Origin of the sequence: Endozoicomonas sp. SESOKO1 (assembly GCF_024606265.1) — a bacterium.
Taxonomy (GTDB): domain Bacteria; phylum Pseudomonadota; class Gammaproteobacteria; order Pseudomonadales; family Endozoicomonadaceae; genus Endozoicomonas.
Window position 1 is genome coordinate 1 of sequence record NZ_JAHHPP010000154.1, and the last position, 43,999, is coordinate 43,999.

Annotated in this window: 34 protein-coding genes; 16 read left to right on the top strand and 18 right to left on the bottom strand. The window is 49.8% G+C overall.

Going from position 1 to position 43,999, the window contains the following annotated elements; all coding sequences use genetic code 11:
- Window positions 1-689 (top strand): C2H2-type zinc finger protein (locus KDK13_RS07390; RefSeq protein ID WP_257284332.1); only part of this gene is annotated, 689 nt, incomplete at its 5' end.
- 132 nt (window positions 690-821) lie between these two features.
- On the opposite strand, the gene KDK13_RS07395 is transcribed toward KDK13_RS07390, so the two are convergent.
- The 5 genes from KDK13_RS07395 to KDK13_RS07415 form a co-directional block, all read right to left on the bottom strand.
- Window positions 822-1,127 carry a chaperone modulator CbpM gene (locus KDK13_RS07395; protein ID WP_257284333.1) on the bottom strand — a complete coding sequence of 102 codons (306 nt, stop codon included), beginning with the start codon at window positions 1,125-1,127 and terminating at the stop codon, window positions 822-824.
- Window positions 1,124-2,092: a curved DNA-binding protein gene (gene cbpA, locus KDK13_RS07400; protein WP_257284334.1), complete on the bottom strand. Its 969-nt coding sequence runs from the start codon at window positions 2,090-2,092 to the stop codon at window positions 1,124-1,126. Before cbpA ends, KDK13_RS07395 begins: the two co-directional genes overlap by 4 nt.
- 116 nt (window positions 2,093-2,208) lie before the next feature.
- A complete protein-coding gene (locus tag KDK13_RS07405; protein ID WP_257284335.1) occupies window positions 2,209-3,318 on the bottom strand; it encodes an anhydro-N-acetylmuramic acid kinase in 1,110 nt (369 codons plus the stop codon).
- Window positions 3,319-3,361: 43 nt separating this feature from the next.
- A complete protein-coding gene (locus tag KDK13_RS07410) occupies window positions 3,362-4,819 on the bottom strand; it encodes an OapA family protein (protein ID WP_257284336.1) in 1,458 nt (485 codons plus the stop codon).
- A 237-nt stretch (window positions 4,820-5,056) separates the two neighbouring features.
- Window positions 5,057-5,959, bottom strand: a complete 903-nt coding sequence (locus KDK13_RS07415; protein ID WP_257284337.1) for a hypothetical protein — start codon at window positions 5,957-5,959, stop codon at window positions 5,057-5,059.
- A 563-nt stretch (window positions 5,960-6,522) separates the two neighbouring features.
- Here KDK13_RS07415 and tyrS point away from each other — a divergent pair.
- Entirely contained in the window at window positions 6,523-7,830 is a 1,308-nt protein-coding gene (tyrS, locus tag KDK13_RS07420; RefSeq protein WP_257284338.1) for a tyrosine--tRNA ligase, read from the top strand.
- Between the two features lie 127 nt (window positions 7,831-7,957).
- Here the strand turns inward: tyrS and amrA are convergent, their stop codons facing one another.
- Together amrA and amrB are read right to left on the bottom strand one after the other, a co-directional pair.
- Window positions 7,958-8,539, bottom strand: a complete 582-nt coding sequence (gene amrA, locus KDK13_RS07425; RefSeq protein ID WP_257284339.1) for an AmmeMemoRadiSam system protein A — start codon at window positions 8,537-8,539, stop codon at window positions 7,958-7,960.
- 161 nt (window positions 8,540-8,700) lie between these two features.
- Window positions 8,701-9,480: an AmmeMemoRadiSam system protein B gene (gene amrB, locus KDK13_RS07430; RefSeq protein WP_257284340.1), complete on the bottom strand. Its 780-nt coding sequence runs from the start codon at window positions 9,478-9,480 to the stop codon at window positions 8,701-8,703.
- Between the two features lie 175 nt (window positions 9,481-9,655).
- On the opposite strand from amrB, the gene amrS reads away from it, so the two are divergent.
- From amrS to KDK13_RS07450, 4 genes are all read left to right on the top strand, one after another.
- Window positions 9,656-10,756, top strand: coding sequence for an AmmeMemoRadiSam system radical SAM enzyme (gene amrS / locus KDK13_RS07435; RefSeq protein ID WP_257284341.1), 1,101 nt, complete (start codon window positions 9,656-9,658; stop codon window positions 10,754-10,756).
- Window positions 10,757-10,883: 127 nt separating this feature from the next.
- A complete protein-coding gene (locus KDK13_RS07440) occupies window positions 10,884-11,153 on the top strand; it encodes a DUF1778 domain-containing protein (protein ID WP_257284342.1) in 270 nt (89 codons plus the stop codon).
- 17 nt (window positions 11,154-11,170) lie between these two features.
- Window positions 11,171-11,680 carry a GNAT family N-acetyltransferase gene (locus tag KDK13_RS07445; protein WP_257284343.1) on the top strand — a complete coding sequence of 170 codons (510 nt, stop codon included), beginning with the start codon at window positions 11,171-11,173 and terminating at the stop codon, window positions 11,678-11,680.
- 207 nt (window positions 11,681-11,887) lie between these two features.
- Window positions 11,888-12,319: a YkgJ family cysteine cluster protein gene (locus KDK13_RS07450; RefSeq protein ID WP_257284364.1), complete on the top strand. Its 432-nt coding sequence runs from the start codon at window positions 11,888-11,890 to the stop codon at window positions 12,317-12,319.
- A 121-nt stretch (window positions 12,320-12,440) separates the two neighbouring features.
- On the opposite strand, the gene lamB is transcribed toward KDK13_RS07450, so the two are convergent.
- The 8 genes from lamB to malE form a co-directional block, all read right to left on the bottom strand.
- Entirely contained in the window at window positions 12,441-13,943 is a 1,503-nt protein-coding gene (lamB, locus tag KDK13_RS07455; protein ID WP_257284344.1) for a maltoporin LamB, read from the bottom strand.
- Window positions 13,944-14,403: 460 nt separating this feature from the next.
- Window positions 14,404-14,895: a DUF2244 domain-containing protein gene (locus KDK13_RS07460; RefSeq protein WP_257284345.1), complete on the bottom strand. Its 492-nt coding sequence runs from the start codon at window positions 14,893-14,895 to the stop codon at window positions 14,404-14,406.
- 59 nt (window positions 14,896-14,954) lie between these two features.
- A complete protein-coding gene (locus tag KDK13_RS07465; RefSeq protein ID WP_257284346.1) occupies window positions 14,955-16,910 on the bottom strand; it encodes a hypothetical protein in 1,956 nt (651 codons plus the stop codon).
- Between the two features lie 337 nt (window positions 16,911-17,247).
- The gene (malQ, locus tag KDK13_RS07470) at window positions 17,248-19,473 is read right to left on the bottom strand and encodes a 4-alpha-glucanotransferase (protein WP_257284347.1); all 2,226 of its coding nucleotides are present in this window, start codon (window positions 19,471-19,473) and stop codon (window positions 17,248-17,250) included.
- A 20-nt stretch (window positions 19,474-19,493) separates the two neighbouring features.
- Window positions 19,494-20,630 carry an ABC transporter ATP-binding protein gene (locus KDK13_RS07475; RefSeq protein ID WP_257284348.1) on the bottom strand — a complete coding sequence of 379 codons (1,137 nt, stop codon included), beginning with the start codon at window positions 20,628-20,630 and terminating at the stop codon, window positions 19,494-19,496.
- A gap of 103 nt (window positions 20,631-20,733) precedes the next feature.
- Window positions 20,734-21,624 carry a maltose ABC transporter permease MalG gene (malG, locus tag KDK13_RS07480; protein WP_373692222.1) on the bottom strand — a complete coding sequence of 297 codons (891 nt, stop codon included), beginning with the start codon at window positions 21,622-21,624 and terminating at the stop codon, window positions 20,734-20,736.
- Between the two features lie 58 nt (window positions 21,625-21,682).
- Window positions 21,683-23,254, bottom strand: a complete 1,572-nt coding sequence (gene malF, locus KDK13_RS07485; RefSeq protein ID WP_257284349.1) for a maltose ABC transporter permease MalF — start codon at window positions 23,252-23,254, stop codon at window positions 21,683-21,685.
- A gap of 35 nt (window positions 23,255-23,289) precedes the next feature.
- Window positions 23,290-24,507: a maltose/maltodextrin ABC transporter substrate-binding protein MalE gene (malE, locus tag KDK13_RS07490; RefSeq protein ID WP_257284350.1), complete on the bottom strand. Its 1,218-nt coding sequence runs from the start codon at window positions 24,505-24,507 to the stop codon at window positions 23,290-23,292.
- A 542-nt stretch (window positions 24,508-25,049) separates the two neighbouring features.
- On the opposite strand from malE, the gene KDK13_RS07495 reads away from it, so the two are divergent.
- From KDK13_RS07495 to KDK13_RS07515, 5 genes are all read left to right on the top strand, one after another.
- Window positions 25,050-27,551 (top strand): glycogen/starch/alpha-glucan phosphorylase, encoded by a 2,502-nt coding sequence (locus tag KDK13_RS07495; protein WP_257284351.1) that lies wholly within the window; start codon window positions 25,050-25,052, stop codon window positions 27,549-27,551.
- Between the two features lie 27 nt (window positions 27,552-27,578).
- Complete coding sequence (glgB, locus tag KDK13_RS07500) at window positions 27,579-29,786, top strand: 1,4-alpha-glucan branching protein GlgB (protein WP_257284352.1); 2,208 nt, start codon at window positions 27,579-27,581, stop codon at window positions 29,784-29,786.
- A gap of 47 nt (window positions 29,787-29,833) precedes the next feature.
- The gene (locus KDK13_RS07505; RefSeq protein ID WP_257284353.1) at window positions 29,834-30,583 is read left to right on the top strand and encodes a class I SAM-dependent methyltransferase; all 750 of its coding nucleotides are present in this window, start codon (window positions 29,834-29,836) and stop codon (window positions 30,581-30,583) included.
- Window positions 30,584-30,682: 99 nt separating this feature from the next.
- On the top strand, window positions 30,683-31,276 hold the full coding sequence (dmsD, locus tag KDK13_RS07510; RefSeq protein ID WP_257284354.1) for a Tat proofreading chaperone DmsD: 594 nt from the start codon (window positions 30,683-30,685) through the stop codon (window positions 31,274-31,276).
- 330 nt (window positions 31,277-31,606) lie between these two features.
- Complete coding sequence (locus KDK13_RS07515; RefSeq protein WP_257284355.1) at window positions 31,607-32,563, top strand: hypothetical protein; 957 nt, start codon at window positions 31,607-31,609, stop codon at window positions 32,561-32,563.
- Window positions 32,564-32,673: 110 nt separating this feature from the next.
- Here KDK13_RS07515 and KDK13_RS07520 read toward each other — a convergent pair whose 3' ends face one another.
- Window positions 32,674-35,814 (bottom strand): FAD-binding and (Fe-S)-binding domain-containing protein, encoded by a 3,141-nt coding sequence (locus tag KDK13_RS07520; RefSeq protein ID WP_257284356.1) that lies wholly within the window; start codon window positions 35,812-35,814, stop codon window positions 32,674-32,676.
- 688 nt (window positions 35,815-36,502) lie between these two features.
- Between KDK13_RS07520 and KDK13_RS07525 the strand changes: the two genes are divergently transcribed.
- From KDK13_RS07525 to vapC, 4 genes are all read left to right on the top strand, one after another.
- Window positions 36,503-37,150 (top strand): hypothetical protein, encoded by a 648-nt coding sequence (locus KDK13_RS07525; protein WP_257284357.1) that lies wholly within the window; start codon window positions 36,503-36,505, stop codon window positions 37,148-37,150.
- 83 nt (window positions 37,151-37,233) lie between these two features.
- Complete coding sequence (locus KDK13_RS07530) at window positions 37,234-38,850, top strand: VRR-NUC domain-containing protein (RefSeq protein ID WP_257284358.1); 1,617 nt, start codon at window positions 37,234-37,236, stop codon at window positions 38,848-38,850.
- A 113-nt stretch (window positions 38,851-38,963) separates the two neighbouring features.
- Window positions 38,964-39,203, top strand: coding sequence for an antitoxin (locus KDK13_RS07535; protein WP_257284359.1), 240 nt, complete (start codon window positions 38,964-38,966; stop codon window positions 39,201-39,203).
- Entirely contained in the window at window positions 39,203-39,616 is a 414-nt protein-coding gene (gene vapC, locus KDK13_RS07540; RefSeq protein WP_257284360.1) for a tRNA(fMet)-specific endonuclease VapC, read from the top strand. The genes KDK13_RS07535 and vapC overlap by 1 nt, the downstream gene beginning before the upstream one ends.
- A 118-nt stretch (window positions 39,617-39,734) precedes the next feature.
- On the opposite strand, the gene ettA is transcribed toward vapC, so the two are convergent.
- Complete coding sequence (gene ettA, locus KDK13_RS07545; protein WP_257284361.1) at window positions 39,735-41,402, bottom strand: energy-dependent translational throttle protein EttA; 1,668 nt, start codon at window positions 41,400-41,402, stop codon at window positions 39,735-39,737.
- Window positions 41,403-41,642: 240 nt separating this feature from the next.
- Here ettA and KDK13_RS07550 point away from each other — a divergent pair, with 240 nt between their 5' ends.
- Window positions 41,643-43,022 carry an SET domain-containing protein-lysine N-methyltransferase gene (locus KDK13_RS07550; RefSeq protein WP_257284362.1) on the top strand — a complete coding sequence of 460 codons (1,380 nt, stop codon included), beginning with the start codon at window positions 41,643-41,645 and terminating at the stop codon, window positions 43,020-43,022.
- Between the two features lie 7 nt (window positions 43,023-43,029).
- On the opposite strand, the gene KDK13_RS07555 is transcribed toward KDK13_RS07550, so the two are convergent.
- On the bottom strand, window positions 43,030-43,999 hold a 970-nt coding region (locus KDK13_RS07555; RefSeq protein ID WP_257284363.1), incomplete at its 5' end, for an SET domain-containing protein.

Here is a 43,999-nt window from a genome sequence, read left to right on the forward strand (position 1 = left end):
AAACTGATGAACAGAAACATCAGCAATCCGGTAAATCAGCCCTGCCATTAGAAGAGAGGAAAGTTTATCAGTGTGATTTCGATGGTTGCGATAAAAAATATAAACGTAAGTTCAGTCTGCAAAGGCACCAACTCACTCATTCGGGGAAGAAACCATTTAAATGTAAGGAAGAAAAATGTGGGAAGCAGTTTGCTGAGAGGTATCTACTGACAAGGCACGAATTAATTCATACGAATCAGAGACTATTTAAATGTAAGTTTGAAAATTGTGGAAAAGGATTTAACCATAGACATTATTTGAAAGTACATGAACTCGCACATGCGGGGTATAAACCATATAAATGTCATCTTTTAAATTGTGGTAAGGCTTTTAGTAGAAAGTATGATCTGAAAATGCATGAATTCGTTCATAGTGGTCAGAAGCCGTATGAGTGTAAAATTAAGGATTGTGGTAAAAGATTTAAAACGAAGCAAAATATGAAAAGACATGAATTCATTCATTCAGGTCAGAAGCCATTCAGTTGCCGTGTTGGGAAGTGCGGTAAAGTATTCACTACGAAGCAGCAAATGATAAGGCACGAAGTCACTCATAGGGATCAGAAGCCATTCAATTGTCAGATTGAGAAGTGCGGTAAAGGATTTACCACGAAGCAACATCTGATATGCGATTATAGGGATCAGCAAACATAACATAACCGACGTATGTATGGTTGTGTCAGTCATCCGGAAAAGGCCTGTTTACGGCTTATTTGCCGTGGAGTCCTGGAGGGAAAGATCTCTTCTTGTCTCCGTGCCTTCGTGGCAAGATTTTTTCTTTACCGGCTAGTCTCCAATAAAGCGACTTAAACGCCCCTTGAGGTGACGGTTCTCTTTCCGAAGCTGATCCAGTTTTTCCAGTAACTCAATAGCCAGTGCTATACCCGGCCAGTCTATATCAAGGTCGTGGTGCAGGCGTACGGCTTTTCTGGTCAGCAGTACCATGGCTGGACTGAATTGCCATTCACCGGGTGAAGTGCCAATGGGTTCGACAATCCCCTGCTCGATAATTTCGATGACGGTCTCTTCTGCTACACCGGTTTGCAGACAGATTTCAGTGAAACTCAGGTAGGTGGTCTGTGTATCGGTCATGAGGCTTCACTCCACTCGGCCCGTGGATCGAAGGGAACCTGTTCTGCCAGCTGTTGCCAGCACTCTTTGACGCTGTCGTTGCTCGTGGGCAGAACAATTTTCAGCAGCGCATAAAGGTCACCCCGTATCTGCTTGCCGGGCAAGCCTTTGCCTTTTACCCGTAAGCGCTGGCCACCCTGGCTGTTGGCCGGAATGGTCAGGTTAATCTTGCCGGACAGTGTAGGCAGCGTTACCTTGGCGCCAAGCGCTGCCTCCCAGGGAGCGAGGGGAAGGGTGATAATCAGGTTATGCCCTTCCACATCAAATAGTGGATGAGGTACCAGCCTGATGCGCAAATACAGGTCGCCATTGCCGCCATCTCCGATACCCGGGGCCCCCTGGCCTTTCAGTCGGATAAGCTCGCCATCGGTTACGCCGGGTGGGATTTTTACCTTGAGGGTTTTATTTACCTCGGTAACTTGCCCATGTTCATCGTAATGGGGCAGGCTGTAGGAAATGGTTTTGCGCTCATCACTGAGCGTATCTTCAAGAAAGACAGGCATCTCGGTTTCGATATCCTGGCCCCGCTGGCCATACATCCTTCGTTGTCCAAAACCACTGGCCCGGGAGTCCGTGCCGCTGCCAAAGGTGCCGCTGCCAAAGACAGACGAAAAGAAATCTGAAAAATCTCCCTGGAAATGTTGCCCGCTGTCGCTCCAGGACCCGGAAGGTTGCCAGCCGGGCGGTGGATGAAAGCCTTGCTGAGACCCGCCGTACTGACGGATTTCATCGTACTCTGCACGTCTTTCGTCGTCTTTCAGTACTTCATAGGCTTCAGCCACCTCCTTGAACTGGTTTTCAGCATCATGGTGGTCACTGACATCCGGGTGATACTTCCTGGCCAGCTTTCGGTAGGCGTTTTTTATGGTCTTCTTATCAGCATCAGGCTCTACACCCAGAATCTTGTAGTAGTCTTTGAATTCCATAATGCATCCAGTATTGCTACAAGGAGATATCGAACAGCAGAAAGGGAATAACTGTGAGCCTACTATAGACCAAAGATAGACTTGCCATGGTAGGGACGTTCTATTCAACAAACGTTTTAGTGGAAATAACTTCCACCGAGTAATCGCAAACCCGATGCTCCGGTAACCGCAGGCAGGTTGCCGGGTTGTCTTGACATATTCTGTCTTGCTAACCAGGCAAACGCGACAGCCTCTACCCACTGGGGGTCAACACCAAGCTCCAGCGTTGATCCCAGCCTTATGCCGAACATTTCCTCTTTTAGCATTGCTATAAGGGTCTTGTTATTGACACCGCCTCCACAGGTAAACACTTCATCAGTATCGGGGGCATATTGTTGTATCGCATCGGCAATGCAACGGGCCGTCAGGCGACACAGGGTTGCCTGTATAGTGGACGGGGAGAGTCCACGAAAGCCTTCAAGCATGGCATTGAGCCAGGCCGGGTTGAACAGTTCCCGGCCTGTGCTCTTGGGAGCGGGTAATCGGAAAAAGGGGTCACTCAACATGGTTTCCAGCAGGATTGGGTCATGAGGCTCCTGAGCAGCATGAAGGCCATCTTTGTCATAAGGTTGCCCCCACTGCTGTTGGCACCAATAGTCCATTAAAAGGTTCCCCGGGCCGGTATCAAAGCCGGTTACGGCGTTTTGCTCACTATTTTCAGCAGGCAGGATCGATATATTGCTGATGCCTCCAATGTTGACGATCACCCGGTGTGATGTTTTGCTGGTAAAAACCGCACGGTGAAACGCGGGAACCAGCGGGGCTCCCTGGCCACCGGCGGCCATATCCCTGCGCCTGAAGTCCGCAATGACGGTAATGCCGGTCTGCTCTGCCAGGATATTAGGGTCACCGATCTGCAGGGTGTAACCGGATTCTGGCATGTGTCTGATGGTCTGGCCATGACTGCCAATGGCCCTGACCTGGTCAGCGGCAAGCCCTGCCTTGTCCAGAAGCGCATTGACCGTTTCTGCCGCCACATAAGCGATGGCCGGATCCACTTCGGCCATCAAACGAATTTCATCATGGCCGGGCTGACAGAGCTGTTGAATTTTTTCCTTGAGTCCTGCAGGCCATTCAGTACTGTGGCTGGCCAGAAGTGTTGGGCTATGGCCATCAAAGTGAACGGCTGCAGCATCAATGGCATCCAGGCTGGTACCGGACATAAGCCCTATGTAGATATCTGACACGGTGCGTCTCTGAAAGGGAGGCTCATTGAACCATTGTTGTTTATCACTGAGTGGCCAGAAGGGTTTCCCTGTGCTTCTCAAGACTGGCAATCATCGGTTCGGATCTTTTCCTGAAGTTAGCCATTTCACTTTTGGCGATAGGTGCTGCATCCGGGAGCTTAACCGTCATCGGGTTTCTGTGAACGCCATTGACACGAAACTCATAGTGCAGGTGAGGCCCGGTGGCCCAGCCCGTTTTACCAACATAGGCTATGGTCTGGCCCTGACGAACCTTCTGGCCTTTTTTCAGACTGGCCAGTTTATTGGCATGGGCATAGACGGTAACAATATTATTCGGGTGCTGGATAAATACCACATTGCCGAAACCATTCTGCCAGCCGGAAAACTGCACACGGCCATCGCCAGAGGCTTTAATCGGAGTGTTCATCGGTGCTGCGTAATCGACCCCCCGGTGCGGGCGTTTGGTCTTGAATACCGGGTGCAGGCGGTTGGGGTTAAAACTTGAGCTGATACGGGTAAAGTCCACCGGAGTACGGAGAAACGCCTTCTTCATGCTTTTTCCATCAGGGGTATAGTAGTCAGTATCGCCGTTACTGTCGGTATAGCGGATGGCGGTGTAGGTTTGGCCCTGGTTAGTGAAGCTGGCAGCCAGAATATCGCCATCACCCAGTTTTTCCCCTTCCAGATATTTCTCTTCGTAGAGCAGATTAAAGCTATCACCACTGCGGATATCCTGAACGAAATCGATATCCCAGCCAAAAATTCCAGCCAGTTCCATGGTCAGGTTCTGGGAAAGGCCGGCTTTCTGACTGGCAAGGAAGAGAGAGCTATTAATGATGCCACTGGCGTAGGTGGGCCGGATTTCCGGTGACAGGGTAATCAGTTCTGCCTGGTAGCCATCGTCTCCCTTATTAAAGAAGATGCTTTCCAGTCTGGACTTGACGTAACGCAGCTGGGTCAGTGTTCCTTCCGGATTAATCCGGAATTCCAGGGATTCTCCAGGGCGTATTTGAGCCAGGGCTTCTCCATACACGGGCGTGTTGGCAATCTGGTAAACGACACTGGCATTCAGTCCCTGGTTATTAAATAACACGGATAAATTATCACCGGATTTAATGGTAACATTGTGCCATTTTCCAAGCTTTTGCTCCAGGTCATAGGCGGCTTTTGCCAGTGCTTTGGCTTCTGCTTCCTGTTCCACTTCCTTGATCAATGTTTCTGATTGATCAGAACTTTTGTCGCTGGCCTGGTCAGTGATAAATGGAGAAGTTTGGGTAGCTTCGCTGCTGCTGGTCAGCTCCAGGGTGTCTTCCTGAGGCTGGAAAGCATCGATGGACATCGGGATTTCATTACGTCTGGCTTCTACGTTACCAGAGGGTAAAAGAGCCATCAATCCCATGATGCCGGCAGCGATCGTACTTGCCAGCAGCAAGTGTCGCCTGGGGAACTGTTTCAGGCGCTGGTTGATCCGTGTTGCGCCCCTCGGGATGGCTTTATTCATTAAGGTTTTAACGCTGTCTTCATTGTGCCAGTCAATAAATTATAACGGTAAAAAACACCGTAAGTCATGTCTGTCAGAAAAGGTTCGTCAGTACAAGTTAAATTATGATTTTTTCTGGTCAGTGTCTTTATTTTCACGAACTATTTTATTGCCTGGTCGTTTCAAGGGTGGAGGTTATAAAAGGTTATAAGAGGTTATAAAGTGCCGGGCAATGACGGGTTCAGTTATGCGTGTTGTTCATCGACAGAATTGATGTACTGGAACTGAGGTTGGAATGTCATCACCTGCAGGGGTCAGAATACACGAGTGCAGCCTTTTTTGCACTGGGTGTTGTACTGATGATAGATGGTTTGCCTGTGAGAAGGATACAGGGCTGGTGCCCGGTTGCTGAGTTGTTTGAGCACTGGTAGTCAGTGGTTCTGGAGCAGTACCGTGCTGGTTTGTGGGTTTGGGGGGCAGCTGGGGGCTTTGGTTTTTATTGCCTGTGTCTACTGCGGTGGTTGATTGGCTGCATTGTGACTCCTGGCTTGATTCCTTTGTTGAGGTCATGGCGGTCGGTGGTTCGGTAGGCAGGAGAGCGGGCTGGCAGGCCGGGTTGGCCCGGGATGGGCGTTCAACTTCCGGATCAAGTGGTGGCATTTGTGGATCCTGATGGCTTAAAGGCAGAGTAGATGCTGACCGGGAAAGTGATTCAGGGGAAGTCGGTTTATTGAGATAGAAATAAGGTTTTGCCTTAAACAGCCAGTCTGGTGTATGCAGAATAATGGTACCTACGACACCCAGTAGATACACGGAAAGGGTTACGGAGATGACCACGCTGACAAGATGCACCCAGCTATATTCAGAACCCGGTGTTGTACTGGACTCTACAAAATGCTTCCATCGGCTGGCCCCTTGCCTGACATATTCTTCCACTGGGGGATTCTGGAGATAAGTCGTTTGCTGTATGGGTTCTGTGTCAGTGGGCTTTTCATCAGTGGGCTTTTCATCAGTGAGCTTTTTATCACTAAGCTGGGAGAGGGACTGCTGGCCAATTCTATTCTTCTCTCTGGCTGGCACCTGTTGAGCCGTTCTATTCCCCAGGTTCTCATGAGCATATTGAAGCAGCCCGATAAAACCACCAAAACAGACACTGGACAAGACGACCACCTTTCTGCAAACAAAATTCAGGCACTCGGCGGCTGTTGAAAGGGATCGCATGACCACCCAGGCGGCATCACCTGCTGAAAAAACTGAACCCGTCCCTTCAGGTTGGCACACTGGTTCTTTTTCTTGGGAAACCTGGGATGTGCCCGAGTGAGCTGCAGGGTAGGTTGAAGCTGTTGGTGCCGACAGTGGTTGTGGATAATCCAAAGAATTCTCCCCCTGTGGGATGCATACCGAACCTCCCTGAAAACCAGAAGCCTGTGTTTCAGAAAGGTAATCTGAATCACTCTGGACTGATTCGACAGTGAGGATTTAACGTGAGTTCCAGTCTGAAGAGGTAAAGGGCTGGTAAGGTAAATACACTGAAATTTACATTATTTAGAGGTCAGGCATTTGTTCCTGCAGCATTTTGTTGTATTTTGGGCGGCTTGATTTTTTATTGATCGTTTCCTGCCAGGCTGATTTGGCAGGAAGTTTTTTCTTGATTTGGTGTCAGAGCTTCTGGCATCCACCGCGGTATTCCGGTTGAATCATCAAATCGTCGCAGGAAAAGGCCAATGTCCGATAGTCAAAACCCGTTGCTGAAAGATCTTCAGGCCCGCCAGCTCATCGCGCAGACCACTGCCGTCGAGGAACTGGACACTCATCTGAGCGAACAGCCCCGGGTGCTCTATTGTGGTTTCGATCCTACGGCTGACAGTCTCCATCTTGGCCATCTGGTGCCATTGCTAGTGCTCAAGCGCTTCCAGCAGGCGGGTCACAAACCCATTGCCCTGGTGGGTGGGGCCACCGGTCTGATTGGTGACCCAAGCTTCAAGGCCGCTGAACGTCAACTGAATACCCCGGAGGTTGTGGCTGGCTGGGTTGAGAAAATCAAGGGCCAGGTGAGTCAGTTTATCGACTTCGACTGCGGAGAAAACTCAGCCGTTGTTGCCAATAATCTGGATTGGACGGGGAACCTGAATGTTCTGGACTTCCTGAGAGATATCGGCAAGCACTTTTCGGTGAATGCCATGATCAACAAGGAGTCTGTTCAGCAACGGCTGAACCGGGAAGGCGCTGGTATCTCCTTTACCGAGTTTTCCTATGCCCTGCTCCAGGGAATGGACTTTGCCGAGCTGAACCGTCGTTATGACTGTACCCTGCAGATTGGTGGCAGTGACCAGTGGGGTAATATTGTTGGCGGTATTGACCTTGCCCGTCGTCAGAATAAGGCCCGTGCTTTCGGGTTAACGGTACCATTGATTACCAAGTCTGATGGCACCAAGTTTGGTAAAACGGAAGGCGGTGCAGTCTGGCTGGATTCAAGAAAGACGTCTCAATATGCGTTTTACCAGTTCTGGATGAATACCGCTGATGCGGATGTGTACCGTTTCCTGAAGTTCTTCACGTTCCTGGACATGGCAGAGATTGAGGCCATTGAGCAAGCTGATGCTGAGCGTCAGGGCAGGCCGGAAGCCCAGAGGATTCTTGCCCGTGAAGCTACCCGCCTGGTGCATGGGGAAGAAGGTCTCAAGGCGGCGGAGCGGATCACTGAAGCACTGTTTTCCGGTGACATTACCCGGCTTTCAGAAACCGATATGGAGCAGTTGAAGCAGGATGGCCTGCCAGGTGCCACTATCGAGCGGACCGGGCTGGAAGGCCAGGCGATGACGCAGCTGTTTGCCGAAGTCGGCATGGTTAAGTCAGGCAAGCAGGTTAAGGATGCGCTGGCTAATAACGCAGTGTTCTTTAACGGTGTAGCTCGTGGTGCTGCCGATAATATGAACCTGCCAGAGTGCTTTGCTGCAGAGAGCGCCATGTATGGTCGGTTCTTCCTGGTGAAATTGGGTAAGAAAAATCACTTCCTGTTTGAAGTGGTTTAATTGAAGCGTTCTCTTTTTTGAATAAGAGCGTTTTATTAAAAACGTGTTATTGAAAATTCATGGTCATCGGGCAGTCCTGTCCCGGTGACCGTTGTATAAATCTGGCTATTCGGATTAATAGTCAGCTTCAGTTCCTCCTTTCTTTAAACTTGACACACCGATAACGAAAGCACTCCATATCGTCAGGCCACAATCCCGGAGCCATACCTGCCTTGCTTTTCAAATGAGCCAGAAATTGCCTGGGGTTAGGCAGCTGTTTCCACACCTGCGGCAAGAACGTTGCGCTGTATTGGGGATTGTGAATCAATAATCCGTCGATGCCCGGATGCAGCTGCTTTAAGAGGTCTTTCTCGTCAGCAACGTCCATCCGTTCCTGAGGTGTCAGTATGGAAATTTCGATCTTGATGTCGTTCAGTTCATTTTCAGTTACCGGTGGAAACCGTGGATCCCGGAATGCGCTGGCGAAGGCATTGTGGATCACATCATCCAGCAGTGTCCGGTAAGCCCGGGTTGAACCAATACAGCCCCGGAGTTCCCCACGCTTTTGCAGTGTTACAAAGCTGGCGGCCTGTTGCACAAAGAAGTCAGCCAGGTCTTCACTTTCCTGTGATGGCTCCGGTGGCAGACCCTGCGTACACCCTTCACTGATGGTCTTGCGGGCCAGGCGTAATAATTCTCTTTTCTGATTTTCTGTGGGTTCGATTTGCACAGTAGAAATTCCCGTTTTCTTTCGTTAGAGGCATTGAAAGCCTCCTTCTGGTATTTATCGCCACCCAACGGAACCTCTGAATTTCGGCTTTATGTCATCTGACAATAATAATGCTGAGCGTCTTGATTTGTGGCTGTGTACCGCCTTGATAAATAATCTGTCTATTGAATGACAAAGGCCCCATAACCCACCACCCGGCTTTTATCGCCAGCAGTATCGCCGGAATTGCGTACATCAAGCGTAATGACATCCATTCCCCGATGCTGGGCAACCTTCAACACGCCATTAAGAGGATAGCAGCCACAGGCCTGGCCACCGGTTAAATTACAACTGAGCTGTTCAATGGCTTTTACCGTCTGGTTATCCCGGTAACAGGCCTCTTCATAGGTGTGGTAATGGCTGAGGTCGGAGCTGATAATAATCAGGGTTTCCTCTTCTCCCCAGAGGTGCTCGATCACCTCAGCTACCGCTATCGGGCTGGTGTCGCCAACAACGATCGGAATCAGTTTGAAGTCATCCAGACATTCCTGAAGGAAAGGGCACTGGACTTCGAGACTGTGCTCGCAGGCATGGGCTTCATCAACGGTCTCTACCTGGCTGAATGATTTCAGCTCCTCCATGGCTTCAATATCCAGTGGAATATTACCAAGGGGTGTGGCAAATGCTTCACAGTCCGGGAGGGCCATGCCCTGTAGCGGAACCCGGTGACTGGGGCCGAGGAGGATAACCCGGTGAACACGCTGGCGCATCGAGTGCAGCAGGCGGTAGGCGCTGGCAGCGACAGGGCCGGAATATTGAAAGCCAGCATGGGGAACGACCAGTACTTTCGGTGAGAAATCCCTGGGACGGGCATCGCTGAGCATCTCTTTGACCAGGTTGGCCAGGGTGGTGGGTGAGTCCGGGTAAAAGGTTCCGGCTACAGCGGGTTGGCGAATAATCATTATGGGTTCTCCCCCCGAGAGTGGCTGAGCCTGCCGGCACATTCAAAGCGAAATAAACCACTCTCTTTATTTGCAATTTGCATCGCTCAAATAATGTCGGCAGAGCCTATAATTATAGCCTTGGTAATACCATCAGGATGACAATCAGGCAGTGAACCTGGTCTGGAGATGGATCATGCTCAGAGAAAAAACACCGTCAGGAAATGTATCAACACACTACTGGCATATACTGGACGATGGGCGAATACAGTGTGACCTGTGCCCGAGGGCCTGCAAGCTTCGGGAAGGGCAACAGGGACTCTGTTTTGTCCGCGCCTGTGAAGGTGGCCAGATTGTGCTCACCAGCTATGGTCGCTCCTCCGGCTTTTGTATTGACCCTATTGAGAAAAAACCGCTGAACCACTTTCTGCCGGGAACCCCGGTGCTGTCATTCGGTACAGCGGGTTGTAACCTTGCCTGCAAATTCTGCCAGAACTGGGATATGAGCAAATCCCGTGAGATGGATACCCTGGCCGACCGGGCATCACCAGAGCAACTGGCGGATACCGCTGAGCAACTGGGCTGCCGGTCCCTGGCGTTTACCTATAATGACCCGGTGATTTTCCTGGAATATGCCATTGATGTTGCCCGGGCGGCCCATGAAAAACAGTTGAAATCGGTGGCGGTGTCTGCCGGGTATATCTGTGATCAGCCCCGCGCTGAGTTTTTCCGCTATATGGACGCAGCCAATATTGACCTGAAAGCGTTCAGTGAAGACTTCTATCGCAAGATCTGTGGTGGCGCTCTGCAACCGGTGCTGGAAACGCTGGAATACCTGAAACATGAAACCACTGTCTGGTTTGAGATCACCACGTTACTGATCCCCGGTGAAAATGATTCCGAGCGTGAACTGAACGACATGTGTCAGTGGATTGTTGAGCACCTGGGCATCGACGTTCCCATTCACTTCACCGCCTTTCATCCCGACTGGAAAATGCGTGAACATCCCCATACACCTGCTGCTACGCTGACCATGGCCAGGCAAATAGCGCTGAATCACGGCATTCGCTACGCCTACACCGGCAATGTCCATGATGCCGACGGTGGCAGTACCCGCTGTCATCAGTGCCATAGTCTGCTTATTGAGCGTGACTGGTATGTACTTGGGGAATGGGGAGTTGACGCGTCTGAAGGTAAGGGGATCTGCCAGCAGTGTGGGACGCCGGTTGCCGGTGTGTTTGAACAGCAACCCGGCATTTGGGGTAGCCGTCGGGTGCCGGTCAGGATTGTGGCTTGAGTTCTGGTGCGTTGCCAGGTTTCGTTCACTAAATGATCCGTCATTTATCCGTACAATTTGCTTGTAGACGCGCTCAGGTCTAAACTCTGTCTATACGGAAAATATCCGTACAAATGGAGGGTGGAATATGGCTACTGCACGCCTGGACCTGAGACTTGATGAGGAGATCAAGGCTAAGGCAGAGAAGGCTTCAGCTCTACTGGGACTGAAGAGCTTGACCGAATACGTTGTCAGGCTTATGGATGAAGACGCTACACAGGTTATTTCTGAATATGAAAAGATGACCGTTGAAAACGATGTCTTTGATCGCTTTACAGAAGCCTGCGAAAAGGCAAAGGCGCCCAATAAAGCCTTGCTGGATGCCCTGACATTTACCGAAGAGAAAGGTGTCAGGTGAGCTGGTCAAGGGAATTTGTGGAACTCGATAAAGGTATCCACGATAGAGCGTCATTTGATTGTGGTGAAGCGGAACTTAATTTGTTCATCCAGACTCAAGCCTCAAAACATATGCAGGCAGGTGTCAGTCGTACAATGGTTCTGCCCGCATCAACCCCTTCGCCAAATCAAAAAACACCAATCTGTGCATTTTACAGCATTGCACCTTGCTCAATTTGTCGAGACACTTTACCTAAAGCGTTGGTAAAGAAGCTGCCACGATACCCTGTTCCTGTATTTTTGATCGCACAGCTTGCGGTTCATCGAGAATTTCAGGGCGAGGGGTTAGGAAAAATCTGCCTTATAAATGCCTTGAAATACCTGTGGGAAATAAACGCTCATATGCGTGCATACGCCATCATTGTTGATTGCTTAACCGATGCAGCAGAGACATTTTATGCAAAATATGGGTTTGAAGTTCTGTGTGAACATAATGGGAAGGTTCGTATGTTTTTGCCTATGAAGACAGTGGTTCGGCTTTTTTGTTAGTTAATTATAAGGGGGACGAATTTGCTGTCACCTGTTGTCCGTTTCCCGTTGCCCGTTACCCGTATAAGCAAAGGGGGGGCTGGCTTTTTGGGTAGCGTGTGTTGAAATGTGGAAGTTATTTCGGAACCATTACTTATCAAGCATTCAGTGGCCAGGATCAGTAAAATAATTTTTAAATAACAGGACTTATTACTTATCGTGTCAGAAATGGTTAACCGGATCGAAACCAGAGACATCACTTCCAGCAACAAGTGCGATCAGTGTAATGCCCTCTGTTGCTCTTACATTACCCAGGAGCTGGACACGCCCCGCAGTATGCAGGCGTTTGATGTGTTGCTCTGGCAGGTGGCTCACAAGGGGGTGCATATTTTCAAGGATGGCAATGGCTGGTATCTGCTCTGCCAGACCTGCTGCGAGTTTCTGTTGCCGGATTATCGCTGTGGTATCTATGAGCGACGCCCCATTATCTGTCGGGAACACAGTAATGACGCCTGTGAGTTTGATGCGCCCATCAATGACGGCTGTGAGCTGTATTTCCAGACTTATGGTGAGCTGGATAATTATTGCCGCCAGCGCTTTAAAGGTTGGGATAAACGACTGGAGAAGTTTGAGACGGAACGGGCGAAGAAAAAACTGTAGTGTAGAAAAGCGCTAATACCCACGCATTTCCATGCCAGCGTGGGGATGAATATTTGCACAGAGGTCCGGTATGCATTCCCACGGAGGACCGTGGGAACAAGGGCAACCGACCTAAGCTGGATTAGAACCAGATTTCCATCTGGGCACCGTAAGTCCAGCCATCAGATTTGCTGCCATAGGCATTCATAATTTGCTGGGGTGTGGTAAAGGTGTCGAAGTATTCGAGGCCGAGTGCGTTGCAAATTTCTGAGGCATTGCTGCTTCCGCTACATGAGTTGGGTATCGCGTTGGCGGCTGGTTTCCCTGATCCTTGAATATATCCGTGAGCATCGTTCCAGTTGGCATAGGTGGCAAAGATACGAATTTGTGGTCTTACCCAGTTACCGAATTGAGGGTGGAATTGCTGTGCCAGAGTAAACTTCCAGAGTTTGCTTTTGAACAATCCGCTGCTAATAAGATCAGGTTCGTCCACATAAGAAGAGCTGGCGTTTTTAACCTGATCATAACCAATTTCAACGGTTGTACTAGTCAGGTCATTCCATTTCCAGGAAGGTCTGATACCTGCTGTTACCCAAGTCGTTTTCTTGCCAAAATTGGGATACAAATCATTTTTATCATACTTAACTTCTGTTACGCCAAGAACATACATCATATCCAGTTTAGGCATCAGGGAGACAGCGCCATGATCCATAATGCGCCAGAGTTTGTTCCCTTTGTACCAGTCAGTAGTTTGCAGATACATACCCGCTGAGCCAGTGCCAGGCCCTGTCATGGCATCCGTGGCGTACTGGACAATGAATTTATTGAAACCACCCAGTACGTCCCAGGTAAGTTCGCCGGTAAACATCCAGCCGTTCTTATCGAAGGTGCTTTTATGGTAAGTGCCAACGGACAGGTTATCGGCAGGGCTGCCTATCCCGTAGTCAATTCCAAGCTCCAGACTAAGCTTATCCATTATCGGAATTTCGTTCCAGCGGAAGTCAATTATGTTAGTGGTAATGTTTTCTGTTTTATAGCCTGGAGAAGTTTCAGCATTGACTGGTATTACTTCATCTTCAGTGACTCCACCAGCAGGTACTGTAACTGATGCTTTAGCACCAGCCTGCCAGGAAGGGTATATCACTTTATTTTGATTTCTCACCCACGCAACATCAAACTTGCCGATCCCTACATCAATGTTCTCGATACCAACACCTGGACCAGATAGATTCCAGTAGTAGTAATCGATAATATGGATATCATGACGATTATAAAAACGTTTGCCCACCCACAACATTGCACCGGGAAGCGCGTCTCCAAAGACGCCATTTGCTTTCAGGTTCATCTCCCGAACCGCAGGCTCAGTGGTTTCATAGTCGTCTTGCTGGGCAACTTTGTAGGCAATATTGGTATCCAGGTAAAACTGCACACCATCCTGATCAAAAAGATTTGCACCAAACTTCATTTCTGCATAGGTTTCGCACTCATTACCCAAACGATACTTTGAGGGGGCGCCTGCTGCTTTAAAGCATAACTGTTGCCCCCCCTTGTCAGTGCTGCCAATACCTGAACGGGCATAAGCGGTGAAATTAATATCATCTCCTGTTACCGCCATTGCACAGGTGGATGCAGAAGCAATGGCCACTGCTCCGCAATACTGGCATGAACGACGGGAAACCGATGACACCATCTGGGATAAAAGTGCCAGCCCGGTGTTTGGGGTTGAAGTTGATTGATGCCTGGAAAGCATGCTTAACCTACCTTGTGTGTTTTTCCGGCTCCGGCTTTATCATCCTGCCGCTGAAGAAAGGCATGTGTCGTTGGAGTAGCCGCGTCACGCCTTGGTGAGGGGGCATAAATAATAGCTGGAAGCCGTCGGTTAATGTGTGTTGAAAAAGCAAAGCCTGCTTTCCGTGCAGGAAAAGGGGTAATACGTGCGTCGTATAAATCAGGCTGTATTGAATGACTTGACACAGCTTCGACGAAAGATTGTGGAATATCCTGAGTATTTATCTCTGGCTGCGTAGCCAGAGCCTGTTAAGAATTTAGTTCAGGGTTTGGCGATGGGCAAAAAAATGTTCACTTTATGGACTGTTTTTCTGCATTTATTGAGAAATGTGCGTGTTGTTGAGCAGTTTCTTCAAGTGATCGAGCAGGATCAGTTTATCCTCCCTGTTCAGGAAGGAGCCTAACTCCAAATCCTTGCCATGGGAGCGGATGTGAATGGACGGCGCCTTCCATGGATGGACCGCTTCGCGAATAACCAGCTGACACCACAGGCGGTGATAATGGTGCGTGGTCAGTGGTTGATAAAAGCCCTTTTGAACAGTGACCTGGTGTTCCTGAAAGGTAATCAGCTCTTTTCGTTGGCGCTGCCAAACACAGTAATAAGTACCCGCCGATAAGGCAATGACTTCCAGCATGGAAAAAGGCAGGATGGCTTTGGCCCCTGCAAGGTAGAAGCCGACAGCAATGACCAGGGATAGGGTGGTTATCAACCCCAGTAACAGCAGATTCTGTCGCCAACTCATGGAGTTATTGGGTTGCAGAAGTATGCTGCCATCCCTGCTTTTGGGAGCGAAGTTTATCGTTACCATCTCTCCTGGCTATATCTACGACTGGTTTTCACACTCTACAGTTGGCCATGGTCGCAAACTCAGCGGTTATTGGCTGCATAAGCAACAAGACTATAGGCTCCCGCAAACAATGCAGTGTACTGAGTGCTGCGAACAACCTTCCAGAAGAAGGGTTGCCATGTTCTCAAATCAATCTCCGGGTTGGCTTCAAAGGGAATATCCAGGCTATTTCGGGAAAAGGATTCATAATGGTAGAAAGGCAGATCAAGACCTGTGGACATTTTAAAGGTGTAACGATAGCCGGGCACCAGGTCATTTCGGTAAGAAGGTGTTTTATCAGAGCAGCCTGCAGGGGCAAAGTAACAAAATGTTTTAACCAGTGGGTAAACGACTCCCGGGAGCTGAGAGTGAAAAATCATGTCGCCTGGGCTTTCGTCAAATCTGAGTTCGCATATTGAAGTCCAGTCGTTGCTATCGTTGTGTTCATCCTGACAATGGAGGCTTTGTTTATTAAAGTAAGCCGTTGATCTTAGCCATTCACCCCATAAAAGGCCTGGTTCGTACAGTTCGACTTTGACTGACAGCGTTGCACTTCTTGAGTGTTCAGACACCGATTCCATAATAGCATCAAAGATTTGCAGTCCGTTGGTTGGTAACCTTAAACCCCGGGGGTAACCTCTGGCGTTATAAATTCCGTTAACATCAAATTCTCCATTCCATATTATCGCGTCAGAGACTGGACGGTCATGGGAAGAGAGAATGTTAGGCGAATCGGACAGGATCCGGTTACCGGTTTCGATTGCAAAGGTAATCCTGTCGTAACCGTTTTCGCGGCATCGCAGACTGTTAATGTTCGGGTCCCGGACACTCAGGGAAGAGGTGTATTGGTTCCTGGCTTCAGAAATATGCAGTGTTGGTACAAGCTGTCCTGTCGTGCTGCTGATTTTGACAGAGATCGTCTCTTTTTCACCGGGTAAAAGCTCATAACCCTTGGGCATAATGCCATCATAACCCTGATGATGCTGGCGAAGATCTTTTTTTAAAAATTCCACGCTAAAGTCAATTTTGCCCTGACCACAACGTTGATGTGATAGAACAGGGACATCGGCATAACAGGTTCTTGGAAGATTCCTGCAAATCATGGATTCTGTCCGCTTCTGATGGTTCCGATCAGTTCGCGTTGTTCGTTTGGTGACCTCACATACCTCATAAGTGCCGCAGATTGATGGATCTTTAATCAGCTGACATTGTTCCCACTTCCAGGCATGTTTAATGGGGTAGTAAATAGTAGCGGACTTTTCGGGGTTTGAAGACTTGCGCAGTCTGTCGGTCATTGTATCCGGGGCAAGGTCTTTTCTGGCTCGCCAAACGGCCAGATCATTTGGATCTGGATGTCTGGAGTAAGTGTATTCGGCGTTTTCGCAGGTCAGATATTCACCCTGGAAATTACGGATTTTATCGGCAGGGAATACAGTTCCGGGGCAGACCATACTGTATCTGGGAGGGGGGAGGAATGCGTATTTTTCAATGCACCGGTTTTCGATGGGCGGAGGGCGATCAATGGTGGATTGTGAAATTTGTTCCTTAATCAATTCACCCCCATTGTGCGCACGGTTTTCAGGGGGATTGCCATGGTTGCTCAGTTCTGCCATCCAGCCAGGTTGAGGGGGAGGGGGAATATAGGGCGGTGTTGAAGGGATGGTGACCGGTGAGTTTGCCATTCCTGCAGACATTGCTGCAGAAGTTGGAGACGGGTTCACTGAGGGCGGCGTATAAGGGCTGGCATTAACGGCTGTTACGCACTTGCCCGCCAGGGTCAGCAGGGTAAGAAAACCACCGGGAGAGGAATGTAAAGCACGGGTTATGTAATAGGCAGGGTTGGGAATATACCTGACAATATTGTCGATGCAAGTGAGTGAGTAGGCGATCTGACTGGTTAGCGATCGAAAAGACAGGGCTGAAGTTTCCGGTTTATTACCTGTTGCAGCAGGATGCGGGCTGAATGAGGGCGATGATGGTTGTCCGTCGATGGTCATTATCGAGATTTCTCCAGATTGGGTTTCGTATCCCAACGGCGATGAGCAAGGCCGTTGCTTCTCAAACTGTCATTTTTGTTTTTCACTTTTTTGTTGGCAGTGGCGATGTTGTCACGGTATCAGACGTACCCGATGTAATGCTTGCCGCTGCGTATCCGCTTGAAAGTCTTAAGTTTGAGACGGAAAATAGTAATATTCGTTGTTATTAGACCACCGGGAAGAAATTCTGTTCCCAGTGGTGCATAGTCACATCCGATATGCGCGGTACTCCAGCGCTGGAGCCTTAAAGTAAACGGCTTCCTTTGTGCCTCTGTGTCTTTGTGGTGAGCAGTCTCTCTCAGGCCTTTCGGGTCAGCCCGAGATTTTTGAACAATACCCGGTTTTCCTCGCTGGTGAATATCTCGCTGATATTGCGGGTCAGTTTGCGGCTCCAGTTACGATACTCGCTGCTGGTACCGGGAACATTCACCGGGGTATCCAGCTCAAGCACATCTTCCAGCTGGATCACAATGATTTTGGATGAAGTTTTGCCCAGGTAGTAGTGGATCTTTTCCATCAGTTCCCGGCTATAGCCCATAGAATTTAAATCACTTGGGTCTACGCCATAAGGCGCTTCGCCAATATCCGCAAGTGTGTTCAGCAGAGCCAGTTTGTCTTCATGCCGTGCAACTTTTTCCTGTTCTGTTCTGGCCCAATCGTAGATACCCAGCTCCTGTCGTAAATCAAGATCATTACAGTTCCACCAGGCCCTGAGTGTGGGAATATCGTGATTGGAAATACAGGTCAGTGCTCGTGTTTTATACTGTTCTGGCGCCAGGAAATGATCTTCGACCCTGGAAAAAAGTACCACTTCATTGGAGTAGCAATGGGCCGGTGGCAGCGCTGCTTCTATTTCCGGCGGCACGGTGCCCAGGTCTTCGCCAAAAACCAGGCATTGCTGCCGCTGGCTTTCCAGTTTAATGATACCTAACAGGTCCTTCAGCGGATAATTAACGTAGACGCCATAGTCTGCAGTTTTATCCGGTGGACACCACCAGAGCCGGAGTATGCCCATCACATGGTCAATACGCAGTGCTGCACAGTGCTGCATATTGGCATTCACCATATCGATAAATGGGGTATATGCCAGTTCCTGCAGCCTGTTCGGGTCAAAGGGCGGCAGTCCCCAGTTCTGCCCCTGTGGCGCAACAGTATCGGGCGGGGCACCGACGCTGGCATTGAGCACATAGTTGTCCCGGTGCGCCCAGACATCCGCGCCGCCCTTGTCTACGCCAACGGCAAGGTCCCGGTAAATGCCGACCCGCATTCCGGACTTAACAGCGGCCTGCTGGGCCTCAGCCAGTTGCTGCTCGGCAATCCACTGCAGGTACATGTAAAACCGGATTCTCTCTTTTGACCGGGCCACAAAATCCTTCACCTTTGGGCTGTCAGGGTCCTGATAGTCCGCTGGCCAGCAGGTCCAGCCCCAGCTATTGATATCTTTGGCCCTGAAGTGCTCAAAGAGGGCTTCATAGGTGGCCTGGAGTTCAAGGTCTTTGCCTTGTTCTTCACAATAATGACCAAAATCTGCTGACCTGTAGGATTGATGTGATGTGTCGTGCTTCTCGAAATGGCGGAAAGCCATTTCCAGGACAGAAAATTTCAGTGAAGCAACCCGGTCATACTCCACATGAGAGCTGTCCCTTGCTTTCTTTAACTGACGCAGAAAGTCATCACTGTTCACATGCTGCTGTATTTCTGCTGAATCCTGATACTCCTTCAGCGCGGTAACATCGATATACAGTGGATTAATGAAATTTCGGCTCGATGGACTGTAAGGGCTGCAATGCAGAGGGTTGGACGGGTAGAGCGAATGAATCGGGTTCAGGCCGACAATATCCGCCCCTTGTGGCCCGAGTCTGTTCACCAGCTGCCTGAGATCACTGAAATCACCCATTCCCCAGTTGTTTTCTGAGCGAAGGGTATAGAGCTGTACACTGACTCCCCAGATTTTTTCGGTAGGCCCGGGTCGTTCAAAGCTGAGAATATCAGGCTCGTAGCAGGTCTGTGGTGCGACGATCAGGCGGCAACTTTCCTGATCGGCAGCTTGATCAGCAGAAAGGGTAACGAACAGTTGATGGTAGCCAGCAGGCAGGTCTTCCGGCAGAGGGCAGAGCAGCCGGATCCGTTCCTGTTGGTCCACCGAGAGCCTGTCTTCTTCTGAAAGTTCTGACAGGTTTATGGCAAGTGGTATTGAACGGCTGTCTTCCAGGATGATTTCACCACGTAGCGAGTCATTCCGATGGGTTTCATCAACCTGGACGGGAACCGTAAAAAGGTCTCCGCAGTGAACCACATGAACGACAGGAATCAACGGTGACCATTGCTTTCTCAGAATACCGTCGATTGAGGCCTGGATTTCAAGCTCGTTATCAGCGGCAACACCCATGGCTTTTAACGCATTGCGTTTATAGTCCTTCTCAACGGTGACCGGATTGCCAGCGGCATCAATGTAGTGGGCGGGAATACCACAGAACTCGGCCAGAGCATCAATCTGTGTTATTTCATGCCTGATTTCGTGCATAACGGACTCACTTGGCAAGTTTATTGATCAATTTCCGGTGCCCGGGTTCGGCGAAAGGCAATGCCGTTTGCATCGAACAGATAGCAATGCTCAGGAGGAAGCTCGACACGTATTTTGCTGCCTTCTTCCCGGCGCAGGGAGTCTTCTACCCGCACAATAAAGTGCTCACGAATGGTATCGTGGCTCATATAGATAAATGACTCGGCACCGAGCCGCTCCAGCGCTTCAATCCGCCCGTCAACGGCATTGCCACTGTCGGTTTCCGCCAGGGTATGTTCCGGTCGAATACCCAGCACAACCCGGGAGCCCGGATCAGCTTTGCCGGTATCGACAAAGGCTCTGAGTGTTTCGCCGGTGGTCAGGCGAATAAGCGTCTCATCTGCTCCACCTGTCTCAATGACCCCGTCAAAGAAATTCATTTTGGGCGAGCCAATAAAGCCGGCAACGAACAGGTTGGCTGGATGGTGATAAAGTTCCAGCGGTTTACCCACCTGCTCAAGGTTGGTGGCTGCTCCCTGAGCCAGGGGACTCAATACCACAATCTGATCAGCCAGGGTCATGGCTTCAACCTGGTCATGGGTGACGTAGATGGAGGTGGTTTTCAGTCGGCGATGTAATCGGGCGATTTCCTGCCTCATCTGGACACGCAGGGCGACATCAAGGTTCGACAGCGGCTCATCAAACAGAAAGACCCTGGGCTGTTGCACAATAGAACGACCAATAGCGACCCGCTGTCGTTGACCTCCGGACATGGCTTTGGGTTTACGCTCCAGCAGTGCCTGCAGTTGCAGGATTCGGGCTGCTTCATCAACCCGCTCATCCACCACGCTTTTTTTCGCCTTGGCCAGCTTCAGGCCAAACGCCATGTTCTCGGCAACCGACATATGGGGATAGAGGGCATAAGACTGGAAGACCATGCCCACACGCCGCTCATTGGGTGGCCAGTCATTCACTTTCTCGCCATCAATGCTCAGCTCACCGCTGGTGATATCTTCCAGCCCGCAGATCATTCTCAGTAACGTTGACTTGCCACAACCGGATGGGCCGATGAAAGCAATAAATTCACCATAACCAATGTCCAGGTTGATGTCTTTCAGGGTCCAGGTTTGTCCCTGGTCATAACTTTTCGCAATGTTGACGAGTTTGACTTCTGCCATAGGACACCTTTAAAAGATCGTTACCCGTCGCCCGTTTCCCGCTGCCCGCAAAAGCTGGACCGCTTTTACGGGCAGCGGGAAGCGGGCGACGGGCGGCGTTTTTTTAACCTTTGACGCCGCCCGATGTCAGTCCTCCGACGATCCAGCGCTGGCAGGCGAGGAAAATAATGGTAATCGGAAAGCCGGAGAGAACGGCAGCGGCGGCAAAGTCGCCCCATAAATAGTTCTGTGGGTTCAGGTACTGCCTTGAGCCCACCGCCAGCGTGAGATTATCCATACTCTGGAGCAGTACGGAGGCTACGGGGTATTCGGCGATGCTGGCGATAAATGCCAGGATAAAAACAACCGCCAGAATGGGGACTGACAGGGGCAATAGCACAAAGCGGAAGGCCTGCCAGGGCGTTGCCCCATCAATAGCCGCGGCTTCTTCCAGGGAGTTATCGATGGTTTCAAAGTACCCCTTGATCAGCCAGATATGCAGTGCCATGCCACCCAGGTAAGCGAGTGTGACGGAACCCAGGCTATCCAGGCCGAGCCAGGGGATGAAGTCGCCAATCTGGTCAAACAGCGAGTAGATGGCAACGAGGGCAAGAACGGCCGGGAACATCTGCAGGATCATCATGGCCGTCAGCATCTGTTGTTTAAACCGGAACCGCAGCCGGGCAAAGGCATAGGCGCCGGTTGTCGACAGAATCAATATCAGTGCCGAGCTGATGATGGCGACCTTGATGGAGTTCCACAACCAGGTCAGTACTGGAAACGGTGGTTGTGTAATAGAGCCATCGGCATTTTCCCAGGGGATACCCAGTGCCAGATACCAGTGTTCAAGGCTGGGGTTTTCAGGTATCAGGGAACCTGTGGCAAAGTTACCGGTACGCAGGGAAACCGAGATAATCATGAAAAAAGGGAACAGGATAACCAGCAGGAAAAGCCACATCAGAATACGGGCTGTCCAGACCCGGTACTTCAGGTTTCTTGGTTGCACCATTGCCACGATGACTTCTCCTTTCTTAACCCTCGTTACGAAAGACTTTTAAAAACAAGCTTCCCGACTACTGCAATTGTCGTGTTGCTTTCAGGTTTACCCAGGCAATAAAGCCCACCATCAGAAAGATTGCGGTGGCAATTGCCGAGGCCAGACCGTAATCCTGGCCATAGGAGCCAAAGGCAATACGGAAGGTGTAACTCACCAGAATATCAGTAGCTCCGGCCGGGGTAGTGGCGTGGAGCATATCCGGGGCACCATCGGTTAACAGGGCAATCAGAACCAGGTTATTAAAGTTAAAGGCAAAGCTGGCAATCAGCAGTGGAATCAACGGTTTGATGATCATTGGAATGGTAATGTGGAAAAGATTCTGGGCCGGTGACGCGCCATCAATGGCCGAAGCTTCATAGAGATCATCCGGAATACTTTTCAACAGTCCGATACAGAGGATCATCATGTAGGGGTAGCCCAGCCAGGTGTTGACAATGATGACCATGGATTTGGCCAGCAGTTCATTACTGAACCATTCCGGTTTAATACCGAAGAGCATATCCAGCAGAAGGTTGATTTCACCGAAATTCTGGTTGAACAGTCCCCTGAAAATCAGGATGGAAATAAATGCCGGTACTGCGTAAGGCAGGATCAACAGCAGCCGGTAAACACCATTACCCTTAAGCGGTTCCCACTGTACCAGGCAGGCCATTAACAGGCCGATGACCAGGGTAAAAGTGACAGAAAGCGCGGCAAAAATGACCGTCCAGGTAAAAATCTTCAGGAAAGGCCCCTGGATACCTGGATCAGTGAAGACCCGGACAAAGTTATCCCAGCCCGTATAAATGGTGAAACCGGGACCAATCTGCTCTGTACCATCTTCATTCGTGTAATATCCCGTCTCCATATCAGGGTAGATGGTCTGTCCGGTGCGGTTATCGATCAGGGCAGCGTTTTGTTCCGGATATTGCCGGTCAGCGTGGTCATCTGGACGATAAACCCTGGCAATAGCGCCGAACTTTCTCAGACTGGTCATGGCCAGCTCGGTGCCATCGGGCAGCACAATATCCAGCTTCTGGAGGACTGAACGTTTTTTGATGACTTTCCGGATAGGGAGCACTGCTCCGGTGGGAAGATGGCTGGACACAAAGGCTTTCAGTTCCTGTGGTTCATTACGTTCGGTAAATGGCTCCGTCAGGTAGTGCTCGTCACCGGCTGCTGCACCGATCAGCACCAGCCGTAAGCCAGGGCCTTCCTGATACAGCTTGAAAGCAAACGATTCGCCGCCGGTGCGGAAGGTTTTTGCCAGGTGTATAGTCCTGACCCGCTCAAGGGAAAGCAGGTGGTTGGAACTGTAGTTGGTAAAGGCGACATTAACCGTGTAAATCAGGGGGAAGACAATAAAGGTGCTTACTCCCAGAAGGCTGGGGTAAATATAGCGATAGTTGTACCCTTTTCTACTGATAAAAACCCATGAACCTGCCGCTGCAAGAACCAGCACGAGCATGGCAAAAGCCAGCTCTCCCTGGGCATACATCAAGGTCACACCGTATAAAAGTACCAGATCGATAACGGCGACAATGGCGATCACCAGGTAGGCACCGCTACTTCTGGTAGCTCTTGATGTGCTCATGGCTGATGTGCTCATGGCGTGCTGGCCTCTTTTTTACCAACAGGAAACGGTTAGCCGATGATGCGTTTTGCCGCGTCGTTCAGTGCTTCACGATAGTTTTGTCGGCCGCTGGTGATATTGCGCAGAGCGGTCTCCATGGCAGACCAGAATTTACCCATTTCCGGAACATTGGGCATAATCAGGCCCTGTTCAACATTCTGGTAAGTGGCTGCAATACGAGGGTCTTTCATCAGTTTTTCCATCATCGCCTTATTGGCTACAGCACCCAGAGGGACGTTGTTGTTCATGATCGTCAACCCTTTTTCGGTGAGCAGGTAGTTCTCCAGAAACTCCTGGGCAATGGACTTGTTGGGGCTGGCATTGTTCAGTGCCGCCCCCCATACGCCAACAAATGCCCTGGCCGGTTTGCCATGAAGTTTGGGCAGAGGTGCAACACCATAGTTGATTTTACTCTTATCCAGATTCGCCCAGGCCCAGGGGCCGGTAATCATCATGGCAACTTTCTGCTGGTTGAAATTAGCCTCCATTACGCCGTAGTCAACGCCACGGGGCATCACACCTTTATCGATCAGGTCGACCAGCATTTTGGCACCTTCCATTGCGCCTTTATCGTTTACGCCGGTTTTCTTGACGTCATAGCCTTTGGCCGTTTTCAGAAAAACATAACCACCATCTGCTGCCAGCAGTGGCATGGTGAAATAGGGTTGATCCTGGTCCCACATAATAGTGATGATGCCTGTTTCATTGTTCTTGTTGGGGACTGGCTGTTGTTCCAGCTTTTTGGCCAGTGGAAACATCTCTTCAAAGGTAGCCGGCGGTGTTGGCAGGATCGTTTTGTTGTAAATCAGGCTGATGGCTTCGAGAGAAATGGGGTAGCCATAAATTTTGCCATCGCTGGTCATGGCTTCCCAGCCAATGTTGTTGACGCCTTTCCTGAATTCTGGTGATGGGCTGACAGGAGCCAGTAAACCACTCTTTGCCCATTCACCGTATCGGTCATGAGCCCAGAAAACAATGTCAGGTCCACTGCCGGAGGCTGCAGCCTGTTGAAAGCGATCAGTAATATTTTCCGGTATTTCGACTTTAACTTTTATCTCCATGTCTTTGGTGAACTGGGTACCTACCTGGCGAATACCCTCATAGGCTTTGTCACCACCCACCCAGATTAACAGTTCGTCGGAACTGAAGGCCCGGGCGTTGGCGGTGACAATCAGTGATAGTGATGCCAGGATGACAAGAAAGGTTTTTTTCATCAGCGAAGGGATCATTTCTGATTTCTCCGGGTAAACCAGACTGCTTGGATGCTGCTGGTTATTCGGGTAAAGGAAGTAGTTAACAGGTTGGAAGAACCCTGATTGATTGCTAAAGAACCGGTCAGGTTTTAGCCGGATGAATGAACCGAGTACTGACTAATAATAATCGCTGAGTTTGAGTATGCCAGTAAGAATATCCAATACCTTGATTCAGGTGATATTTGGGTTATTAACAGTCTGCTTTTAATATTATTTTCCCTGTGTATGGTTTTTCAAATCGGCAGTTGACGTTTAGTTTATACGAGTCAGTTATTTGTTGTCGTTTATATTGCCTGAATCGATATAACTCTAAAAAAAAATGACAAAAATGTACCTAATCAGAGTCAGGCAACTATAACTTATTGATGGTTTTTCATGATTTCCAATGGAGCAAGGGACAGCTTTGTTCCCTGCCCCGATTCATATTCTTTAGTTACTTCTCTCAAGCTGTTTTCTGTGGCGACTTCTCTCAATAAATCAATCTGAAAAGCTTGAGCTGGCAAAAGAGAGTGTTTGATATGAATAGGATAAATGTAGATATGGGTTCAGTTGGTAATATGGATGCGGTTCAGATTGAACAGGAAATTCGACGTCATCTTGAGCAGTCTCTCGGGGTTGAACCCGAAGAAGCGACCCCCGGAGATTACTGGGAAGCCTTAAGCCTTCTTGCCAGGGATATCAATCTGGACCATACAGGGAAAACCCGCAGGGATGAAAAAGACAATGAAGCCCGAAGGGTTTATTACCTGTCACTTGAGTTCATGGTGGGGCGCTTGCTGGGGAATAACCTTCACAATCTCGGGATCTATCATCAGGCTGAGAAAGCCATGGCCAGTTTTGGCGTCAGCCTTTCGGACGTTCTTGAATACGAAACGGATCCTGCGCTGGGTAACGGCGGGCTTGGACGGCTGGCCGCCTGTTTTCTCGACTCACTGACCACTCTGAACGTTCCCGCTTTTGGTTATGGCATTAATTACCGCTTCGGTCTGTTCAAGCAGGGCTTTGTTGGCGGTAAACAGGTTGAGAGTCCGGATGCCTGGCGGGAAGACACCTTTCCGTGGGGGATTGAGAAACCCAAAAGAAAGCAGGCTGTGCGTTTATACGGCAAGGTCCGGGAGGTTGATGGCAATAAGCTCTGGGAGGATACCCAGGAAGTAGTGGGTGTCCCCTGGGATTTGCCAATAACCGGCTATAACACTGAGCGTGTTAACACCCTGCGCCTCTGGGAGGGCAGGGCAACAGAAGGGTTTGACCTGGACAGTTTTGATGCCGGTCGTTATCAGGATTCCAGGTTCCGGGAAATCCTCGCCGAAAATATCAGTCAGGTGCTCTATCCAAATGACAGTCATCCTGAAGGTAAGGAGTTGCGTTTTATTCAGCAGTATTTCTTTGTTGCCTGCTCGCTGGCTGATCTCATTGCACGTTACAAACGTGAGCATGAGGGCTGGGAAGAATTTACCAGTAAAGTCGTCATCCAGTTAAATGATACGCATCCGGCAATTGCCGTGCCTGAGCTGTTGCGGATCCTGATGGATGAGGAGGATTTTGTCTTTACCAAGGCTTTGGAAGTATGCCGCAGCGTTTTCTGTTACACCAACCATACATTACTGCCTGAAGCCCTGGAAACCTGGCCACAGGGGTTGGTGGCAAGGGTTTTGCCCAGGCATATGCAATTGATCCATCAACTCAATTACCACTTCCTGCATAAAGAGGTAGAAGCGCAGTGGCCAGATGACGATCAGATGAAGCATCGTCTGTCCATTATTGAAGAGCCGGCAAACCCTGCGGAACCACAGATGGTACGTATGGCATACTTGTCGGTGATTGGCAGTCATAAAGTCAATGGTGTTGCCGCTCTGCACACCATGCTGGTGAAGGCAAAGCTTTTCCCTGAATTTGACCAGCTCTGGCCCGGGAAAATTGTTAATATTACCAACGGCGTAACTCCCAGGCGCTGGCTGGCTTACTGTAACCCGGAACTTGCAGGGTTGATTGATCGGACCTTGTCTCAGAGCAGAGGGTCTCAAAATAGAGGGTCTGAAAATAAAGCGCAAGGTGACTGGCGCAGCAATCTTTCACAATTAAGCGAGTTAAAGGCCTGGGCCGATGATCCCGGTTTCCAGGAAAAGTTTGCGCAAATCAAACTGGATAATAAGAAGCACCTGGCCGCTGTTATTGATGAGCTGTGCGGTGTAAAAGTCAGTCCGGATGCCATCTTTGATGTACAAATCAAGCGGCTGCATGAGTACAAGCGGCAACAACTCAATCTGTTGCATATTATGGCGATTTACCGTCGTCTGCTCGAAGATCCGGATCTGGATGTGCCGCCTCGGGTGTTTATTTTTGCAGCAAAAGCGGCGCCGGGTTACCTGGTGGCCAAAAACATTATTTACGCTATTAACCGTGTGGCAGAACGGGTCAATAATGACCGCCGCATTCGCAATAAGTTGAAGGTGGTTTTTCTTCCCAATTATCGCGTGAGTCTGGCTGAGAAAATCATTCCGGCGGCCAATGTGTCGGAGCAGATATCAACCGCCGGCTTTGAGGCATCAGGTACAGGGAATATGAAATTTGCCCTGAACGGCGCGTTGACCATAGGAACCATGGATGGCGCCAATGTCGAAATTGCCGAAGAGGTGGGCGAGGACAATATCTTTATTTTCGGGAATACGGTGGATGAAGTCAGTGATCTGCGTCAACGGGGATATAACCCCCGGGACGTCTATCAGTACAATGAAGAACTGAAAGCGGTGATTGACTGGCTGGCATCAGGAGACCTCAGCCCTGACGAACCGAATGCCTTCCGGCCGCTGGTGGAGTCCCTGCTGGATTCTGACTACTTCCTGACACTGGCTGACTACCAGTCTTACAGTGATGCCCATGACCGGATCGTGCAAGCCTGGAAAAATCCATCCCACTGGTGGCGCATGGCGATCATTAATACCGCCTCCGTGGGCAAATTTTCATCGGATCGATCCATTGTCGATTATTGTAAAACTATCTGGAATATTCCGGAATAGTGATGCCTGGCACACAGGGAGCTGATTATGGCTGGTGTTCTTGAAGACATCCGGGTGGATTCCGACAGCCTGGATACCGTGCTTGATGACCTGCTGAATACTTGCTGTGCAAGACCCTTTGATTTGCTCGGTTGGCATCCCGCCATGACCGGTAGAGGACTGGTAATCAGGATATGGCGGCCAGATGCCATGGATGTGGATATCATTGATGAGGTTACCGGGAACAGCCTGGGCTCTGCCAGCCATATTGCACCGGGGCTATTTGAGCTGAAATTTCCGGATATCTCACAGCCCCGGGCATATCACCTTCTGGTCACCAATGCCCAGCATCACCAGTTCAGGGCGAACGACCCTTATCAATTCTCAAACCTTTGTCGCACAGAACCGTTCATCCGCCACTACTGGCTGCACCATGTACTGGGTGCCCACCTCCATTGTGTTACGCTTTCAGGCCATAGCTGGCAAGGCGTCATGTTCCGCCTTTACGCTCCCCATGCCCGAAGTGTCAGTGTGATTGGTTCATTTAATCACTGGGATGGTCGGCTTCACCCAATGGCCAGCAGTAACAGTGGTATATGGCGGTTGTTTATTCCGGAAGTGAAAGAGGGCGATCTCTATAAATTCGAGCTGAAAGATCAGAATGGACAGCTTCTGCCCCATAAAGCGGACCCTTTTTCCTTTTATGCCCAGCAGGCACCGGGGAATGCATCCATTGTCTATGACTCCGGAAAATATCAATGGCAGAGTAAGAAATGGCATCAGCACCAGGGGTTAGATCGACCGGTCAGTATTTATGAGGTACATCTGGGTTCCTGGAAAAAAGCAAAGAATGGGCAGCTGCTGAATTACACGGAACTGGCTGAACAACTGGTGCCTTATGTGCAAGGGATGGGGTTTACTCATGTTGAATTTCTTCCTCTTCATGAGCACCCTTTTACTGGCTCCTGGGGCTATCAGCCGGTGGGTTTATTTGCGCCAACCAGTCGTTACGGTGATCCGGATGAGCTGAAAGCATTAATAGACCGGCTTCACGATGCTGGTATCGGGGTTATTCTTGATTGGGTACCTGCACACTTTCCCTCTGACAGTCACGGCCTGGCAGACTTTGATGGCACTCATCTTTATGAATATGCAGACCCCCGAAGGGGATGGCACCCGGACTGGCAGACCCTTATTTATGACTACGGCCGCCCGGAGGTCAGAAACTTTCTGATCAGTAATGCGTTGTTCTGGTTTGAACAGTTCCATGTGGATGGTCTGCGGGTGGATGCTGTCGCTTCAATGCTCTATCTCGATTACTCAAGGGGAGAAGGAGAATGGCAGCCCAATGTCCTGGGGGGTAATGAGCACCTTGAGGCAGTCCAGTTTATCAAGGAGCTGAACGAAGCCGTATACCAGAACTATCCCGGTGCCATGATGATTGCTGAAGAGTCTACCAGCTGGCCGGGAGTCTCCATGCCAACTTACGACAACGGGCTGGGCTTTGGTTACAAGTGGAATATGGGGTGGATGCATGACACCCTGAATTACCTGGCCCGCTATCCGGAGCACCGCCGCTATCACCATGATCAGATCTTATTCAGCATGGTGTACAACTACAGTGAACACTTTATTTTACCCCTTTCCCATGATGAGGTCGTCCATGGCAAAGGCACACTGCTTGGCCGAATGCCCGGAGATGAGTGGCAGCAATTTGCCAACCTCCGTGCTTTGTACGGTTATATGTTTGGGCATCCTGGTAAAAAATTGTTGTTTATGGGAGCGGAGCTGGGCTCGCACCGTGAATGGAATCACGATGGTCAGCTGGACTGGTTTTTGCCGGAGGAAAATCAATATTCCCGTGGATTAACGACTATGGTCAAGCATTTGAATGCCACTTATCAGTCTTTACCGGCTTTATGGCATTCCGATTATGACCCAACGGGTTTTCAGTGGCTGATCACGGATGATGAGCTGCAGTCAGTCATCGCATTCAGCCGACACACATTCAGTGACTCACCGGTGGTGGTCATTTGTAATTTTACACCCGTGGTCAGGCAGCATTACCGGCTGGGAGTTCCCGGGGCAGGGACATGGAAAGAGGTGTTCAATTCCGACAGCCGTGAGTTTTCCGGCAGTGATGTTGTCAATGAACTGCCCCTGGTTACAGAGCCTTTGCCAATGCATCATCAGCGGCATTCATTAGTGATGACGCTACCGCCATTAGCCACTGTGTTTTTACACCTGACCGAATAATCCATTGCCCTGGATTTGGTCAGATTGTTTATTAAGGATTCGCGAACATGAGTCATTTTTTCACGCCGGATGACTATGCCATTGCGGTGGCTGAGTCACCTGTTGGCAAATACATTTACACCCCTTATGTAAAAAGTGCGTTCATGACGCACCCGATCAATTCTGTGCTGGATTTGCGCTGCAGCGAAGGTTACTTTTCCCGCCTTGCCCTGGCGGCCGGGGCTGAGTCGGTGGTGGGTGTGGATCAGTGTCCGGCCTTGCTGGATCGGGCGATGCAGTTGAATGAGTCTGCCGCCCCCGGTATTGAGTTTATACAGGGAGATCCAACGTCATTGCGACTGGATCGATCATTCCCTGCGGTGCTGGCCTTCTGGCTGACCTGCCGCATGGCCAGCCTGAGTCACCTGAAAGAGCTGGCAGAAACCCTCGCGTATCATACGTCACCGGGCGGTTATAGTTATCTGCTGGCCATGGATTCCGGGCGTCATGCCCGAGTTCAGGAAAACCCTCTGGCCCCGGATGATTGCTATGGAAAAAAAGTGGACTCTGTGGAAAAACTGCAGGATGGTGACCCGTTTGAGCTGGCCATTCAAGTTGGTGAAACCGCGGTTCATTTTACCGACTACTGCTGGTCTACCGACAGGATTGTTCAGTGCCTGAAAGAGGCCGGATTTGCCAGCGTGAATGTGCTTTATCCAACCGTGTCCGAAGAAGGACTTAAGGTGAAGGGTAGCGATTACTGGGCAGCGTATCAGGCAGATCCGTTTGTCGTGGCAATTGAGGCGTTCAGGGAGTGAGCCTTCCCCGGGACAGTTTTTCGGTATTAATCCATATACTCAGGAAAACCGCCCACCTCTATAGTGATCTCCGTACGTTTGATTTCAGGAAGTGCCGAGTTGTCTGCTGTTGCTGTTCTTCCCAGAATGCTGGGAACCCTGTTTTATTATTCTCCAACCTCCGAAGAAGCCAGTAGCGTTATTTCCGAACTGGCTGAGCTGCCCGCTCTGCTGGACTGGCAGAAGCCTTCTCTCATAGAGGAAGCCACTGCGCGTCTGTGTTCTGCGGATATAGCAGAATTGCCTTATCAATTTTCCCTGCTGTTTGAAGGTCAGGGAGCCATGCCCGCTCCCCCCTGGGGATCTGTGTATATGGACAGGGAAAATCTGTTGCTGGGTGAAACGGCGCAGGCTTATCGCCAGTTTCTGCGAACAAATGAGGTGGTACTGGATACCGATTTGAATGAACCGGAAGATCAATTTGGTCTGATGATTCTGGCCATGGCTTACTTTATGGAAACAGAGAATGACGATGCGGTGGTGGAACTGCTCGGCACTCATCTGCTGCCATGGTCTGGTCGTTACCTGGAACTGGTGGCTGAGGCGGATCAGAGCGGCTTTTACCGCGCGTTGGCGGTGGTGGCAGAAGCGTTTCTGAAAGAAGTCGCTGACGCTTATGAAGTGACAGTTGAGATTCGTCAGCTGTACCGATAAGCTCTTTATATTGTTGACCAGTTTCTTACCCCCTCTATAAGTAAAGAATCTTATATGGTGGATTTTCTTCAGCATCAGGGGCATATATCAGGGACAACTATGCCAATAAAACCGACCGGCGGGACAAGTCAAAAGCCTGTTTCCATAACGCAGCCCGATGACTCCTCTGAAAAAAAAGAGTCCTCGTTTTTTGCCACAGGGGTATTCAGGCATTGGCGTACACTTGGGAAAACGATTGAAAAAAAACTGAAGAAGGTAAGAGGAATACCACAAGTACCAACCGCTCGGGAAAATATCAAACGTGTTCCTGGGACCGGGGAGAGTTCCCCAATGGTTATTACAAAAATTCACGACCTTCGTAAAGGAAAAATGGCTTGTAAGGATTTTGTATCCTGGCTGAAAAAGGATCTGGTCGGGGTTATCCAGGAGCTTGAACTGTATAATCAGCTGCATGGCTTGCAGGAAAAACTTACTCTTTTACGCTCTGAGGAGGATAAAGGGCGGCAAAAAAAAATCATGGAATCGATATCGCCACTGATTGAAAAGGTTGTTCAACATCAAGGTGATCTCATCAAAGGTGATCTCATCAGGCCTGAGAGCCGGTATCTGATTGAACAGTTCGATGGTAGTTCGGGGAATGGGGCTGATGCGACTAGCGTCGTTTTGGCCTCTCTGAAAGATGATATTGAACATCTCGGTTCGAGAATCGCAGAAGCTGGAAGAGTACCCATCTTAAATAAAGAACTCACCCGTGATTTGCAACTTGATTACTATTACTCAAACTGTTTTTTTTTCGCTGAGGATATTCAATTACTCAAGCCGTTAAATTCCGTGGATAACGTTATCTTTCACCTGAAAGGGGTTATTATCAGGCCCTTCGTTAAGGAAAGCCTCAAGCATAAATCGCCCGTCAATACGCTTGCCCAATTAAATCCAGCTGCGGTCAGGGAGGCAGAGGAGGCCAGAATGCAGTGGGTTCTGGATCAGGGCAGTTCTGCAATAAAACACACCCGGAAGATTCTGGGTCGACCTCAATCCCTCCGGCAAGATCTGGAATATCTGGTCAGTATCCCTGCCCCGGTGGCAGGGAGTGAAAAACAGTGGAGAAGAATAACCCGTGATGTTGAGGCTTTTCTTCAGGATGAACGGAAAAAAAGGCATATGGTAGAAACCAGTGCCTTTGTGATGAAGGTCCATAAACGGTTGAAAGCGTTAAGTCTGCCAGGACAGCATAAGTTAACGTCGTGGCCATCACTTTATACTGACTACATTTCACAGGGCTATTGAAAACGATCAGTTTGACTGGACAGAAAATTTAAGGACTCTCTGTCCATAGTCTGCAGAAAAATTTAACCCTACCTTGCTTAGGCCATTTGCCCCAAGCAGTGAGATATCAACTATGCTTTTTGCTTCATCAACTGCAGCAGAGCCTGAACCGGGTGTGGAATCTTGCCATCACCATAACGCTTCACCTGGCTGCGGCAGGAATAGCCGGTAGCCACCAGCCTGCCACTGTATTCAGGGTTCTGTACAACGTCCTTCCAGCTCATGTCGTAGAGTTTTCTGGAGATTTCCTGGTTACGGGTCTCATGGCCATAGATGCCGGCCATCCCACAGCAGCCGGTGGCTTTATAGGTGAGTTTAAGGCCCAGGTCACTGTATAACTGCTGCCACTGGGCAGGAGCTGCCGGGACATTGGAAGTCTCGGTGCAGTGGCCCAGTAATACAAATTCGTCAGCAGCGTCGCTGGAAAGATTTAATTGCAATTGACGCAGGGTTTCTGACTGCCTGGCGAACCATTCGGATAGTAACAGCACTTCAGGGGAGCCGCCAGCCATAGGGGAGCCGTCAGCCATAGGGGAGCCGTCAGCTATAAGAAAGTCTTTGCCCATCACTTCGTGGTATTCATCCCGATAGGTCAGGGTAACCGCAGCATCAATCCCCACCAGGCTGATGCCACTGTCGGCCAGTGCTTTGAGCTCCTTACCATTGGTTCTGGCGACTTTTTCAAACCGGCCCAGGAAACCATAGACGTGGAGCACCTTGCCATTGGGTCGGTAAGGGGCAATCAAAGGGCGGTAGCCCAGACGAATCAGCAGTTCAACCAGGTCGGTCAGCAGGGGTGTTTCAAAGAAGCTGGTAAAGGCATCCTGGATAATGATAACGGTTTTATCCCGTTCACTGTCGGGGATGGCATCCAGCAATGTCCGATTGGCAATGGCTGCACCAGCACGACAGCAGTCGTTAATTGGTGATGAGCTGGTAATGGCCGGGATATCCTGCAGGCCAATGGTTTTTCCGGCAAGGGTATTGGCCACTGACCAGCCCATGACCAGATTGTAAGCGGGTTTGATTTTGGCGAGTATGGGCAGCATTGACTCCAGTAAACCGGCCACATGGTGTTTGACCGGTCTTGGGTAGCGGCCGTGGTAAAGTTCGAAGAAACGGGAACGCAGGTCGGGCACATTCACCTGGATCGGGCATTGCCCGGCACAGGATTTGCAGCTCATGCAGTTATCCAGGGCCCCGTATACCTGATGGCTGAAGTCCTCTTCTCCCCGCCATTTGTTCACCAGGTTAATCAGCTTTTGGCCACCGTTATAGAGTGGACCCGCCTGACGGATCTTATGGCTTTCGCCAGCGATGTCGGCGCCAGCGGCGGTTTGTAATCGCAGCCATTCCCGCACCAGGCCGGAGCGGCCTTTTGGTGACTGAATCCGGTCATAGGTGGCTTTCCAGGTGGGGCACATGGCGCTGTTGGGATTGTAATTAAAACAGGCACCGTTGCCGTTACAGTAAAGGCTGCTGGTGAATGCGGCAAAGGCATTGCGCTCAATTTCCCGGTCCTGCTGGCCACGGGTGGGCACTTCATCAATCTTCAGCAGCTGAACCGGTTCGGTGGCGGGGGTGGCAATCTTGCCGGGGTTTAACTGGTTGTAAGGATCAAATACGCCTTTAATCTCCTGCAGCACCGGGTAGAGATCGGCAAAGAAATCCGGTGCGTATTCCGAACGGACCCCTTTACCATGTTCGCCCCAGAGCACACCACCATGGCTTTTGGCCAGGGCAGCCACATCATCGCTGATTAACCGAACCAGTTTTTCCTGTTCCGGGTCTTTCATATCAATGGCCGGGCGAACATGGAGAACGCCGGCATCCACGTGCCCGAACATGCCATAGGAAAGGTGGTGACTGTCCAGTAGTGCCCGAAATGCTTTAATAAATTCGGCGAGATTTTCCGGAGGAACAGCAACATCCTCGACAAAAGGTATTGGTCTTGCGTCGCCTTTCATATTGCCGAGCAGGCCAACCGCCTGCTTGCGCATATTCCAGATATTTTTAACATTGCCAGTGCCCATCACCACGCTGTGGCCGGCACGGCAGATACTGACCGGTTCTTCCAGCACGGCTTTCAGGCGATCAATACCCTGCTGAATCTCCGCTTCATCGTCACCGGTAAACTCGACAAAATTGATGCCGTCAATATCAGCGCTCGCCTGTTCTGACGAACCCGGTGGAAAAAAGTCTTTGACGCTTTCCCAGACACTGTCGGCCTTTGCCAGCCCGAGTACACGTGAGTCGATGGTTTCAATGGAACCCGGCCGGACAGACATCAGTGTTTGAGCATCCTGCAGCGAGTCCTGAAAACTTTGGTAGAAAACCAGCACCAGGGCAGACTGTTTCGGGATAGGCAGCAGGTTAACTTTAATCTCACTGATGATGGCCAGGGTTCCTTCAGAACCACAGAGAATGGCATTCAGGTCATGCTGGTTGTCTTTATTGACAATATTGGCCAGGTCATAGCCGGTGAGGTTTCTGTTCAGGTGTGGGAATACTTGCGACACCCGTTGTTGATGTTCGCGGTGGGTCTTTTTCAGGGTGCTGTAAATCTCACCAATACGGTCTGGTCGCTGACACAGTTGCTCAAGTTGATCATTATCAACGGGAGAGGAGTTCCATACTGTGCCATCGGCCAGTACTGAGGTCAGTTCAAGCACATGGTGCCGGGTTTTGCCATACACCACAGAACCCTGACCGCTGGCATCGGTATTCACCATGCCACCCACGGTGGCCCGGTTGCTGGTGGAGAGTTCCGGGGCAAAGAACAGGCCTTCTTTCGCTGCCAGCTCGTTCAGGTAGTCTTTGACCACACCCGACTGAACCCTGGCCCAGCGCTCTTTGCTGTTGATCTCCAGAACCTGGTTCATATATCGGCTGGTGTCCACCATAAAGCCTGACGTGAGGGACTGACCATTGGTGCCGGTGCCACCGCCACGGGGAGATACCACGATTTGGTGAAACTCCGGCTTATTGGCAAGGGTGAGAATTTTGCTGATGTCTTCTGTTGAGCGAGGGTAGAATACCCCCTCCGGAAGTACCTGGTAGATCGAATTGTCCGTTGCCAGAACGGTCCGGTGAGCATAACCCAGCTCAATATCCCCGATAAAGCCAGCTGAGGCCAGTTCACTGGCAAAGTGGCTATATAAGGTATTAGTCGTTTTTTGATCCAGCCTGCTGATCACAGATTTACTCCCCATCAATCCCGTGGGGTATTGTACGTAAAGCAGGGGAGGTAGGGAACAAAAGGTGGCGGGTTTGCGATTCTTGCACCTCCCATGGGAAGCAATGGGAACGAGGATAGGCACTTGACATGACTATTATTAATAGATATGTCAGATTTTTATTTATAATTGGTAGACATAAATATTAAATGAGTTGTTCCGGATAGGAACTTTTAAACGAAAATAGTAGTCTTAAGTTGAAATTCAATAATTAAATAATTCAATGAAACCCCTTGATCACTTGCCCCCATCCTGTCTTGCTTTTTCTGATCTTTACCCCGGCTCAACAGATTTAACAGAACAAACGTATCAAATTAATAGCAGCAAAGAAAAAACGACGTATCACGGCATGCCTGTTCAGAGGCTGGACATTCCTTTTCCTGTTTACCATAGTCAATTTTATATACACCAGGATAACGCTGATCCTGTTAATTTAATTAATAAACATAACATTGCACTGCAGGTACCTGCAGATTCAGCACACTTTTTCGGAACTGATATTCTTGACATATCACATTCAATCCCTGCTGAATATGAGATTTGTAACTCTGGTAATGTAGCTCGTAATGATGCGCCACCATCAATACCAGACATTCCCTTTAGTGGGCAGGTATGCCTGTCGGGGGGCAAACCTGAGACTGGGGAGTCAACATCAGCGGGCCATTTGGATCCAGCAGATCAGTCAACCAATATTCCTGCCCCGTCCACAAACCCACAAGATTTACCACCAGTTACTTCAGTTAATCCGCTAAACCTGAACCAAACTGCAAGTGATAACCCAACAAGCCAGGCAGAAAAAATTGCGGAAGATAACGCTTCAAAAGCTGGGGGCAAGAGGAAACGCCGCCTGAATGTTGCCGCTGCAGAACGCAAAAAGAGGCGCGACAGGGAACGCTATAAGAATAATCCCGTTTACGCAGAGCGCGAAAGGGTGCGCAACAGGGAACGCTACCGGAATGACCCCGTTTACGCTGCGCGCCTGAGGGAGCTGGACAAGAAGCGTCGAAGGATGCGGCGTGAAGATCCCGATTACGCAGAGTGCCTAAAGGAGCTACGTAAAAATCCCGCTTACCCAAAGAGCGAACGCTGCCGGAATAATCCCGCATACACAGAGCGTCACATGCTGTACCAAAGAGAGTGTCGCAAAGATCCCGTTTATCTCGAGCGCGAAAGGGCGCTCCATCGGGAGCGCCAGAGAGAGCGTCGCAAAGATCCCGTTTATGTAGAGCGTGAAAAGCAACGCCGGAAGGAGCGCCAGAACGCCAGAAAGAGCATGCTGGCAGGTATAGGAACAAAAAAAACGCAGCCATGACTAAGCCATAATAAAGCTTTATGCCTGGTTGACATAAATATTGAATGGGTTGTACTTTGCTTTCTGTAAATGGAGAGGCTCCGTTGCAAACGCCGGTTGTATTACCTGAAGATTATTACCTGACCAATTTTCAGCAGCTGCTCAGTTTTGTTGAGCGGCAGTATGCTGATTTGTTGAGTTGCGGTGAAACTGATTTTCTGTGCAGGTTCCGGATGCTGACGGAAGATGCTCAGAAACTCTATGTGCGGCTGGTGGGGCGCAAAGGCCCGATGTTTCGGTCGGATAAACTCAGCTATCCGGAAATTGTATCGATTGAACTGGCAATCAACGAACTGGCCTGTGCTGGTCTTATGCAGGTTAACCCGCTGCTGGATATGGTCGCGTTGTCCGACCTTATGACCAAAAGTGAGTTACTGTGCTGTTTTCCTGACCAGCTTGGCCCTTACCGAAGCGAACGTAAGCAGGCTTTGGTGAACCGGTTGGTGGATAGCGGTAACCCATGCCCTGATCTGCCATTTACCATTCTTCAACCTCTGTACCGGGAAGAACTGAGAACCTTATTGTTCCTGTTCTTTGGTAATCACAGTCAGGATTTGACGGAGTTCGTACTTCAGGACCTGGGGTTGAATCACTTCGAAAGTTACCCGCTGAAATCCCGATTGTTTAACAGTCGTGAGGAGCTGGAGCAGGGGTTGGGCCTGTCACAACTCTGGCAGGAAGTTGCCTGTGAAAATAACAAACTTGACCTCGATGAGTTACAGGCCCTGGCCGCTAAATTACCGCCGTCGCCTGATTTCAGACATCCGACCCTTAAGCGTCGTTATGCCCGTCTGGTGAATGCTATTGCCCGTGATCTGGAACGGCAAGGTGCATGGCGTGATGCAATGGTGAGTTTTCAGCAGTCCTATCTGCCCCCGTCCCGGGAGCGGCGTACCCGCATTTTGGCCAAACTTAACGATACGGCTGGCGCTTTGGCGCTTTGTGAAGAGATACAGGCCTCACCGGCCAGCAGCCTGGAGCTGGCTTTTGCCCATCGGTTTGCCAAAACCCTGAGGGGCGAGAGGTGCAGGCGGCAAACCGCACCGTTTAACGAACGGACTCTTGAGCTGAATGACAATGGCCAGCGGGTGGAATTTCAGGTTCAGGCGCATTTCAAACATCAGGGCTGGCAGGTGTTTTATGTGGAAAATGCCCTGATCAATGGGCTTGCTGGCCTGTGGTTCTGGGATATTATCTTTGCCGACAGGGAGGGGGCGTTCTTCCATCCGTTCCAGAGTGGACCAGCAGACCTGATGACTCCGGATTTTTATCGAAGCTGTAAGGATTCGATTCATCAAAGGCTGGCAGAAATGTCTGAAAGCAATCTTCTGGATACTCTGCTGGCAACCTGTAGCAGGAAGCAGGGCATCAGCAATCGTCTGGTTATCTGGCCAGCACTCAGTCCGGAGCTGATTACCCTGGCCGTATCGTTGATACCGTTAGAACAACTGCGTGCCATGTTTCAACGACTGATGTTTGATATTGCCCACAACCGGACCGGGTTTCCGGATCTGATCCTGTTTGATCCGGAAAATAATCGATACCAGTGGCTGGAGGTTAAGGGACCGGGAGACAGGCTGCAGGAAAACCAGAAATTGTGGTTGGCATTTTTTCAGGAAAACGGGATTCCTGCAGAGGTAGTGTATGTTGGATGGGCATAGTCTTGATTTAACCTGAATAACAAAGCCTCATATCGGAAATATGATTTCTTTTTTACAGCTTTTGGATTGGTGCTATATACTTCATGTATATAGCTTGGAGGGTGGCGGCTGATATGGCTCAAGGTACTGTTTTTGAAAATAATCGGACTCAGGCAGTCCGGTTACCGGCGGAGACCCGTTTTCCCGGTGGTGTTAAAAAGGTCAATGTCAGGGTACGGGGGCAGGACAGGATATTATCTCCGGTGGGTAAGACGTGGGATTCCTTTTTTAATATCAATCCTGATGACGGGGTTACCGATGACTTTATGACTGAAAGGGCTTCACAGGAACAACGGGAGCGGGAGTCACTTTGATGTTGAAATACATGCTGGATACTGACATTTGCATTTATGTGATTAAAAACCGTCCGGCTGTTGTTGGCTCTATATTCAACCGGAACGACGGACTGATTGCCATCAGTGCAATCACCTTGTCAGAGTTGAACCACGGTGTTGAAAAAAGCAGTAACATCAAAAAGAACCGGGATATTGTTGAGGATTTTGTCAGTCGGCTTGAGGTTCTTGATTATTCCCCAAAGGCTTCAGCTCATTACGGTGATATCCGGTCTGACCTTGAGCGTCGCGGGGAGGTGATTGGTGTTAATGACCTGCATATTGCCGCCCATTGCCGAAGCGAAGGTCTGGTACTTGTGACCAATAATACCCGGGAGTTTAAACGGGTGGACGGACTGCGAATTGAGAATTGGGTAGAGGACTCTCATTCCTGAATCAGAATTCAGGTTTGATACCGATAGTTTGTTATTCTGATCTGAAGAAGCTTAACCGGGTAACACCCGATCACCTCGAATTAACTCAGGTGATCGGGTGCATTAGCAGCAGATATAATCAGGCATCAATACGTTTGTACTTGATACGGTGCGGGCCAGCGGCTTCTGCACCCAGGCGGGCCAGGCGGTCGGCTTCATACTCGGTATAGTTACCTTCAAAGAAAGTCACTTTGGAGTCGCCTTCGTAGGCCAGAATATGAGTGGCGACACGGTCCAGGAACCAGCGGTCGTGGGAGATCACCATGGCACAGCCGGGGAATGCCAGCAGTGCTTCTTCCAGGGCTCGCAGGGTCTCAACGTCCAGGTCGTTGGAAGGTTCGTCCAGCAGCAGTACATTACCACCGTCTTTTAATGTGGCCGCCAGCTGGAGACGGCCCCGCTCACCACCGGAGAGTTCACCGACACGCTTCTGCTGATCACCCCCCTTGAAGTTGAAGCGGCCAATATAAGCACGGGACGGCACTTCGTAGCTGTTAATGCGCAGAATGTCCTGGCCGTCAGAAATCGCTTCCCAGACGGTTTTGCTGTCGTCCAGCTCATCACGAAGCTGCTGAACGTTGGAGATCTTGACCGTATCCCCCAGTTCAACGGATCCGGAATCCGGCTGCTCCTGACCGGTGATCATTTTGAACAGGGTAGACTTACCGGCACCGTTACCACCGATAATGCCGACGATGGCACCTTTGGGAATGCTGAAGCTCAGGTCATCAATCAACAGGCGGTCACCGAACCCTTTGGACAGGTTGTTGACTTCAATCACCTTGTCACCCAGGCGCGGACCGGGTGGAATATAGATTTCATTGGTTTCGTTACGGTTCTGGAAGTCCTGGGACTGCATCTCTTCAAAGCGGGCCAGACGGGCTTTGGATTTGGACTGGCGTCCCTTGGCGTTGGAGCGAACCCACTCAAGTTCGTGCTCCATGGCTTTGCGACGGGCATCCTGCTGCTTCTGTTCCTGTTCCAGGCGCTGCTCTTTCTGTTCCAGCCAGGCGCTGTAGTTGCCCTGGTAGGGGATACCTTCACCACGGTCCAGTTCCAGTATCCAGCCGGCGGCATTGTCCAGAAAGTAACGGTCGTGGGTGATGGCAACAACGGTTCCGGGGTATTCAACCAGGAAGCGTTCCAGCCAGGCAACGGATTCAGCATCCAGGTGGTTGGTGGGTTCGTCCAGCAGCAGCATTTCCGGGCTGGAGAGCAGCAGGCGGCAAAGTGCTACACGGCGACGCTCACCACCAGAGAGATGTTCAATTTTCGCATCCCACTCCGGCAGGCGCAGGGCGTCTGCTGCCACTTCCAGTTTGCGCTCCAGGTTGTGGGCATCGGCGGCCTGGATAATATTTTCCAGGCGGGCCTGTTCCGTGGCCAGGGCATCAAAGTCGGCATCCGGATCCGCGTAGGCGGCATAAACTTCGTCCAGACGCTGCTGGGCGGCCTTAACTTCACCCAGTGCCTCTTCCACCACTTCACGGACGGTTTTGGCCGGATCCAGCTCAGGCTCCTGGGGCAGATAGCCAACGTTCAGGTTGGGCTGGGGGCGGGCTTCACCATCAAACTCTTTATCCACACCGGCCATAATGCGCAGAAGGGTGGATTTACCCGCACCATTGAGACCCAGCACACCAATTTTGGCGCCCGGAAAAAAGGAGAGGGAAATATCTTTTAAAATCTGACGTTTCGGGGGAACGATTTTACTCACCCGATTCATGGTATAAACGTACTGTGACATTATATTTACCCGAGACAAATTGACCTGAATAATACAATACAATAAATGTTGGTAAAACTGGTTTTGGGATATTTATCGGGATTTTCAGGAATTCCCGGGTGAATCTTCAAAAGCCAAAAATCAAACAAACGATAATTGCACCTTTTAGTTAGAAGCTGTTGAACTAAAAACTGTTGAACTAAAAGCTGTTCTTACGGTCAAGAATAATGGAGTACTAAAAAACCATGAAGGAAACTAACAATGAAGCCAACTGGATTCGAGTCTGGCCCTATGCCGACGTTATGCCGATTTGACTCAATAGACACCTTTGCTCCCCCGGCAAAAAAGCCACGGTTCCAGCATATTGAACGAGTTACAGAAGCCAATAATTATCTGCCTTCCAGTTGCGATAATTGTCTTGATGACATGCAAACCGTTTTCAATCATTCGATGGATCTATTAAGAGCCCGGAAAACCACGATAGTTCCCGGAGAAGATTATTCAAAATTAATGAAAAGCCTGTCAGCTTTTAAAGAAATGATAACTTCTGAACTTGATCGTTTTGTTCAGTATGAAGGAGGCGCTGTTTTAAATGAACCGGCAGCAAATGCCCCGGCAGCGATGTATACCCCTGACTCTCCTGTTTCAGAAACGGCATCGACTCCAGTACCACTGGACATTAAACCCTCTCCCGGGTGCAGGACATCAACTGAAGGCGTAGTTCACGGTACCGGTGTCATTGCTGACCAGAACTTTGCAGCGAATGAGGATATATGCCTCTACGATGGACCATTGGTGTGCAGAATCCTAAATCAGAATAGTGGGAAATATTATGTTTTCAGGTTAAAGGATGTTGGCAATGATGGCCTTACTGATATCGAATTTCTGGACAGCGATACCTATGTCGCATGGGCGGGTGTTGTTATTGCAAAGGCGGGGCGGCCTGCCATTGAAATTGGCCGTGACTGTGATCATGATATCCGGTTTCTGAATCACTCCAAGGATCCCAATGTAATGATCCGCTTCAGAGGAAAGGATACCATTTCGTGGAGCGACCGGGACAGTCTCCGGTTGACGGTTGTGGCTCTGAAAGATATTAAATCCGGAGAAGAGCTGTTATTCGATTATGATGAGAACAAACCGGATTCTGAAATAGATTTCAGTTTGTCGGCGGTAGAGAGTGTAAACGAAGAGCACAGGGATAAGATAATCAATAGAATTAACGGGCTGGATCGAAAGCAATCAGGTATTGGGCAAAAAAAACCGGCAAGAACAATGCAAAAAGAAGTGGTTCTGCCAAAAATACTTGATGATGAGATTGTTAAGATTATGGAAGAGATTGATAAGATTCACACAAGTACATGTCACCCTGCCAATATTCATCAAATGAAAAAAAGTTTCAGTGATGATCAGAAAAAGCTACTGAATATAATTTTCTCTGGCAATGAATCGATTCTGGAGGATCTGGCCTCATATTTGTCTTCATTAAAAAGCAATACAGCAGAAGACTTATGTCTTGATGAATTGACAGAGGAAAACATTCAAGGTCTTGTAAAATATTTAAAGCGTTCGATTTTTAACGAAAAACAGACCTGGGTTTCAGTTGAAGAGTTAAAGGAGAATTTTGCTTCCTTTAAGTAGAACTCAATTAGCCCTCTAACGTTTTTTGATAAATGTTCCTGATGGCACGACGAATGGCTTGAGCTTTCTTATGCAAGGGTTTTTCTACCGTTGATAGCGTAAAGTCAATCTCTGATTCTGGTAGGCCCGGATCGTAATCGAATAGCAGTTCTTCTCCGGGAGCAATGTCTTTCAGGGCAATGACCCGTAAGAGCAGCTTCTCGCATTCATTGAAAGGCAATCGTCCAACAATGCGGGAAGTGATCTTTACATTGGCATTTTTGGAGTGATTCAGATATCGAATGGGTCCGACAGCATCACGGCCAATCTCAATGCTGGGGAATCCTGAATGCTTGAGAAAGACGTTTGACCAGGCAGCAAAAGTATCTTTCTCCAGAAACCGGGGAACAGGGGTACCTTTGTCCGGGTCCAGTCTGAATACATTGAATTTTTGCTGACGTTTATGCTGCCGACTTCTTACGCGATAGATCAGTGGGCCATGGTAAAGAGCGATGAAATCATTTTTTTTAAACCGCTGTTTCGATACAACGCCGGTGCCGTGGACAACGCCCTCGCTGCTTGCCCGGATCCTTGGTCTGAGTTTGTGGTGATGTCCTGCTGAATTGACAGAAGTAATTGATCTGACGTCCCGGATGATTTGTAAATCCGGGACGTCATGGGGCATAAAATTTTCCCGGAGAGACTCTTCAGTGATTGACCGGTTGAAGCAGTGCTTTTTGGCACCTGGCTCAATGCTGAAAAGATGAAGTGCAGGCGGTTCAACAGGTGGTCCAGTTCTTTTGTCGGAAAATCTGTCGGAAGATTTGTCGGAAAATCTGTGAGAAGAGATGGTTGGCATCATGTCGTGACGTATTTTTTCATAAAGTGGGGTATGTTTGATCGACGAGTTAATTTCTGGTTCAAACTTGTTTGAAAAAAAGTTTTTTATCAGATCTCGCGGAATACTCCGCCCATAGCCTGATTGGGAGCAAAGCGAC

Coding starts and splice junctions, on each gene's coding strand:
- KDK13_RS07395 (WP_257284333.1), bottom strand. CDS start 1,127: ATGACCGATACACAGACCACCTACCTGAGTTTCACTGAAATCTGTCTG.
- cbpA (WP_257284334.1), bottom strand. CDS start 2,092: ATGGAATTCAAAGACTACTACAAGATTCTGGGTGTAGAGCCTGATGCT.
- KDK13_RS07410 (WP_257284336.1), bottom strand. CDS start 4,819: ATGAATAAAGCCATCCCGAGGGGCGCAACACGGATCAACCAGCGCCTG.
- tyrS (WP_257284338.1), top strand. CDS start 6,523: ATGTCCGATAGTCAAAACCCGTTGCTGAAAGATCTTCAGGCCCGCCAG.
- amrB (WP_257284340.1), bottom strand. CDS start 9,480: ATGATTATTCGCCAACCCGCTGTAGCCGGAACCTTTTACCCGGACTCA.
- amrS (WP_257284341.1), top strand. CDS start 9,656: ATGCTCAGAGAAAAAACACCGTCAGGAAATGTATCAACACACTACTGG.
- KDK13_RS07440 (WP_257284342.1), top strand. CDS start 10,884: ATGGCTACTGCACGCCTGGACCTGAGACTTGATGAGGAGATCAAGGCT.
- KDK13_RS07450 (WP_257284364.1), top strand. CDS start 11,888: ATGGTTAACCGGATCGAAACCAGAGACATCACTTCCAGCAACAAGTGC.
- KDK13_RS07460 (WP_257284345.1), bottom strand. CDS start 14,895: ATGGTAACGATAAACTTCGCTCCCAAAAGCAGGGATGGCAGCATACTT.
- KDK13_RS07465 (WP_257284346.1), bottom strand. CDS start 16,910: ATGACCATCGACGGACAACCATCATCGCCCTCATTCAGCCCGCATCCT.
- malQ (WP_257284347.1), bottom strand. CDS start 19,473: ATGCACGAAATCAGGCATGAAATAACACAGATTGATGCTCTGGCCGAG.
- KDK13_RS07475 (WP_257284348.1), bottom strand. CDS start 20,630: ATGGCAGAAGTCAAACTCGTCAACATTGCGAAAAGTTATGACCAGGGA.
- malF (WP_257284349.1), bottom strand. CDS start 23,254: ATGAGCACATCAGCCATGAGCACATCAAGAGCTACCAGAAGTAGCGGT.
- malE (WP_257284350.1), bottom strand. CDS start 24,507: ATGATCCCTTCGCTGATGAAAAAAACCTTTCTTGTCATCCTGGCATCA.
- KDK13_RS07495 (WP_257284351.1), top strand. CDS start 25,050: ATGAATAGGATAAATGTAGATATGGGTTCAGTTGGTAATATGGATGCG.
- glgB (WP_257284352.1), top strand. CDS start 27,579: ATGGCTGGTGTTCTTGAAGACATCCGGGTGGATTCCGACAGCCTGGAT.
- KDK13_RS07505 (WP_257284353.1), top strand. CDS start 29,834: ATGAGTCATTTTTTCACGCCGGATGACTATGCCATTGCGGTGGCTGAG.
- KDK13_RS07515 (WP_257284355.1), top strand. CDS start 31,607: ATGGTTATTACAAAAATTCACGACCTTCGTAAAGGAAAAATGGCTTGT.
- KDK13_RS07520 (WP_257284356.1), bottom strand. CDS start 35,814: ATGGGGAGTAAATCTGTGATCAGCAGGCTGGATCAAAAAACGACTAAT.
- KDK13_RS07535 (WP_257284359.1), top strand. CDS start 38,964: ATGGCTCAAGGTACTGTTTTTGAAAATAATCGGACTCAGGCAGTCCGG.
- vapC (WP_257284360.1), top strand. CDS start 39,203: ATGTTGAAATACATGCTGGATACTGACATTTGCATTTATGTGATTAAA.
- ettA (WP_257284361.1), bottom strand. CDS start 41,402: ATGTCACAGTACGTTTATACCATGAATCGGGTGAGTAAAATCGTTCCC.
- KDK13_RS07550 (WP_257284362.1), top strand. CDS start 41,643: ATGAAGCCAACTGGATTCGAGTCTGGCCCTATGCCGACGTTATGCCGA.